Here is a 57,671-nt window from a genome sequence, read left to right as displayed (position 1 = left end):
GCGCCGCGATCTGCCGGTACGGTCCGAGCGGCGCCGGCCCGGTGCCACCGTCCGGCGAGGGCGGCGGCGGTCCGATCACCCGCAGCCGTACGCCGCGGGCGGCCAGCCGCCGTTCGACCGGCTGAGCGGCCGACAGCGACTCGGCGCTGATCACCGGCTCGTTGTTGACGGCCAGGTGCTCGTGGCGCTCGAGTCCGGCGAGTTTCGCCACCCGGTCGCGGGTGACCGCCCGGTTCGGCCACAGCCGGGACGGCACCTCGAACGGGCCGGCCGCGGCGATGCCGTCCACTGTGGCGAAGTGGTGCCGCCATCGCTCGGCCGCCGACGGCGGCGCCGGCGGCCGGTGACTCAGCCGGCGTACGACCTCGCCCGGCGCCCGGGCCGCCCAGGAGTTGCCGGCCGCGGTGGTGGCCCCGGCGGCCACGAGCTCGTCCAGCGCGGACGCCGTCCGGGCCCGGGCCAGACCGAGTTCTCGGCTGAGCCGATGCCGATCGGCCGGCCCCAGCACGGCGAGCGCCCGGTACACCAGATCCGCGTCGGCCGACAGGCCCCAGCGCGTGAGCGCCGGGATGGCCCCCGTGTCCACCGGCATCGATCACCCCCACCGCGAAGGCCGGTCCCCCCGTACCGACCGGCGGGATCAGAACACCACCGGCGCGGGCGGCAGGGAAACCCCTCGGGCGCAGATTGCGTAATCCTGCAAGAGCCTGTCAGGGGGACGACACGCGGTCGAGCAGGCCTTTCAACTTCGCGGCGCGGGACGGGTGGTGCCGGGACATCCACGCGACCCGGCCGGCCAGGTGGGCGGCGAAGTCGGGGTGCCCCTCACGGTTGGCCGCCGCCAGTCCGTGCGTGGCGGCGTCGTGCAGGATGGCCCGCAGGCGGTCGTAGTCCTCGCGGCGCACCGCCGGACGGTCGTTGACGACCAGGCCGGTCAGTTCCTGACGCTGCGACCGGCGCCGGACCCGGGTCTTACCCGGGTGCACCCGGAACCCCTCCTCCCGGGCGATCTGCCCGGCCAGGGCGACCAGCCGGGCGACGCGGCCGTCGGCGAGCGTGCCCGAGAAGGCCAGGTCGTCGGCGTACCGCCCGTAGGTGAGGCCGAATCGGTCGGCCAGCCCGCTCAGCCGCCGGTCCAGCCGGAAGGCGCAGAGATTGGCCAGCGCGGGAGACGTGGGCGCCCCCTGCGGCAGGTGCGGCTGTCGCAACAGCGCGGCCAGGTACGGATCGGGCGCGGCGCGCAGGACCCGGGCCGGGGTCCGCGTGGTGGTCAGGGCGGTCAGCGCGTGCGCCACGGGCTCCGGATAGCCGACGCCGAGGAAGAGCCCGTAGATCCGCGCCGCCGTGATGCTGGAGAAGAAGGCCCGCAGGTCCATGCTCACCAGCACGCCGGCGCCCGCGTGGGCCCGCGCGAAGGTGTGCGCGTCCCGGCCCGGCACGAATCCGTGGACGCGGGCGTGGACGGGCACACGCGACAGGATCTGATCGAGCACCTGCCGTTGAAGGGCGCGCATCCGCGGCTTGGGCGCCTCGATCAGCCGATGCGGGAGCCAGGTGTAGCGGTAATGCCGCAGCCGCTCGTCGCGGGCGTGCCGGTTTATCTCACGGCGGTCGGCGAACCAGTCGAGAGCGTCGCCGTCGAGACCGAGGAACTCCGCGAGGCCGGCCAGATCGTCGATGCCGGGCGCACCCCACCGCATCCGTACGGCCCGCACCGGCACCACCGGCCGATGCCGCACGACCGCCCGCCGCACCGCGACCCGCGGCCGGCTCTCGAGCCCGGCCAGGAAACGGCGCAGCTCCCGGGGCCGGTCGGCGGGAGCACGCGGATAGGCCAGCAGCACGGCGCCGACCAGCCGCCGGGCGCGGGCTGGGCGGCCGGCCACCACGGAACCGACCATCGCCACCATGTCCTCGGGCCGCCAGCTCGTGGCGAGCAAAGCGTCGGCCAGAGCGCCCGCGACCCGCCATGGAGCGGCAGCGTGCCCCGACGATTCCCGGTCGTGCCTGCGCCGGACTGCGCGAAGCGCGGAGGCGCGCCGGCGATGCGCTGCGGTGGTCACTCAAGCTTCCTCGGGGTTACCCCGAAGAGACCCTCGCCGCCGGATCGACGGGCGACGGTCAAGCTCGGGACACGCTGCCACCCGGCCAGCATAGGGTTCCCCCGCCACCTCGCGGCCGGGATCCCCGTGGCGGCGGATCAGCCGGCGATCGCCCGAACCTGGAGCACGTTCTGCTCGACGGTCAGGTCGATCGAATCCGGGTAGTTGAGCGCCCTTGACTCAACCTCCCTTCCACCGATACAACGAAGGGAACCAGGCGTCAAGACCTTGCGCCCCGGCCCGCATCCGCTCGCAGGAGGTGATCATCGATGTGGTCGCAGCCACCGCCGCCGGTCGCTGACTGGTGGGTCCTGCATGTCGCGGCCAGCCCGCACGAAGTCCAGGAAGTCCTCGTCGAGGCCTGCGTCCATCAGCGCGCCCGCGCGCTCGCCGACCCGGAGTACCCGGCCTACCTGGCCGGCCAGGGCAGCCCCGCCGAGCCCCCGGCGTGGCTCAGCTTCGCCCGCGCCGAGCTCAACCGCCGCGGACACCCGACCCGCTGGTGCGAGCCGGACTGCCATCATCGCGACGTCCGCCACCTGAGTCCCCTGACCCCGGGCGCACGAGCCGGCGGAACCGCTCCGCGTCGGCCGCGCGGGGCAGATTGTTGAACATCACGTACGCCGGTCCGGCGCCGACGATGCCGTCGAGCCGGGCCAACTCGCCGTCGCTGTAGACGTGCCGGGCGCCGGTGATGCCGTGCAGCCGGTAGTAGGCCGTCGGCGTCAGGCTGAGGCGCAGGAACGGGTCGGCCGCGTGGGTCAGGTCCAGCTCCTCACAGAGGCCCCGGACCAGCTCGTCCGGCCACGGCCCGCGCGGCTCCCACACCAGCCGGACGCCGGCCGGCCGGCGCGCCCGGGAGCAGAACTCGCGCAGCCGCGCGACGGCGCTCCCGGTCGGCCGGAAGCTCGCCGGGCACTGGAGCAGGATCGCGGTCGCGCCCAGAATCCCGGCGCAGCCCAGCGTCGTGTCCCAGGCCCGCGCGACAACGGGCGTCCAGCGGAAGCCGCCCGCCTCCGCCCGCTCCTCGGCGCTCAGCGGCGTGCGCAGCCGCCGGTAGGTCGGGCTCTTCGCCTCATGAGTGATCAGCTGCCACGCCTTGACCGTGAACTCGAACCCGGGCGGAACGGCGGCCCGCCACCGCCGCAGCGTCGCCTCGCGGGGCGGCTCGTAGAACGTCTGCTGCACCTCCAGCACCTCGAAGCGCCGCGCGTAGGACGCCAGCGCCATCCCGGCACCGCACAAACCGACCTTCACTGCCGTCATACGCGGTTCATACCCGTCCGATCCCGGCTCAAGACGCGCCCGTCGGCCCGCTCGCGGTCAGGCCGGTCAAGGACAGGCGGTGAACGTCGTCGGGGTTGTAGAGCGTCACCGTCCGGCCGGGCATGTGCATCGCTCCGACACGGGGTGCCAGATCTTTGACGCGCACCCCGTGCTCTTCGGCGATGCCGGGCACCTGCTCGACCGGCACCTCCCAGATCGCGGCGGCCTTCTCGGCGGGCCACCACGACTCCACGGTCAAGCAGGCCGGCACCCGCTCCACCTGGTGCCGCACCGGCACCCCGGACGCGGCGAGACGGTCGGCCATCCAGTGGGCAAGCCCGGCGGCGCCGGCGAGCCTGACCGCCCGCCGGGCCGGCTCGAAGTCACCGCTGATCGTCTGCCCGCCGGTGTGCAGCGCGACCCGCACGCCGAGAAACGCCTCGAGCTTGTGCCGCTCCGTCACCGTGACCTCGCGCAGGTCGCTCAGCGGGATCTCTTGCGAACGCCACCCCTGCCGCAGGGTGAGCGTGGCGGGCGCGTGGCCGGAGCGCAGCACGAGCCACCGCACCTCGGTCGCGGCGATCCGCGCCGATATGCCCGCGACCACGACCCCGGCCACCGCGAACACCACGAGCAGGACCACGGCGGCCTGCCACAGGGCTGACCACCCGCCGAGGCCCACGGCGACCGCCAGCGTGACCACGGTCAGCGGGGTCGCCAGCACGGCCGGAATCAGCAGGCCGGCAAGCGCCGAGGTCAGAAGATGAGCGGCGAAGCGGGGAATCAGGACCACCCGCCACCCGTCCGGATCGGCCGTCACGAACTCCTGAAGATCACGGGGAACGGATGCCTCCATCACCACAGGCTATCAACCCGGTTGAAGGGTGGCAGGTCCGTCCGTCCTCAGTGGCCAGTGAACCCGCCGGTCCGTTCGAGTGAACATGTCGTCCTCCTTCCTCACGCGTCGATGAGCTGGACGTTCGCCCGGCCGGGCGGCCGGCGCAGGACGGCGGCACCGAACAGCGCCGTCAGGACGGCGACGCCGCACAGGAACAGCCGGTCGGTGAGGGTCTGCGCATTGCCGACGAGGCCGAACAGCGTGTGCCCGAGCAGGGCGCCGAACGCCGCCGCGGCGAGGTCGCGGGTGGTCCAGGCGACGGTCCAAGCCGCGTACAGCAGGCCCGCGACGATCAGCGCCCCGGCCGCCATGGGCAGCAGCGACCAGGCCCCGTGGGTGAACAGCGGCTGCTCGGCGCCGCCGAACGGCCAGATCAGCGCGAGGAAGCCGAAGGCGGCGACGGCCCCACCGACGGCGACGACCGGGATCGCGGGCGCTTTCCGGCGGCGGGCCGGGCGCAGCCGCACGCGCAGGGCCAGCAGGGTCACCGCGGCCGCGAGCAGAGCGATGACCACGACGGCGGTGAGCGGCATCGTGTAACCGGGGTCCTCGGACGGCGGCACGCTCACCCGCACCAGCAGCGCGCCGAGAACGGCGACGACCCCGGCCGCGATCAGGCCGCCGCGCCGCAGATAGGGGGCCGTGCCGTGCCGTGCGAACAGGTACTCCACCACGATCACCGGGACCGCGACGCTGAACACGGCGTGGTAGACAAGATTCAGTTCGGTGTAAGCGGTGTTCACCCCGAGCAGCCTCGGCGACCACCCGGCCGCCCCGTACAGATGCGGGCTGGTCAGGCTCCGCAGCACCAGGCCTTCCTCGACCAGCCCGTAGGCCACGCCGAGCAGCAGCAGGTTCCCGTACCCGCCGCCGGTCCGCCGCAGGATCTCGCGCAGCGCCAGCGTGCCGGCGGCGTAGATCGGCGCGAAGACCAGCCACGCCCAGGCCATCCGCAGGGGAACGCTGCCGAGGCTCACCTCGGCGCAGAGCGGGGCCAGCACGGCGAGCACGAGCGCGGCTCGCCGATGGCGCGGCCGCTCATCCGGTACGGCGGGGAAGGCGCCCCGGACGACCGGCCGGTTGACCGCGACGATCAGGACCGCCAGCACCGCGAGCTGTGCCGCCTCGACCGTGCGCAGCCAGGCGGGATGCCCGCCCAGGACGAGCTGTGCGGCCACCGCGGCGAAGCCGGCCACCGAGACGATCCGTACCCGGCGGTAGGCGGTGGCCGAGCCGTTCCGCAGCCGCCGGATGACCCACCCGTAGCCGATCGCCACGAGCAGGATCAGGATCTGGTTCGGGCCGAGCGTGACGGCGTGCCCGGCCAGCCCGGCGACGGTGGCGAGGACGCTGAGGGCGATGCTCACGACGAGCACCACGACGACCAAGCGGACCGCCGCGCGCTGCTCCGGAGAAGTCATGTCCCGACGGTAGGGATCCGTGGTGTCCCGGCGCCTCCGGCAATGGACGGGTCCCGGCTCTCCTCCTTCAGGATGAGGGTCGCGGCCGGACCAGTCCGAGGTCGTACGCCAGCACGACGGCCTGCACCCGGTCGCGCACCTGAAGCTTGCGCAGGATGGCCGAGACGTGTGTCTTGGCCGTGGCCTCGGTGACCGTGAGGCGGTCCGCGATCTCGGCGTTGGAGGCGCCCCGCGCCAGCAACGTCAGCACCTCCCGCTCCCGGTCAGTGAGCCGGTCCAGGGTGTCCGAGGGCGCGGCCGGGGTGAAATCGGTCGCCCGGAACCGGTCCAGCAGCCGCCGCGTCGCGGTCGGGGCGAGCAGGGCGTCACCGCCGGCCACCACCCGGATCGCCTCGACCAGGTCGGCCGGCCGCACGTCCTTGAGCAGGAAACCGCTGGCCCCGGCGCGCAGCGCGGCGTAGAGCGGCTCCTCCAGGTCGTACGTGGTCAGGATGATCACTTTGAGGGCGCCGGTCGCCGCGGTGAGCCGGGCCGTGGCGGAGACCCCGTCGAGTCCCGGCATCCGCACGTCCATCAGCACCACGTCGGGCCGGGTCTGCCCGGCCAGCCGGATCGCCTGCTCGCCGTCGCCCGCTTCACCGACGACCTCGATGTCGTCGCGGGACTCGAGGATCATCCGGAAGCCGGCGCGCACGAGCGCCTGGTCGTCGGCGATCAGCACCTTGATGGTCACGACGTCTCCCGTACCGGAAGCCAGGCCTCCACCTCGAAGCCGGCGCACCCCGGCCGTGGCCCGGCGTGCAGCGTGCCGCCGAGCAGCGAGGCCCGTTCCCGCATGCCGGCCAGCCCGTGTCCGTCGCCGCGAGCCCCGGCCGGCCCCCGGCCGTCGTCCCTGACCCGCACCCGCATCTCCGACTCGCCGATCCGCACCAACACCTCCGCCGCCGACGCGCGGGCGTGCCGCAAGGTGTTGGTCAGCGCCTCCTGCACGATCCGGTACACACCCACCTGCACTCCCCACGGCACCTCGCCGTCACCGTCGCACACCAGCGTCACTCGCAGACCGGTCCCGCCCATCGTGTCGGTCAGCCGGGGCAGGTCGGCCAGCGTCGGCTGCGGAGCCGCGCGGTCGATGCCGTCGCCCGCCTCGTCGTCAGGCCCGTCGTCCGCCCGGACCGTGCGCAGGAAGCCACGCAGCTCGGTCAGCGCCTGCCGCCCGGCCTCCTCGGTGCGCCGCAGCGCCTCCCGCGCCCGCTGCGGATTCGACTCGAAGACGTCGTCGGCCGCGGCCGCCTGCACCACCATCACCGACACCGTGTGGGCGAGCACGTCGTGCAGGTCGCGGGCGATCCGGGCGCGTTCCTCCAACACCGCCCGCCGCCGCTCGGCCACCCGCCGCTCGCCGCGGGCCCGCGCCAGGGCGCCCCAGCTCCAGGCCAGCAGCGCCGCGCCCAGCCAAAACGCGGCCGCCGTCCAGTGCCCGCGCACCACTGCCGGACCGGCGACACAGACCACCGCCAACCCGAGAATCCACAGGGTCTCGGCGGCCGGTCGCAGCCACGCGCAGGTGCACAGCACCACGAAGGCGATGCCCGGGCCGAACGGCGGGAACATCGTCTGCAACCCGGCGCTCGCCAGCAGAACCACCGCGGCGCCCCGGCGGGGATGCCGGTCGAGCCCCCACAGGGCCGCCGCCTGGGACGCCGTCAAGACCAGCGCGCACGTCAGCGTGAGAGGGCTCGGAGAATATGCCAGCACCGGCACGGTCGCCGCCACGGACACGACCACCAGAACCGTGCGCCACCGTCGCGGCAGCCTCGCGGTCGTCATGGCACTGCTTCGGATACGGCCACGCGTCGAGCGTAGGTGACATCCCCGGGGGCTCTTCTCATCCAGAAGCGTCACGGAGGTGGTGTATGACGTAACGTGACGGCGGAGGTGATCGATGAACCGGCTTCTCGACGCGCTGACCTCGCTGGGCTGGGCTCCCGGCACACCCCTGTTCTTCTCCGGGCCCGAGCGGCCGGGCCGGGTCTCGGTGGTGCACGGCCCGAGCATCGAAGTGATCTGGTTCCCGTCCGGCGCCGAAGCCGAGACCACAGTGTTCGAGCTGCGCCGCGATCTCAACCTGCGGCCGGTGGCCGGCGACTGGATCGTGATCGACGGCGGGCAGCCGGTGCGGGTGGTGCCGCGGCGGACGTCGCTGTCGCGTCCCGATCCGAACGAGAGGGACATCCAGGTTCTCGCGGCCAACATCGACACGGTGATGATCGTGTTGCCGATCGACCGGGGCCTGAATCTCAAGAACCTCGAGCGGCTCTCGGTGATGGTGTGGGACAGCGGCGCCGACCCGCTGATCGTGCTCACGAAGGCGGACGCCACCGACGGCCCGGGACCGGTTGTCGACGAGGCGCAGGCGGCCGCGCCCGGGGTGCCGGTGGTTCTGACCAGCGCCGTCGACGGGCGAGGGCTCGACGAGTTGCGGTCGCGGATGGGCGCGGGGACGACCACGACCATGCTCGGCCCGTCCGGAGTGGGCAAGACGTCGCTTCTCAACGCGCTGGAAGGCCACGCCGAGCCGGTTCGCCAGGTCCGGCGCGACGGTCAGGGCCGGCACACGACGACCACCCGCAAGCTGTACCGGCTGGGCACCGGCGGCGTGCTGCTGGATCTGCCGGGGATTCGATCGCTCGACCTGTACGCCAGCGACGCCGCGGTGGAGGAGACCTTCACCGACATCGCCGCCCTGGCCGCGTACTGCCGGTTCCGGGACTGCGCTCACGACGGCGACGAGGGCTGCGCGGTCGAGGCCGCGGTGGCCGCCGGCGAGTTACCCGAGCGGCGGTGGCAGAGCTGGCATGCGATCCGGCGGGAGATGGCGTACCAGTCGCGGCGCAGCGATCCGGCGGCCATGGCCGCCCAGCGTCAGGAGTGGAAGCGGATCACGAAGGCGAGCAGGAAGACCGGCCGCTGATCTAGGCCGGGGCACCTTCGACGTCCCGGGCCAGGGCGCGCAGCGTGGCCGCGAAGCCCAGGCGCCCGGCGAGAGAGAGCACCGGTCCCGCGAACCTGGTGATGTTCCGTGGCGAGACAGTGACGTCCTCGTACCAGACCACACGGCACCGCCGGCCCGGCAGGGGCGTCACCGAGAACCAGGCCCGGCCGTGCACGACACGACCCGACTTGCGCACCTCGCATCGCCCGAGCCGATCGTCCGCGCCGTCACCGGACGGCGGCTGCCAGGCGACCACGGTCATCGGGTCGTCGAAAGCCAGCGGGCCCACGCCGGTACGGGCCACGAACGTGACGCCTTTCCCCTCGGCCGGACCGGGCAGAATACGTACGGCGGTCAGTGGCGCCCAATCACCATGGCGGGGCCAGTCCACCAGCGCCGCCCAGACCTTGGTGGCGGGGGCGCCCACCTCTTGCACGACCGTGAACTCAGCCATCGACGAACCCCCGTCACCTTGTTGATCGTCCTCAGCTTCCCAGTATGATCACCGACCCGCCGCTCCGGCGGACTATAGTCGCGGCCTGTGAAGCGTGCCTCGATCGCTGCCGGTGCCGTGGTGTTCGCGTTCGTGGCGGTCGGCGTCTTCGGCCAGCTACGCCGAGCCCACCGAGAGTCCGTCCAGCAAGCGGCGACCGAACGCTTCCTCGCCGCCCACCCCCTCGAAGTGACAGCGGCCTCGATCGACGCAGCCCGGCGCAAGGGGCAGGTAGCCCATTTCGCGATCATGCCGCGCGACATGCCGCCGGGCCTCGTCCGCATGGACCCCTCCGGCCCCCTGGCCGACGATGGCGTGACAGACGTCTATTCCTATGAAGGTTTCAAGGTCGCCGTGAACTTCACCTACATCTCGGACGGCAAGCCCTGCGCGGATCAGCCGTGCATCCGTGACACCGACCTCACGGTCGCGACCGACGACGCGCCCAGCCTCCGCCACGTCGCCGTCTGGTTCATCGGCGGCCCGCCGTCCACCGCCACCGAGGCACGCCGTTTCTGGGCGAAGACCACCTGGGTCCCACACGCCGACGCCACCTGGTTCACCGACCTGGCCACACAGGGAACCATCTACACCCGCCGTTGATCACACGCCCAAGCCGGCTCTCGGCATCCTCGTGCTATGGAAAGGCACCATGGCCCGGCAGCAGTGGGGACAGCTCCCGGCCGCGCTCCGCAACGTGATCACCGCCCACATCGGGCCCGTCGAGCATGTTCAGGAGGCGGGGGCCGGGTCGAATGCCGATTTCGCAGCAACGCTCACCGCTCGCGGCGCCGGCCGGATCTTCTGTAAAGGCGTTTGGCTCGACACCGCCCGCATGCTGGTCCGGCTCGTCCACGCCGGCCACACGCCCGCTCAAGCCGAGTCCTGGGCCGCCGCACTACCGACCTGGGCGGGCGCCTCCCCCGAAGCGGTCGACGCGTTCGCCGCCGCGCTCGCCAAGCTGTCGCGGAAGCTGAAAGACGAGACCATCGGCTCACCCCATCTGGCCGAGATGGCCGCGGCCAGCGACTCCTGGCTCCGGTACCGGGAAGGGGTCAGTCGGCTACGTAGTCGCCGATTGCCACGTCGTTGAGCAGGGTGGGCCAGAATCCCGGATCGTCGTCGAAGACGGAGCTGTCGATGCCGGACAGGACGTGGCCGACGTTTTCGCTCATCGACTCGAGGTCTTCGCGCTCGCTGTCCCTTCGTCCGTACGGCAGGCCGCGGACGAACTCCGTTATGCACCTGTCGAAGGCCTGCGGTGACGCGTTGACGTGCCCGATGCCGTCCTCCACCTCGAGGCTGGTGATGACGACCTCGCCCGTGACGACGTCCACGCAGTAGAGACCGGTGCCGTCGTGGCCGATGACGACGAACTCACGGCCCTCGCCGGCGTGCGTATACGCGGCCACCGGGAAGAACAGCGGGTTGCCGGTGGGCAGGCCCCGGCGCGACAGGTAGTCCCGGGCGCCGGGGTTCCGGATCAGCGCGAGCACGCTTTCCTCGTACCGGAACCGGGGCGGCCGGGCCGTGACGTCGGGTCCGGCCCGCAGGCTGGGGTCCCGCTCGGCGAACGTCACGGCCCGGCCGGCTCAGGCTCGGGAGCCGGGCGGGTTCCGGCGCAGGCTGAGCTTCCCGGCTCGCACCATCTCGGCCGCGGCCGGGCCCAGCCTCTCCGGGCCCCATTCCGCCGGCACGGCCGGCGCGTACCGGCGTACCCACGTGAAGAGGCTGGTGGCGGCCTTCGTGAACGGCTCGTCATCGTGCGGCAGGTAGTAGAACCGGCCCGGATAGAGCTGATCGTCGTCGAGCTTCGAGAACCACCACTCGATCAGCGGGCCCGACTGGAGGCTCATCACCCACTCGTCTCTCGGCTCGACGTAGCGCGGCTCCAGTCGCGCCGCCTGCGACGCGAGGCCGATGAGCCGGGCCATGCCGTCCCGGGAGTCGGCGGTCACCAGGGAGGCCCGGTCGGCCGAGCGCTCCCGCAGCAGCACGCCGCCGAGTTCGCGCCGCACGTAGTCGTCGACCGCCGGCCGGTCCTCGGGGTGGAGATAAACCTTGAGCTGTCTACCGGTCGCCATCACTTGACCGTCCCATACGGGTGGAAGACTATCTCGACGCCGTCGTCGAGTTCGCTCCAGATGTCGGACATGGCCTCGGTCTCGCGCATGACCGGTATGCCGCCCTTGGTCTGCAGGCCGACCTGATGGACCGACACCAGGGCGCCGTTGGCATCGTAGGCGGCGACGTCGGCGGCACGGTGGGGCTTGAATCCGGTCGGCGTGCTGAACGGCACCTCCCGGCGGGTGGTGAAGCCCTGGTTCTGCAGGTCGCGCTCCACCTGGTCGATGACGCGCTGGTGCGCCGGTCCGCCGGCGCGGCCGTACGGGTTGCGGACGATCCGCGGCGCGCCGCCCTGGGCGCACGTGCACTTGGTCGAGTGCTTCGCGAGGGAGCCGCCGCAGTTGTGGACGAGAACGGGCTCGTCGCCGGCGACCACGTAGTAGGTGTGGGTGTCGTTGACCGTGAGGTTGTAGACCGTGGTGGCCGCGGAATGGTCGACGGTCCTGGTGATGGTGACCGCGCGGCCCCGGGAGTCGCGGAGGGTGTCACCGGCCTTCAGGTCCCCGGCCTCGGTCCAGCCCTTGCCGGGGCTGTAGAACTTGTGGCCCGCGGTGGCCGTCAGCTTCCGCGGCGGGCCGCCACCTCCGGCGCCGGCTCCGGCCAGGGTCAGCTCGACCAGGCTCTTGTCACCGGACCCGGTGACCGACGCGGTGACCTGCTGGGGCTCGCTGACGCCGGTCTCGGCGTTCGTGGCCTTGACGGTGTCACCGGGCTGGACCTTCTCGATCGGCTTGGTGCTGCCGTCGGCCATGAGGACGAGCGTGCCGGCCACGAAGGAGTTGGGCGACGCGAGCCGCTTGCCGGCGCCGGCGGCGACCTCGCAGCTCTCCCCGGTCGTCGACTTCCGCTTCTGTTTGATCTTGCCGGCGGCCTTCTGCGTGGTCGCCTTGGCCTTGGCGCCCAGGTCCTTGGCCGCCGCGACGGTGTTCTCGACCTGTTTGGCCGCGGCGGATTTCACCTTGTTGGTGGCTTCGCCGACGACCTTGGTGATGCGCTGCGGGATGCTCGAGAGCGCGGAGCGGGCTGCTTTCAGCCGGCCGTACGCGTCGATCAGCCGCCGGCCGACGCCGATCGCCTTGACCGCGACCTTGGCCGCCTTGAACAGCTTGCCCCAGGGCACGGCCTGCAGCGCGGTGGAGATGCAGGCGACGATGTCGCCCTCGGTGACGCACGCCTTCGCGTCGTTGAAGCCGACCAGGTCGAGGATCAGGTTGACGATCTCGTCGCCGATCTGCTTGACGAACCCGTCGGCCTCGTCGACGAGCTTCTTCGCGCTCATCCACTCGGGGTTCTCGACCTCGACCGTGGTGGTGCCGTCGGGGTTGTTGGCCACAACGGTGGTGGCGGCGGCCTCCGGGTTGTTCATCCGGTACTCGGCCGCGTTCGCGCTGCCGTAGGCCGGCACCGTGGCGCTGTCCGGGTCGAGCCCGCTCGGGTCGGTCCACACCGTCGGACGGGCGTTGGTGTACGAGTACGTTGACACCGCCGGGTCCGTCGCCGGCTGGGCGGCCGGGTCGGTGGCGTCGAACCGGCCGGTGCCCGGGTCATAGTTGCGGGCGCCCATCGCGTACCGGTCGCCCTGGCTGACGTCGCGGTAGGTGCCGGCGTACTGCAGCGGGTTGGCCGGCGCGTCGGCGTCGAGCTTCTTGCCGCCGTCGGTCAGGCCGGTGCCGCGGGCCACGCCGAACGCGTCGTAGTCGTACGACCATTGCGGAGCGCCGTTCCCGGACACCACGCCGGACACGCCGCCGAGCCAGTCGTGCAGGTACGAGCTCGTGCCGCCGTTGTCGGCGAGCAGCGCCAGGGGCGCCCCACCGGCGCCGTACAAATAGGAGCGCCCGCCGGCGCCGGTCTGGGTCTCGGCGGCCAGCAGGGGCCGGTCGTTGTTGAGGTCCCAGAGCCAGTTCTGGACGACCTGCTGCGCGCCGCTGCCGGTGACCGCCTTGATCCGGTTGCCGACCGCGTCGTACGTGTAATCGGTGGTCTTCCCGTCGACCGTGGCCGAGGTCATCGTGTGGTCGAGGGCGTACGTGAACCGGTTGTTGCCGGCGCGGATCTGGTTGCCCTCGAGGTCGTACTCGAAGGTCCGCTCGTTGCTGCGGCTGCCGGTGATCCGCTCCGTGGTGAGCTGGTCGGCCGCGTCGTACGTGTAGGACGTCGTGGTGTTCTCGCCCGGCGCCACCACCTTCTTGGTGCTGCGGTTGCCGACCAGGTCGTACGTGTAATCCGCGCGCTCGGCCGACGAGCCGGCGCAGGACTGGGCGCCGAAGCACTCGGCGGTGAGCCGGTTCGCCGCGTCGTAGGTGTACGCGGTGGCCTCGGTGACGGTCGGCTGGCCCGGCTGCCCCTTGGTCTCGGTGATCCTCGTGGGGTTGCCGACCTTGTCGAGCTGCAGGTCGAAGGCGGACAGGACGGTGTCGCCCTTGCCGGCCGCGATCCGGGTCATGCGCCCGGCCCGGTCGTAGCCGCGTTCCTCGACCACCCCGGTCGACGCCGGGTACGTGGTCTTGATCAGGTTGTCCGCGACGTCGTACCCGAACTCGTACCGGGACGAGGTGCCGCCCTTGGTGCTGGTCAGCGACGTGATCCGGTCGCCGTCGTCGTACCCGGCGGAGATCTTCGTGCCGTCCGGGTAGCTGCGGCCGATGATCCGGTCGTCGGCGTCGTAGGTGTAGCCGAACTCCTGGTCGCCGCGGACCACCTTGGTGAGCCGGTCGGTGTTGTCGTACTCGCGCACCTGGGTGCCGCTGGGATCGGTGGCGGCGGTGAGCTTGTTCTTGGCGTCGTAGCCGAACGTGCTGATCGGCCCGTTGTCGCCCAGCTGCTTGCTGATCAGGCGGCCCAGGTTGTCGTAGCCGTAGAAGATGGTCTTGGCGGGGATGTTCGGGTCGGGCCGGTTGGGCTCGACCATCCGCGCGGTGATCTCCTTGACGAGCTGCGAGTTCGCGTCGTACACGTACTCCCGCCGCCGGCCCAGGTGGTCGGTGGTGGCGACCGTACGGCCGGCCTTGTCGTATTCGGTGTACGCCGACCGGTTCAGCGGATCGGTGCGGCGGACCAGTTGGCCGTTCGCGTTGTACTGGTAGGTCAGCGCCTGCCCGTTCGCCGCGTCGGGGCCGATGACCGAGGTGAGGCGGTCGTTGTCGTCGTAGCCCAGCCGCGTGGTGTGGTTGTTCGCGTCGGTGCTGGCGATCAGCCGGTCGTTCGCGTCGTACGTCCTCTTGCTGACGTTGCCGAGCGGATCGGTCACCGTCTCGAGGTTGCCCGCGCGGTCGTAGCCGTACCTGGTCGTGTAGTCGCTCGCGTTGTTGCCCTCGACGTTGCCGCGCGGCTCGGTGATCTCGGTGGGCCGGCCGTCGTCGTCGTACTTCCAGGTGACCACGCCGCCGGTCGGGGTGGTCTGCTTGAGCGGGTTGCCGGCGTCGTCGTACTCGATGCCCGCGTTGACCCCGCCGCTCTCCGACGCGCTGCCGGTACGCCGGTTGGCGCCGTCGAACGAGCTCGTGAGCTCCTCGCCGTTCTCGTTCGTCATCCCGACGACGTTGCCGGCGTTGTCGTAGCGCACGCTGGTCTTGCGGTCGAGCTGGTCGACCTGCCCGCTCGGCCGGTCCAGGGCGTCGAAGGCGGTGTCCACCTTGGCTCGCTTGCCGTCCGAGCCGTACGGCCGATCGGCCTGCACCAGGTTGCCGTTGAAGTCGTAGTGGAAGCGGCTGGTGTACAGCTCGGCCCGGGCCGGGTCGGCGTTGCCCAACGGCGCCACCTCGGTGGCGACGCGGCCCGTGGAGTCGTACGTCCATTGGGTTGTCAGGTTGAGCTCGCCCGGGTTGACCGTGACCGACTTGCGCCGGCCGGCGGGCGTGTAGGCGGACGCGCTGGTGTTGCCGACCGGGTCCTTGACCAGCACCGGACGGCCGGCCTTGTCGTAGGTGGTGTGCGTCGATCCGGAGAGCGGGTCGGTCACCACGACGACCTGACCGAGCTCGTCGAGGGTCTTCTTGAACGGCGCCTGCTTGCCCGGCTGCCGCACCTCGACGACGGTGTTCTCCTCGTCGTACGTGTACCGCGTGCGGTAGGCGTCGGGGTTGGCCCCGGACACCGTGCCGCGCGGGTCGACCACCGAGGTCATCCGGCCGGTCCGGTCGTACGCCATGACGGTCTTCCGTCCCGTCGGCGAGATCTCGGCGGTGCGGTTGCCGTCGGTGTCGTACTCGTACGTGGTGGCCTTGTCGCGCGGGTCGGTCTTCTTGACCACGTTGCCGCGGCTGTCGTACTCGTACCGGTAGCCCTTGGCCTGCTCGGGATCGCGCTGGCTGGTGAGCTCGTTGAACTCGTTGTACGTGTAGACCCACTTGTTGTCGCGGCCGTCGGTGAACTCGGTGAGGTTGCCGCGGCCGTCGAACTGGCTGAGCTGGGTGAAGGAGAAAGGCTCGGGTGCCGTACGCGACCGCGGGTTGCCCGCCGGGTCGAAGGTGGTCTCCTCCTGGTTGCCCTTCGGGTCGACCACCAGGCTCTTCTGCAGCTTGCCGTCGTACCGGGTGTTGACCACGTCGTTGTTGCCGTTGCGCGACCACAGCAGCACGTTGTCGCGGTAGCCGTCGACCACGGCCACACCGTCCGGGTCGGTGGTGGTCGCCTCCTGCCGGCCGGCGTTCCAGGCGAACGTGGTCACCGCGTTCTCGGCGTCGGTCTGCCGGCCCACCCGCCCGGCGGCGTCGTACTCGTTGAACACCTGCCGGTTGCCGCGCGCGTCGACCACGGTGGCCAGCCGCCCGGCGGCGTCATAGCCGTACGTGGTGGTGTAGCGGCGCGCGTCCTGCACCTTGAGCAGCCGGGTGCCTTCGTAGTCGAACTGCACCACCCGGTTGTCGGGCATCGTCACCTTGGTGACCAGCCGCAGATCGGCCCGCGCGTCGAAGTCGACGATCCGGCCGCCGGCATCGGTGACCTTGTCGATGACGCCCTGCGGCGTGTACGCGAGCGTCACCCCGTGCCCGCGGGCGTTCTTGATCGAGATCAGCTTGCCGTCGGCGTCGAACCGCAGCACCCGCTTGTCCGGCGGCACCAGCTGCCACCCGCCGTCCACCTTGGTGAGCCGGGCCCGCACGCCGGCCGGCGCCTCGTAGCTGCCGTCGGCGCCGCCGGTGTAGACCGCCTCGGAGCCGTCCTCGGCGCGCACCCGGGCCGCGCCGCCGTCGGCCGAGACGATCCGGATGTCGTACGTGGACGACCAGCCCGGCCCGAACATGCCCGGCGCCGTGTTGCCCGACGAGTAGTAGCGGGCCAGCCGGAACGGAATGCCGTACGAGGGCATGCCGAAGTCCTGCTCCACCCGCTGGAACGTGCCGGTGCCCGTGTTGACCATCTGGCCGCGGAAGGCCTGCGCCCGTACGGTGCCGCCCAGCACCGTCGCGCAGCCGCAGCCCACGGCCTGACTCGTCGGTACCGACGGCGGCGTCTCCACCCGCCGGGGCTGCGCCGGCTGCGACTCGCCGCTGCTCAGCTCGCCCTCGCCGGTGGCCACGGTGATCGTCACCGTGTACTTGCGCGCCGGGTCGAGCACCCAGCCCTCGGCCGCGCCGAAGGTCCGGCAGAAGGTGGCCGGGTACGAGCACCGGCTCAGATCGGCCCGGCCCTGGTCGGTGGAGCGCTGCTCGGTGCCGGACTCGACGTCGCGCACGGTGGCCCACCAGCGGGCCCACGAGGTCGGGTCACCGTCGGCGACCTGCGCGTCGAAGTACACGACAAGTGACGTGTCGCCGAGCGTGAAACCGGGCCGCACGATCGGCGTACCCGGCGCATCGGCCTGCGCGTCGGCCCGCACGGCCTTGGCCGTGGCCGTCCGTCGCAGGGCGCGGCCGTCGACCTTCGCGGGCTTACCCGCGGACTCCACGGCGGGCGGCACGGGCGGTGCCGCCTCACCGGCCGGCAGGCCGTGGTGGGGTGTGGCCTCCTTGGGGAGGCCGCGATCCACCGGATCGGCCCCGGCCGGCGCCACCGGCGGCGGCGCCGCGGTCGCGGGCCCTTGGGGCGACACCGCGAGATAACTGGATATCAGGACTGAGGTCAGGGCTGCGGACAGCAGCCGACGGTGCCTTGCGCGCATGAGCACTCCCCCGTGACTGTGCGTTGACAGGCAGCCCACACGCTTCAGCATCGATAAAGATCAATCAATGGCTCAAACGGTTAAGTCTCACGTCGTCCGAACGGAGGAGGTAGCGCACCAGGAAAGCTTCTGAACCGTTTCATGGCCGGCGCGGCGACGCGCTCGCCGCGGGCGAGCTAGTCGTCTTACTGATGCCTGGCCTCCGGGACCGAAGAAAGCTGTCCAGGTGCCTCACGCCAACTTCCCCGCAAATCCGTGCCCAGTCCTCGGGAGGACAGCGATGACAGAGACCTTCGCCCTCGGCGGTGACCTGCCGGTCAACCGGCTCGGCTTCGGCACGATGCAGCTGACCGGGCCCGGCGTGTGGGGCTTCCCGGCCGACCGGGTCAACGCCGTGCGGGTGCTGCGCCGCGCCGTCGAGCTCGGCGTCAACTTCTTCGACACCGCCGACTCGTACGGCCCGAACGCGGCCGAACAGCTGCTGAAGGAAGCGCTCCACCCCTACCCGGACCACGTCGTCATCGCCACCAAGGTCGGGCTGACCCGGCAGGGCCCCGGCCGCTGGGGCGGCGACGCCCGGCCCGCGTACATCCGGCGCCAGATCGAATCGAGCCTGCGCAACCTCGGCCTCGAACAGATCCCCCTCTACCAGCTGCACCGCATCGACCCGCGCGTACCGCTGGCCGACCAGATCGGCACCCTGGCCGACCTGCGGACCGAAGGCAAGATCCGGCACATCGGCCTGTCCCAGGTCAGCGTGGACGACATCCGCGCCGTCCGGCGAATCGCACCCATCGCCAGCGTGCAGAACCTCTACAACCTGGCCGACCGCGACTCCGAGGACGTGCTCGACTACGCGGAAAAGACCGGCCTCGGCTTCATCCCCTGGTTCCCGCTGGCCACCGGCCAGCTCGCCCGCCCCGGCGGCCGGCTCGAGCAGATCGCCCGCCGGGCCGGCCTCACCCCGTCGCAGCTCGCGCTGGCCTGGCTGCTGCGCCGCTCCCCGGCGATGCTCCCCATCCCGGGCACCTCGTCCCCGCACCACCTCGAGGAAAACATCGCAGCGGCGAGCGCCGAACTCTCCGACGCCGATTACGCGGCGCTGATCTAGAGTGTGTCCGCGCCGGCAACCTCGGCGTCGGCATGAGCTGCGGGTGGTGGGTGGACAAGCACACCGGCACCTAGCCCGTCAGACAGCGCCGTCATGAGCGCGGCGCGGCGCACTGGAGTACGGTCGATCACATCCAAGCGTCGCGGTGCCTTGACGGCCGAGCGCTCATCCCGCGGCGCGAGGACACCCGATGACCGAGACTCCGCTGTGGTCGGCCGACGTTTCCCGGCACGGCAGCGTCTCCACGGTGACCCTCAGCGGCGAACTGGATCTGGTGGCCGCCGGACACCTGCGCCTGCTGCTCGTCGAGCAGCTCGACCAGCCCGGCACGACCGGAGTCACCGCCGACCTCAAGGCCGTCACCTTCGTCGACTCGGCCGCCCTTGGCGCTTTCATCTCCGCCTATCAGCACGCCGCGGCCGTCAATCGCCGCTTCTTCCTGGCCGAGCCGGCGCGGCCGGTCCGCCGGGTACTGGAGATCAGTGGCGTCTACGAGATGCTCGTTGCCGTCGACGAGAACGTCACACCGCCGGGATGACCGAACGGTCACCTTCCCGGCCGCCCGCGGCGTCGCGTCCGTCGACCGTGGCCCCCCCAGGCCCCGTCGAGGACGGCGGCCCGAGAACCTCGGCTGACGGATCAGTTGCCGGAGACGCTGAGTGCCATGACGGCGACGTCGTCATCGACGTCGTCGAAGCCGGCGAGCAGGCCGGTGAGAGCGCGGACGACGGCTGCGGCCTCGGTGGGGCCGTGACTTTCGGCGAAAGCACGCAGTGCCTCATCGCCGAACCGCTCGCCGTCCGGGGCGTTACGCGCCTCGGTCAGCCCGTCGCTGTAGAGAAGCAACGTATCGCCCGGGTCCAGCCGCACGGTGCGTGTCGCCACCCGCGCCGTGGGCAGAATGCCGATCAGCGCGCCGCCCTCGGTGCTCTGATATTCGGTGACACCGTTCGCCCGGACCAGCAGGGCGGGCGGATGCCCACCGGAAGCGATCGAGGCGGTATACCCCGTACCCTCTCGTTCGAGCACACCGAAGATGACTGTGCAATGCCGGTGTCCCTGATCGCGGTAGTCCTGATAGAGCACGGCGTTGAGATTCGTCAGCACCGCGGCGGGCTCCGGGTCGTAGACGGCGGCGGCGCGCAGTGTGTAGCGGGCCGCGGCGGTCACCGCCGCGGCGCCGATGCCCTTGCCGCGTACGTCGCCGAGGAAGAAACCCCAGCGCCCGGCGCCGAGGGGGAACAGATCGTAGAAGTCGCCGCCCACCTCGTCGGGCGAAGCCATGTGGTAGAGGGCCGACGTCGTCATGCCCGGCGGCACCGCCAGCGTGGCCGGCAACAGGCTGCGTTGCAGTCCGCTCACGAGGAGGCGCAGCCGTTCCCGGTCCTGGTCGGCGCGACGTCGCGCACCGAGCAGTTCCCGCTCGTAGGCGCGCCGTTCCCGAGCGTCGAAAACCATGGTCCGGATCAGCATGGGCGCGCCGTCACCGCCGGTCTTGACGGCGGAGGTGACCAGAACCGGCAGCGCTGTCCCATCGGCGGTGAGCAGTTCCAGCGCGATACCGCCGACCTTTCCCTGCATCCGCAGCAACGGCGCGAAATGCGTCTCGTGATAAAGACGACTGCCGCCGGTCAGCAGATCGACGAAATGACGGCGGCCGACCAGGTCGTCGCGGGAGAGACCGAGCCAGTCCAGCAGGGTGGCGTTGACCTTGGCGATCGTTCCGTCCAGCAGCGTCGACAGGAAACCGCACGGCGCGTTGTCGTAAAGGTCGTCGATGTCGTCCTCCAGCAGCGCCGGGAAGGTTGCCTCCTCGGCTGCACGGCGCCTCGCCGCCGGCACGTTGTCGGTATGCCGCCGAGCCTCGCTCATGATCCTCCGACGCGGGAATCGGGCAGGCGGTGTCGCTTCACCCTGGAATCTTCGCATTGACCGGGCTCCTGGTCGACCGGCGGTCAGCGGACCGCGTTTCCGGTCACCGGCGGGTCGGCCGGTCCGGCAGCAGCCGCTCCTCGTGGTCCAGTTCGCGTTCCGGAACGCGCGGACTCTCGTCGGGCAACTACCCGGCATCGCGCCAGCGCAGGAACTCGTCCCGTCGGGCGTCGAGAGCCACCCGGCGTACGTGCAAGGCAGCCTCATATTGCGGGGAAACCGGTGGACCGATCGAGTCCTCGTTGTCGCGGAGCAGGTCGATCCGGTCGCGGTAGCGGCTCAAACGAGCCTGGAGCTGCCCGCGCATCGTCTCGATCACCGCGGCACTGACGTCGTGTTCCTCTGCCTCCAGGTCGTCCAGGGCCGCGAGGGCGGCCGCGACGGACGCCGACCGGGCTTCGTTACGCACACCGGCCTGGTCGTCGCCGGCCGCGCGCAGTCCGAGCGCCGTCGCGGCGGATCGCGAGCATCGACGAGTCCAGGGCGGCGCTGTACAACAACGGCGGCAGGACGAAGGTCAGGATGAGGTGCGGATCGAGGGTCACGTTGGGCCCGGGCAGCACGGCGTATCCGATGCCGACGAGCGGAAGGAGCGCGGCGGCGGGCAACCCGGTCCGGCCCGCGACCCACCGCACCACCACGACCACCGCGACCGCGGCCAGGACAAAAATCAGAACCGACTCGGCATCCACCGAGCCATCCTCGCCGACCGCTCGGCGAAGTATTCGATCCGGCTCCCCAACAATTCTGTGATACTGTTTGCCCAGTTGCAGTTTTGATTTCCGTAGACGTTTTCGGCGCCTGATGGATTGAAGATCCGTCCAGGCGCTTTTCGTTTTTTGTGTCGGTTCGACGCAGGTCATCAACGCGGCGGCGTGAGAGCCCGCAGTTCGCGGTCTCCGACAGCCTGCGAAGGAGCAGACATGGCAACAGGCACTGTGAAGTGGTTCAACGGTGACAAGGGCTTCGGCTTCATCGCCCAGGACGGCGGCGGCGCCGACGTCTTCGCCCATTTCTCGGCGATCTCGGCCAGCGGATTCCGCAGCCTCGACGAAAATCAGCGGGTGGAGTTCGACATCGCCCAGGGCCAGCGCGGTCCGCAGGCGGAAAACATCCGCACGCTCTGATTCGCTGATATCCGGACGGCGGCCCGACTGGTTCAGCGGGCCGCCGTCCGGCATTTCGGGTCCCATTCGGCCGGGCCGCGGCCGGGTCGGGACGAATGAACAATGCCATCAGCACCCGCAAGCCGACCGTCATGGTGCACAGTGAATCCATGCCTGAAGACCGCTTCACCGCCGAGATGGTGGCATCGCTGGAACGGCTCCGCCGGGTCAGCGATGATCGCCAGGCCGACCTGCAAGACCGGCCGCCCACCTCGAGCACATCCGATGCCGCGCGTCGTCGTGAAGAGGCCGCCGACCGGCGTCAGGACGCCCTCGATCAGCGGTCCGAAGCCGCCGATCGACGAGACGAGACACAAACGCGGCGGGAAGCCATGCTCGACAGCCGGCAAGCTGACCTCGATCGGCGAGCGGACCTGATGGACGAACGAGACCGCGAGGATTGACCGGCCGCCTCACCGGACCGTCATCAGCGCCGCCACCGCCACCGCCGCGGCGAGCGTACGCACCAGGTCGGCCCGCAGGAGCCGGCGCCACACCAGCGGATCGCGGCCGCCGGCGAGCCGGCCGTGCGCGGGCGCGGCAGCCAGCGCGGTGGCCAGCAGCGCAACAGCCGTCGCGGCCAGCGCCACCCAGGCCCCCACCCTCGGCCCGGACCACAGCACCCACCCGCCGGTCACCACCAGCGAGCCGTAGACCACCACGACGACCGGCGTGATGGCCCGAGTATGGGCGCGGTGGGCCGGCCCCCACTGATCCGGCGGCACCCGGGCCAGCGCCGGATAGGCGACGGCGGTCACGGTGACCTGGAAGCCCAGATGAACGGCGGCCGCGGCGAGCAGAGCGATCTCGGCAAGTTCCACCAGCCCATGATCGCGCCCGATGCCGCGACCGCGGCGACCGGTCAGCGGATGCGACGACGGCGCGAGGTCCCTAGGCTACGGCGGTGCCCGACACCCCGGCCGCGCAACGGCTGACCAAGAGAACGCTCGTGACCGCCTCCCACGCGATCGAACGCGCAGCCCTCGCCGCCGCCGAGGACGGGCCCATGGTGGTCTTCGCACTCTTCCAGCGGCTGCCTTATTTCGAACGGGAACGCCGCGTCTACGAGAGCATCGCGGGCCGGGCCGCGGCCACCGTGGTCGGTCTGGTCGGCGATCAGGTGCCGGAGCCGCCGGCCGGGGCGGAGGCGGTGCTGCTCGACGAGAAGGACGACCTGGCGCGGGAGTGGACCGTCGTCGTGCTCACCCCACGTTTCGGTGCGGTGCTGGTGGCGTACGACCTGGAGCAGTTCCAGGCCGGCGCGGCGACGCTGGAGAGCGGGCGCCTGTTCGAAGCCCGGACCAGCTTCCGCCGCGACGAGGCCCTGCACGAGGTGCTGCGCCTGCACAAGCAGCTCGGCGACCGCCTTTCCCCGGCGGCCCGCTCGGCCGTCGACGCGGTCGTCGACCGGGTACGCGACCTCCCGGCCACCCCCGGCGAGAGCCGCGCCGACGCCGCCCTGCGCCTGTTCACGGCCCGGGCTGAGCGCGACCACGACCGCCTGCGCTCCGGCCCCGGGAAGACCCGGGAGCCGGAGACGCCCGGCGACACCGACCTGGCCGGCGAGCCGGGCCTGCTGCGCTGGAGCGGAACCACCGGCGTCACCGCCTCGGGCGTGCTGCCGGTCGCGGTGCTGGCCGTCCGCATCACCCATGCCGCCGGGGCTCCGGAGGGACCGATCGGCCGTACGGCCACCCGGCAGCACCAGGCCGCCATCGAACTGCTCGTGAGCCGGTTGCGGCCGGGCGACCGGGCGGTCAAAGCCGGCCCGGACGAGTTCATGCTGCTGCTGCCGGCTCTCGACCAGGATGCCGCCGTACGCTTCGCCTACGAGCTGGTCGCCGCCTTCTCCGCCGCCGAGGCCCGCAGCGCCTTTCTGTCGGCGACGGTCACGGTGGCGTTGACGGTCACCCGCCGCCGGCCGCTCCCCCAGGACGAGCTGCACCGGGCCCTCGACTGGGCCGTCACCCAGAACGCCCCGGTGGTGACCATCGCCGGCTGACCGGCACGCATGCCCGTCCGAAGCGCCGGCCGGTCAGCGAAGGGCGGCGGCGATCGCTTCCACCGGGGTCGTCGTCGGCCGCCCGATCAGGCGCCGCAAGTCACCGGAGTCGGTGAACATTTCGTCGTGGCTCATGGCTCGGTCGGCATCCGCGAGGACCTGCGCCAGCTCGGCGGGCACACCCGCGCCGACCAGCGCCTCGGTGAACGCGTCGATGGGCAGATCGGTGTACTCGACCCGCTTGCCCGTCACGGCCGAGATCGCCGCGGCCAGCTCGGTCAGGGTGAAGGCCTCGTCGCCGCCCAGCTCGTACGCCTGGCCGGCGTGGCCGTCGGTGGTCAGCACGACCGCGGCGGCGTCGGCGTAGTCGGCTCGGGTCGCAGCGCTGATCCGGCCCTCTCCGGCGGCCCCGACGAGCACTCCGCCCTGCAGCACCTGAGGGAGCTGGCCGGTGTAGTTCTCCAGGTACCAGCCGTTGCGCAGCATCACGCTGGGCAGGCGCTCGCGCAGGTACTCCTCCGTGGCCCGGTGGGTGGGAGAAAGGCTGGTGGTGGACGTGTCCGCGTACAGCATGCTCGTGAACGCGACCAGCGACGCGCCCGCCGCCACCGCGGCGTCGATGGCGCGGCGGTGGTTGGCGACGCGCTCGCTCGGGGTCGTGGTGGAGATCAGCAGAAGCTTGTCCACGCCCTCGAAGGCGGCGGGGAGGCTGGCGGATTCCGCGAAGTCGGCCCGGCGGACCTCGACCCCGCGGTCGGCGAAGTCCTTGATCCGGCTGACGTCACGGCTGGTCGCGACGATCTCGGAGGCCGGCACCCCACGGGCCAGCAGCGCTTCGACGGTGAGCCGGCCCAGATGTCCGGAGGCTGCGGTGACAACGATCGACATGACGGTGGCGCCCTTCTGCCGCGGGCCATCCGCGGCGTGAACCCACGATGACCTGGTCACTCTCCTTTGGTAAGGGCGAACTTTCGGGTAAGGTCCCCACCCGGACGTGAGGATCGAGGTGAGGTACGTGGCGACGTCCCGGGACGTGAGCGAGTCCACAACACCGTGGGACCCGTACACGCGTGGCTGCCCATCGCGTGACGTGCTCGACCAGATCGGCAGCAAATGGGCAGTCCTGGTGATGGGCGAGCTCGGCCGGCATGGAGCGCGCCGGTTCACGCAGCTGCGGCAGCAGCTCGAGGGAATCAGCGAGAAGATGCTCACCCAGACGCTGCGCACGCTCGAACGCGACGGGCTGATCCTGCGGACGGCGTATCCGGAGATGCCGATCCGGGTGGAGTACGAGCTGACGCCGCTCGGCCAGACCCTGCGCGGCCCCCTGAAGGCACTCACGGAGTGGTCGATCCAGCACATCGAGGAAGTCGTCGACGCCCGCGAGAAGTACGACGAACGCACCGGAAGATAAAGGGCGTCGGCGGAATCCCTTCACCCGGCCGATCTCGCCAGCCGGGCGCCTCCCGGATCGGAGGCACCCGGCTGGGTTGGCGGTCAGGGCGCGGCGGTGCGGGTGAGGCGGAACGCGGCGTCCGTGGACGGGCCCTCCAGCACCACGGTCAGCGGACCCGCCGGCAGCGCGCAGGTGATCGTACGGTCCGGGAAAGCGCCTGTGCGGCAGTAGCGGATGCCGTCGGAGCTGAAGACCGCGAGCCGAGCGGTGCCCTCCCCCGCGGTGCGCTGCCAGGTGAACGTCTCCCGCCCGGCATGCTGATCGGCCGGAATGGTGAAACACGCGGCGATCCGGTCACCGCCCGTGCGGGCCGTCGCGCCGTCGGCGCCGGCGGGCAGCGACGGGCAGTCCGGCGCCCCGTCGACGCGGGCGAACGCCGCGGCGAAGGCGCCCGGCGCGGCGCCCTCGTCCTGCTGGGCCACGGCCGTGTACGGGCCCGCGTCGGCGATCGGGCAACCGTACTGGGTGAGCGTGTCCAGGTCGCACACACGCTCGCCGGCGGCGTTGAGCAGATACGTGTCCGGGGTGAGCCCGTCGGTCGGCCGGAGCAGAGCCAATCGCGAAGAGTTCGGCGGGTCCAGCCGGCGGCACAGCACCTCCCCGGCCGTGGTGAACTCGGCGTGCCACGGGGCGCCGGTCAGGCCGTCGACGGTTCCGGCCGGGCAACCGGCCGGCTGGGCGGGCAGGAACGAGGTGACGTACGTGAAATCGTTGTCGATCACCGAGTTCGTGACGCCGCCGTTCAGCACGAAGGTGTACCGGCCGGCCGGCAGATCACGGGCGTTCACCTTCAGCCCCGCGCCGTCGTACACCTGCCCGTAGGTCTCGTAGTTCTCGGCGTCGAAGGCCCGGACGGTGTACGCGCCCGGCTCGGTCACGACCAGCGTCCGGCACCGGATCGGCCCGGCCGCGCCCGCGGGCGGCGCGTTATAGGCCCCCGGCCGCACGACCGGGCAGCCGGCGGCCTGGGAGAGCCGGCGCACCTGCAGCTTGTAGGTTTGCTCGGTCCACTCGGCGTTCCAGTCGGCGAGGTAGGAGACGACCCGGTAGGTGCCGGTGGCGGGTACGACGCAGCCGTCCTGGTCGCTGTATCCGGGGCAGACCTCGGCGCCGGTGCTGTCGACGATCGTCTTGCGGACCTCGTTGTACGTCGTCGGCGCGGCGTACGCGACGACCCGGTCCCCCGCGTCCGCCCGGAACGGGTGACAGTTCGTCTGCACGGCCGAACTCTGCGACACGACCAGCGCGGCCGTGGCCCACGTGAGCCCGGTCGCCGGAGCGCAGCCCGTGTTGCGGAACAGGGCGGGCAGGGCGATCCGGAAGCTGACCGGATTCCAGTCCTGGCTCTCCGAGATGACCGTGTAGTCACCGGCCGCGGGCACGGCGCACGGCTCCTGCCCCCACTTGGAGCAGAGCGGCTTACCCGCGTCGTCGTACACCGTCCAGGCGACGCTCTGGTCGTTGTGGATGCGCACCGCGAGGGTGCCGGGCGCGGCCACGTGCGTCTTGTGGCAGGTGATGTCCTGCTGCTGCGGCAAGGAGCCGGTTCCCTCGTACGCGGTGACATCGCCGAACGGCGCGGTCCGCAGCACCTGGCATCCGGCCGCGTTCGAGACGCGCGACATGCGCAGCGTGTACGGGGTCTCGGCGCCGTAGTACTCGGCCAGATTCAGCCGGTAGGGCCCGGCGCCGGTGAGGGTGCAGTACTGGGCGTACCGGATCTGGCAGACCGGCTGCAGATCGGCGTCGAGGATGTCGCCCTGGATGTCGCCGTTGCCCTTGGGCGACCAGAGACGCAGCACGCTGCCGGCCGGCTGATTGAACCGGAAGCAGTCACCGGGAGCACCGGCGGGCAGCGCGCCGGCCTGCCCGGTCGAGGCGAACGAGAAGAACGAGGCGGGCAGGGTCGCGCAGGACGACGGCGACTTGAGCGACTGCACACCCAGCGTGTAGTCGCCGGACCCTTGGAAGTAGAGCGAAACGATGACCTTGTACGTGCCCGCGCCCTTGAGCTGGCACCGGCCGGCGTCGGACTGGAACGTGCAGACGCCGGCGCCGTTCGGGCCGGTGACCCGGGCCTGGGGCGACTCGCCACTGCCGCGGGTGAGCATGGTGTAGAGCACGTCGTTCGCCTTGGGAACGCTGACGAAGTAGACGTGCTCCTGGCTGCCGCTGATCGACTCACATCGCACGATGTCGCCGATGGCGAGGGAACCGCCGCAGCTCTCGGCGGCCGAGGCGGGCGTGCTCGTCAAAGTGGTGGCGGCGAGAACCGCCGCGAGGATGGACAACAAGAGTTTTCTCATGGGACTCCCCGGGCCGGCCCGGAATTCCGGGCCGGCAGATCATAGACAGTCCATGATGGATCGGTGAAGGCCGCCCGGCGACCGCTGTCTGGTGAAGCCGAGGTTCAGCCGCGGCGCCTTCTCGGATCGGCCAGCGGAACCAGGCGGCGGTCGCCGAGGCGCGTCATGGCGTTGAGCGGAGCAGTCGCGAAACCGACCACGCGGGCCAGACCGGCCCGCTTCTGACGGCGCAGCAGGCGTGGGCCGATGCCCGCCATCACCTCGGTCAACGCCGGCACGGGCCGCCCGAACAAAGTCAGCTCGCGGATCCGCCCGTCATCGTCCAGCCGCAGAAGCTGCGCCTCCTCAAGCGGCTCACGGCCGGCGACCCCGAAGGAGAACAACGCCCGAGTACGGTCGTCGCCGAGCTCGGTGTGATAGCGAATGTCGCGGATGATCTCGAACGCCGCGGACAGCACCTCGGTCACCTCGCCCGGCCCACGAAACCGGAACTTGCCGGTGAGTGGCGAGATCAGCTCGACGTCCGCGGCGAGGCACGCTCCGGCCGCCGCCGCGTCGCCACTCTCCCCGGCGGCCCGCCAGGCCGCGATCACTGTGTCCTGCGCGCTGGTCCCCATGGACCGATACTGCCCGCGCCCCGGTGCCTTCATCCCGTCGGGGGTGAGGCGATCGACAAGGCGCCACGCGTGGTCAACGACCCGAGACCTTCACCTCCTGGCGTGCGCCGGCATCGCACAGGGGAAGCTCCTCAGGTACCCGGCTGACGGATCGCGGCGCCCGGATCGGTGCTCTGCTCAAGGGCCGTCCACCACTCCTCCAGCTCGTCGACCCGGCTCTGAAGTGCGGCGTTCGCCGCCCGGGCCGCCGCCAGTTCCTCGGTCAGCGCACCGACCGGCCCGGAGGCGGTCAGGGCGTCGAGCAAGCCCGCGACCAGCCGGTCCTCAGCGGCGACCCGGCGAAGCGCGGAGGCGACCACCTCCGGTGACAACTCAGCCACGAACTCTTTCGGGAGCGTGAGCAGGCGAGCAACCTCGCCCAGGCTCCGCGCGGCGCTCATCTGCCGCCGAAGGCGCTCGGCGGACGGCACCGCCGGTTCGGCCGGTGTCGCAGCCGCCACGATCGGCTTGGCGGGAGAAGGAGCGGCCTTCGGCGCGGGCGCGGGCGTAGGTGCCGGCTCCGGTTCAGGCTCGGCCTCTGCCGGAAGCTCGGGAAGGTCATCCCCCACCCAGGTGTAGGCCAGAGTGTCGCCCTTCTGCCGCCGGACGACATTTGGCCACTTGGGCAGAACCGCCAGCGCGCGGGGCCCGTACCGGGCCCAGGTCTCGTTCCGAAGACCGAGCTCGGCCAGACGCTCCCGGATCTCTCGCACCTTCAGCGGAACCGACGACTCGGCCAGCAGGCGGAGAACCACCGCGAGGGGCTCTTGGGCGAAGACGCCGTGGAACAGCCGGGAGTCGGACAGGGCCAGGAAGCGCAGCGAACCCCTCGCCGCGACGTGAACGCCGGCACCCCGCGGGACAAGCTCTTCCTCGTCGGTGTCATCCCATTTGACCTGATAGTTCGTCCCGTCATCGGCGAGGATCGTTCCGGCTCGGGCACGGCGTACACCAAACGAATCGGACACCTGGACAAGACCCTGGTCTGCGCTCACGAATGCGACTGTAATGGTTATCGTCGCGGCCGGGGCGCCGGCCGGAACTCCGAGAAGCAGTACGCTCGGGACGGGATTCGCCGCGGGCAAGCTCACCGTGCCCGGCGTGGCCTCGTCGTTCGGCTTCAACGACCTGATCGAGGACGCCGACGGCTACCTCATCGCCCGCGCGGTCAAGCAGGGCAAGTCGATCGTGGAAGCCGTCCGGACCGTTACAACGGCGGGGCGCGCTGCGCCTACACGGGAGTGGACAGAGCGACAGCTCGCCGGCACCGACCGCATCGGCGTCGTCCCGAGCGCGCCGCCCGCCTGTTCGGCCCCGGCAGCGGTGTCACCGTCGTCGAGCCGCCGTTCACGATGGGCCCATTGGTGGAGGCCTTCTGGTGGCATCCGATGCACGACCGCGAACCCGCCCACGTTTGGCTCCGGCAGCTCGCCGCCGAAGCGGGCCGCAGGATCTCAGCCCCATGACGACGGCCCGTCTGGGCGTCGATCACCGGCGCCGGGCGGCGGGCTGGAGCAGCGGGTTGAGCCAGCTGTTGTCGGCCGGGTTCAGCGTCAGGCCGGGCGGAACGATCTGGTCGATGCGGTCGAGCACGTCGGCGGTGAGCGCCACGTCGGCCGCGGCCAGCTGCGAGTCCAGATGTTCGGCCGTGCGGGGGCCGATGATCGGCGCGGTGATCGCCGGGTGGCGCAGCACGAAGGCGATCGCCAGCTGAATGAGGGTGAGCCCGGCCTCGTCGGCCAGCTGCGTCAGTTGCTCGACGGCCGCGAGTTTGCGCTGGTTCTCGGGCAGCGACATGTCGAACCGGTTGGCCAGCCGCCGGCGCGCCTGCGAGGTCGGCAGGTCGTGCGCGTCGCGGCTGTAGCGCCCGGACAGCCAGCCTCCGGCGAGTGGGCTGTACGAGATGACGCCCATCCCGTACCGCTGCGCGACCGGCAGCACCTCGTTCTCGGCGTTGCGGACCAGGATCGAGTACGGCGGCTGCTCGGTCACGAACCGCTCCCGTCCGCGCCGCTCGGCCACCCACTGCGCCTCGACGATGGTGGAGGCCGGGAACGTGGAGTGGCCGATGTAGCGGATCTTCCCGGCCCGTACGAGATCGGTCAAAGCTCCTAGGGTCTCGTCGAGGTCGACCGCCGGGTCCCAGCGGTGCACCTGGTAGAGGTCGAGCCAGTCGGTGCCCAGCCGGCGCAGCGACGCCTCGACCTCCCGCACGATCCACCGGCGCGAGTTGCCGCGGTGGTTGGGGTCGTCACTCATCGGCATGTTCGCCTTGGAGGCCAGCACCACGTCGTCACGGCGCCCCTTGAGCGCCTTGCCGACGATCTCCTCGCACTCCCCGGCCTTCCCGCTCGAGCTGCGCCGGGTTCTCGACGCGCTGAGCACGCCGGCCTTCCGGCGGAACGAGCGGCTCGACGTCGTCTACGCCAACCAGCTCGGGCGCGCCGTCTTCTCCATCGACGACGTGCCTTTCAACACGCTGCGGTTGCAGCTGCTCGACCCGCGGGCCCGCGAGTTCTACCGCGACTGGGAGGGCGCCACCCGCAACGGCGTGGCCGTGCTGCGCGCCTCGGCCGGGCGTCACCCCACCGACGAAAACATCGCCGGGCTGGTCGACGAGCTTTCGGCCCACAGCGATTTCTTCCGTACGCTCTGGGCCGCCCACGACGTGCTCCAGTACCGTCGCGGGGCCAAGCGCTACCACCACCCGCTGGCCGGCGACCTGGACTTCGACTACGAGTCGTTCCGGGTCAACGACGCCCCGGCCCTGACCATGCTCGTCTACACCGCCGATTCGCCCTCGGCGCGGGCCGTGTCTTACGGGTGCAGCAGGGTCTTGATGGCGCGGCGCTCGTCCATCGCCTGGTAGCCCTCGGCGGCCTGGTCGAGGGGCAGTTCGAGGTCGAAGACCTGGCCCGGGTTGATGGCGCCGGTGGCGATGCGGTTCATCAGGTCGGGCAGGTAGCGGCGTACGGGAGCCGGGCCGCCGTGCAGGTGCACCAGCGACCAGAACATCTCCATGCCGTCCAGCTTCACGTCGTGCGAGACGCCCACGAAACCGACGTGCCCGCCGGGCCTCGTCGAGTGGATGGCCTGCATCATCGACTCCTGCGTGCCGACCGCCTCGATCACCGAATGCGCGCCGAGCCCGTTCGTCAGTTCCTTGATCTTCGCGATGCCGTCGTCGCCGCGCTCGGTGACGATGTCGGTGGCACCGAACTCCAGGGCCAGCTTCTGCCGGTCGGCGTGCCGCGACATCGCGATGATGCGCTCCGCGCCCATCTGCTGAGCGGCCAGCACGGCGAGCAGGCCGACCGCGCCGTCACCGACCACCGCGACGGTCTTGCCCGGGCCGGCCTGCGCGGCGTCGGCGGCGAACCAGCCGGTGCCCAGCACGTCCGAGGCGGCCAGATAACTGGGCACCAGGTCCTCACGGGGAAGTGAAGGGGTGGCCACCAGCGTGCCGTCGGCCAGGGGAACCCGCAGGTATTCGGCCTGCGAGCCGAGCGCGCCCATCGGGACCCGGTGCACGCAGGCGCTCTGGTAGCCAGCCCGGCAGATCTCACAGGTGTTGTCCGAGGCCCAGAACGAGCCGACCACGAACTGGCCCTTCCGGACACCGGTGACCGCGCTGCCGACCTCTTCGACCACACCGACGTACTCGTGCCCCATGGGCGCCGGCTCACCGACCGGCTGGACACCCCGATACGGGTGCAGGTCGGACCCGCACACGCACGTTGCCGAGATCTTGATGATCGCGTCGGTCGGCGCCTCGATCCGCGGATCGTCGCGGTTCTCGACTCGTACGTCGCCGGGGGCGTACAGAACAGCACCACGCATGATGTTTCTCCTCAGTTCGCAGTTTCAGTGTTCTTCTCGGTCAGCACTACGTCGAGCAGGGCAGCGGCCCGGCCGCCCTGGGCCGCGCCGACCCGGTCCCGCAGCAGGGCGACCAGATCGCGCAGCTGGGCCACGGTCACCCCGGTGTTGAGGGCGATGCCCAGGTGCGATCGCAGTTGCCCTTCGACACCGCCGAGGTTGGCCAGAGCGGCGACGGTGGCGATCTCACGCGTGGGCCAGTCGAGGTTGTCGCGGCCGAAGATGTCGCCGAACAGGTGCGCCTTGAGGAACTCGTCGATCGCCGGGGCGAAGTCGAACAACGGGCCCGTCACCGGGCCACCGGCCAGCTTCGTCTGGTTCTCGGCGCCCAGCTCGAAGCTGGACCGGCCGCCGGGTCGTGGGTTGGGCTCGGCGCCGTCGGGGTCGGTGATGCCGTGGGCCCGGCGCTCGTCGAGCACTGCCATGAACGTACCCAGGGCGTTGAGACTGCGGGGGAACCCGGCGTAGGCGTACAGCTGCACCAGGATCTCTTTGATCTCGTTGACCGTCAGACCGGCGTCGAGTCCCTCGGCGAGGGCCTCGCGCAGCTCCGCCAGTTGCCCGGTGGCGGTGAACGCGCCGATCAGCGCCGTCGCCTCCGGACGCGACGTCACTTGTTCGCCCGCTCGTAGAGCTCGTCCGGGACCGGCTCGAGCCACGTGGTCGGGTCGCCGCCCTCGGGGGTGGCCTCGAGCATGGCCAGATGGCTCATGAACGTGTCGGCGCCGGCGCCGTGCCAGTGTTCCTCGCCCGGCGGGCACACGACCGTCTCGCCGGCGTGGATACGCAGCACCGAGCCGTCGCGGGTGCCGACCAGGCCGACGCCCTCGGTGACGTGCAGCGTCTGCCCGACGGCGTGCGAGTGCCAGTTCGTGCGGGCGCCCGGGGTGAACCGCACGAGCGCAACGGTCATCCGTGACGGACCGGTGCCACTGAAGATCGGGGTCATGTAGACGTCACCGGTGAACGCCTGTGCGGGCGTCTTGACGGTCGGACGTACCGGGAAAAGTTCCATGGATACAGCAAACTCCCTGGCGGTTGTCGATGGGAGTTTCTGCTGAGGGAGGTACTGACAGAGCACCCCAGCGGCGTCAGATGAGGGCACCGCGGGGCGGTCGGGCCAGGACGAGCAGGCCGGCCATGGACAGCACCGCGCCGCCGATCATCAGCAGGGCCATCGGTACGGCCGTGTGCTCCCCGCCGAGCCCGGCGATCGGTGCGATGGTGCCGGCGGCCAGCCACTGGACGAAGCCGAGCATGGCCGAGCCGGTGCCGGGATGCTCGGGCACCTCGGCGGAGGCCAGCGCCCCGCCGTTCGGCCCGATCAGGCCCTGGGCGGTCATCAGCACGGCGAAACTGACGATCGCGAGCAGCAGCGGCGTGCCGAACCACAGCGCGCCGGCCAGCATCGCCCCGCCGGCGGCCAGGGCCGCCACCTGACCGGCCAGGATGACCTTGCGGGTCGCGACCCGCCCGACCAGCCGCGCCGCGACCAGGGCGGCCACGGTCATCCCGGCCGCGTTCGCGGCGAAGTCGACCGAGTACGCCAGCGGCGACAGCCCGTTCATCGACTGGAGCACGAACGCCGACGTGGCCACGTACGCGAACAGCGCCCCCATGGCCGAGCCGCTGACCAGCAGATAGCCCACATAGCGGCGGTTGGCCAGGACCTGGCGCCCGGCCCGGGCGAACGACCGCAGTCCCCCGCCGTGCCGGCGCTCGCGCGGCAACGACTCCGGCACCGCGACCAGCGCGGCCACCAGCATCGCCACCCCCAGCGCGGCCACCGCCCAGAACGACAGCCGCCAGCCCGACAGCTGAAGGATGACCGCGCCCACCAGCGGCCCGGCGATCGGCGCGATGCCACCGACCGCGGCGATCACGTTGAGCACCCGGACCAGCTGCGCGCCTGCGGCCAGATCGACGATGACCGCCCGGCCGATCACCATCGCCCAGCCGCCGCTGAAGCCCTGCGCGAACCGCGCCGCCATCATGATCCCGATCGACGGGGTCAGCGCGCACACCACCGACGCCACCGTCATCAGCACGACCGAGGCGAGCAGCAGCCGGCGCCGCCCGTACTGGTCCGAGACCGGGCCGCCGGCCAGCTGTCCCAGCGCCATACCGACGAAGAAGGTGGTCAGGGTCAGCTGCACCTGCGTCGCCGACGCGGACAGGTCACCGGCCACGCTCGGGAAGGCCGGCACGTACATGTCGGTGGCCAACGGCGCGATCGCGGTCAAGAAGATCACCGTGGCGACCAGGCCCGAGCTGAGCCGAACTCGACGGCGCACACGATCGGGCGATGCGCTTGGGCTGAGAACTGCGCTCATGCCACCCAGCACACCGGCTCGGCCCAGCGTGGAGAAGTCACCGGCGGGAGGTGTACCGACAGTACGTCTCAATCCCGCCCGGGCCGCCGTACCGTCGGAAGGGTGAACATCCGAGCCGAAGTGCACGACTTCCTGACCTCGCGCCGCGCGAAGATCACTCCGGAGCAGGCCGGGATCCCGGCCGCCGGGCAGCGCCGAGTGCCCGGGCTGCGCCGCAGCGAAGTCGCCGCACTGGCCGGGATGAGCGTCGAGTACTACGCCAAGCTCGAGCGGGGGCAGATCGCCGGGGTCTCCGCCGGCGTGCTCGAGGCCATCGCCCGCACCCTGCAACTCGACGACGCCGAACGGGCCCACCTGCTGCACCTGGCCCAGGAGGCCAACGGCAGCACCGGCCTGGTGCGGCGCCCCGGCAAGCCCAAGCCGTGGACCGTCCGGCCGAGCCTGCAATGGTCTCTTGACACGGTCACCGCCCCGGCCATCGTCGTCAACCACCGGCAGGACCTGCTCGCCGCCAACCTGCTCGGCCGGGCCATGTACAGCGACGTCTACGACACCGCCATCGGCACCCCGAACTTCGGCCGGTTCACCTTCCTCGACAACGGCGCGCGACGCTTCTACCCCGACTGGAACCTCGCCGCCGACATGCTCGTCGCCAACCTGCGCACCGCGGCCGGCGTCGACCCGCACGACAAGGCCTGCACGACCTGGTCGGCGAACTGTCCACCCGCAGCGACGAGTTCCGCCGCCGCTGGGGCGCCCACAACGTGCGCCTGCACGGCACCGGCGTCAAGACGTTCCACCACCACGTCGTCGGCGACCTCGAGCTGGCGTACGAAACCATGGCCCTGGTCGCCGAGCCAGGCCTCAGTATGACCATCTACGCCGCCGAGCCCGCCTCACCGACCGCGGAGGCGCTCACCCTGCTCGCCTCCTGGGCCGCCACCAGCCTCGCGCCGGTCAACCAGTAATCAAGTTTCGGGCACCGACCAACACGTCAGCGCAGGGCGGCCCGGGTAGGTGCGGAGCCGGCCTTCACCGCGTACATCGCGACGTCGGCCTCATGCAGCAGCGCGGCACCGCTTTGACCCTCGCACCCGACCGCTACCCCATTACTGGCGCCGACACGGACGTCGTGGCCGCACACGGTCATCGGTAGCCCGATCTGCGCCGCACGCTCCGACACCAAATCTTGACGGCACGGATTCCGGCGATCACAGCTTCTCCTGTCGCGCTGAGCGGTGAGACCGCCGGGCCGGACGAGGGGGAACGTCCGGCCCGGCGGTGACGAGGTGATTCGGGCTCAGGCCGCCGGGCGGCGATTGACCCAGAACAGTCGTTCGCTGCGGTCCGGGTCGTGGACGATCCGGCATCGGGAGTCGATCCACATGGTGGCGCGGTCACGGGGTGTGTAGGCGGGCCACCGGGGCAGGCCGGAAGCCGCGGGGTGGCTGTGGCGGGCGAAGCCCGCCCACAGGGCGCTCATGTGCCGCGCGGCCGCGCGTTTGCCGGGCAGTTCGCCGGCGCCGACGTTGGCGAACTTCATGGGGATGTCCGAGGCGTGTGGTGAGCCGAGCGGGAAGTCGGTGCCCGGTACGACAGTCGGATCAGGGTATGCCAGCTGATACATGAACACCGGCGCTCGCCGCTGGGCCGCCTTGGCTTCGGCGATCTTGATCGCGTCGCGCCAGATGGGTGAGGTGGTGATGGCGAAGTAGAGCTGGGCGGGAGTCGCACCGGGCCGGGAGGCGCGGAAGGTGGCGATGATCCGGTCGAGTTCGGCGCCCTGGTAGGTGCCGCTGAGCCGGCTCCGGAGCCCGGTCTCGTGGATTTTGAAGATGTCGGGTGGCCCGAAGAGGCTGAAGAACACCGTTTCGTCCCGGCACGTGCCGACCATCAGCGGCTTACCGGCCGACCACGGCGGGGCGCCGTCGGCGAACGGGTGCCGCGGGATGATCCGGCCGTCGACGAACGCACCGAAACCGGGCAGCACGGGATCGGGGTCGCCCCAGGGGGCGACCCCGTTCGCGGCCTCCGACACCTGGATCTCCAGAAGCCGGGCGGCCGGGATGTCGTACAGCTGGGGGATGTCCTTTTTTGTCAGGCCGAGCAGGTCGAGCGTCCGCTCGGCCCGGGCGGTGGCACCGTCGCGGGTCGGGAACCGCAGCGGCGCGGCGCTCTCGATCGAAGCTCTGTGGAACAGGCGCGAGGCTGAGGGCATCGTGTAGACGGCGGCCGTCTTGGCGCCGCCGCCGCTCTCGCCCCAGACCATGATGTTGTCCGGGTCGCCGCCGAAGTGCTCGATGTTCTCGCTGGTCCAGCGTAGTGCGGCCAGGATGTCGAGCATGCCCTGGTTGGCCGCGTACCCGTCGTGGGCGAGGTCGCCGAGGAACAGATAGCCGAACAGGCCCAGCCGGTGGTTGGACTCGACCACGACCACGTCGTAGAGCTGGGCCAGGTGGGTGCCGTCCTGCCCGGTGGCCGAGCCTGATCCGATCATGTAGCCGCCACCGTGGTTGTAGAACATCACCGGGCGGCGCTTGCGGTCGGCGGCCGGGGTCCAGATGTTGAGGTAGAGGCAGTCCTCCGACGGGGCCGGCATCCGGCCGTTGCCGGCCGGGCCCATCTCGCCGCCCGCTACCTGAAACGCCGGGTTGGGGAAGCTCACCGTGTCCCGCACTCCCGTCCACGGCTGGGGCGGCTGCGGAGCCTTGAACCGCAGCCGTCCGAGCGGGGGCCGGCCGTACGGGACGCCCAGGAATTTCAGGATGCCGTCCTCGCGCCGGCCTCGAACCCGGCCGTAGCGGGTTGCCGCCTCGTCCCGGCCGGCGGCGCCGTGGGCCGGCGCCGGCGCCGGAATGCTGAGGGCGGCGGCTGCGGACAGCGATCCACCGATCAGCGTTCTGCGGCTCATGCCTGATGTCGCCATGGGACCTCCTTCGGTTCCGGCGCAAGGCTTCGCGTTGTCCGTGCCTGGGCGCCGCGTCAATGGGTCAGGGGTTTCGCAGTTGCCCGGTCGACTCGGCCGGTGTCATTCGGGTTGGTCCAGGGCGTCGAGCCGCCCGGTGGTGGCGACGCGGGCTAAGGCGTGGGCGCTCGGCTTGGGGTGGCGGGTGAAGTCGTCGCCGACGGCGATGAGGCCGAACTTCGGGCGGTAGCCTTCGCTCCATTCGAAGTTGTCGAAGGCCGACCAGTGCAGATAGCCGCGCACATCGACCCCCTCGGCCCGAGCGCGAGCCAGTGCGGTCAGGTGGCTCCTGAGGTAGGCGACGCGTTCGGTGTCGGTGGTGGCGATGCCGTTCTCGGTGACGTACAGCGGCAATCCGGTGCGAGCCGCCCGGTGCAGCATCTCGCGCAGCCCGTCCGGGTGGACGGCCCAGCCCATCTGGGTGAGCGGCACGCCCGGCGGCGGCGTGCCGAAAAACGTCGGCGAGTCCGGGTCGACCCACTGCTTGCGGTAGTACTGCACGCCGAGCCAGTCGCCGGCGTCCGCACCGGTGAGGTTGTCGAGGTACCGGCCGACGATTTCGTAGCGCATCTCGTCGAAGAGCGGCCCCTCGCGCACCGGCACGAGCAGCGGCAGCTGCACCGCCGGCCCGGTACGGCTGTCCGCCTCACCCCGGACGGCCCGGACGCCGGCGAAGTGCGCGCCCAGCAACGCCTCGCCGGCCCGCTTCCACAGGACCGGGTTGGTGACGCCGGGCGGGTGGTAGCCCTCCAGGTAGCCGTGCAGGGCCACCATCTGCGGCTCGTTGATCGTGCAGACGAACGGCATCAGGTCGCCGAGCTCGCCGGCGACCCGGGCGCTGTAGCGGGCGAACACCGCCGCGGCGTCCGGGGCCAGCCAGCCGCCGCGAGCGGCGAACCAGCGCGGCAGGGTGAAGTGATGCAGCGTGACGAAGGCGGTCAACCCCTCGTCGCGCAGCGCGTGAGCACCCGCCGGTAGTGGTCGAGCGCGGCCCGGCTGAACTCGCCGGGTGCCGGCTCGATACGGGACCACTCCACCGACAACCGGTGCGCGTTGTGCCCCAGCGAAGCCAGCAACGCGAAATCCGAGGCGTAGCGGTGGTAGTGGTCGATGCCGTCCCCGGACGACTCGCGGGCCGCGGTGGTGGGGTTGTGCTCGAAGTCCCACCAGTCGTTGTTGGTGTTGCCGCCCTCGACCTGGTGGGCGGCGGTGGCGCTGCCCCACAGGAAGTCGCCCGGGAAGTCGGTCATCGTGGCTAGGCGCCCTTCTTGTATTCGGTGTCCATGTCCTTGAGCACGTCGGCCGGGGTGGCCTGCTTGCTGAAGACTTCTTGCAGGCCGCTGAGCATGGTCTGCTGAACCTTGGCGTTGGGCCACAGTTGGTCCATGAACGGGACTGTCTTGTTCTCCTGGACGAAGGTGGTCAGCTGCTTCAGGCCGGGGTCCACGGTGGTGCCGGCGTCGGGCAGGGTGGGCAGGCTGCCCTGCTTCTCGGTGAACAGCTTCATGCCCTCGGGCGACATGATGAAGGTGATGAACTTCAAGGCCAGGTCCTTGTTCTTGGCCTTCGCGTTGACGCCGTAGCCCGCGCCGGACGCGGCCGGCATGAGGAACGAGGCCGGGTCGTCGGTGGCCGGCAGTGGGGTCATGGTGAACTTGCCGTTCGGGTTCTTCTGCTTGAGCAGGCCGATGATCCAGTTGCCCTGGACGATGCCGAGGGTCTTGCCGGTGGCGGCGAGGGTCTGGCTGGCCTCGTAGCTGGTGCCGAGCGGGTTCTTCTGGAAGCACCCGGCCTTGTCCATCTCCTGGTACTTGGCCATGGCCGTGGTCCACTGCGAGTTCGCGAACGTGGCCTGCCCGCTCTGCAGCTTGGCGTCGAAGTCCTTGTCGGTGCCGAAGACCGTGGTGGCCGCCAGGGCGTACAACACAAGCTGGGTCACCCAGTTGTCCTGGATGCCCAGGGCGAAGGCGGGGGTGCCCTTGCCGGCCGCGTCGCCGCAGAACTTCAGCAGCTCGGTCCAGGTCGTGGGGGCCTTCAGGCCGGACTTGGCCAGGGCCTCGTCGTTGTAGACGGCGCCGATGCCGTTGAGGCCGAAGACGGCGTTGTAGGTCTTGCCCTCGTACTGGGCGACCTGTTTGAACGCGTCGGGCAGCTTGCCCGCCCACGGCTGGTCGGACAGGTCGAGCAGGTAGCCCGGCTTGGCCAGCACGTAGGTGGCGCCGGGGTTGCCGTTGCCCGGCCACACCGTCATCACGTCGGGCGCGGTGCCCGAGGCGAGCTGAGTACGGATCTGGGCCTGGTACTGGTCGGCGCCGCTGGTCGTGAAGTTCACCTTCACGCCGGGGTTGGCCGCCTCGAACGCCTTGATGACGTCTTCGATGGAGCCCTGGTCGACCGAGGCCAGGGTGAGGGTCTTGTTGTCGGAATCGTTGCCGGAGCCGGCGTTCGGGCCGCTACTGCAGGCGGCGGTGAGCAGGACGGCGGCGAGGGCGGCGCGGAGACTTTTCTTCATGAGCTCTCCCACGTTGGAGATCAATACGAGGTGGCGGTGACGGTGTAGCGGCCGGAGACCAGGCGGAGCGTGGCTCCGCCGGCCGACGACGCGACCGGGACACAGCGCACGCTGTCCGGGTCGGGAGTGGGGATTTCGAGGATCGCGGTGCTTCCCGGCGGCACGGTGACGGTCACGGTGAGCCGGTCGCCGGCGAGCGACCAGCCGCAGGCGACGAGCCCGCGGGCGGTCTCCTGTTCGGCTCGGGCCCAGCTGAGCTTGCCGCCGGGGGTGGGACGCAGCAGCAGGTCACGGTGGGCGGCCGAGCCGGGCGCCTGCCCGATGCCGGCGACCCGGCCGTAGAGCCAGTCGCCGACGCTGCCCAGGCTGTAGTGGTTGAAGCTGTTCATGGCGGCCGACTGGAAGCCGCCGTGCTCGGTCCAGCCGTCCCAGCGCTCCCAGATGGTGGTGGCGCCGTGCCGGATGGAGTAGCCCCAGGACGGGAACTCCTCCTGGTGCAGCAGGGCGTAGGCGAGGTCGGCCCGCCCGTGCTCGGTGAGCACCGGGCACAGCAGCGAGACGCCGACGAAACCGGTGGTGAGCCGGTTGCCGCGCTTCTCGATGTCGGCGGCCAGGTGCTCCACGGCGGCGCCGACGAGGCCGGCCGGGAGAAGGTCGAAGGCCAGGGCCAGGAGGTACGAGGTCTGGGTGCCCCCTTCGACGCTGCCGTCCTCATGAACGTACGACTCGATGAACCTGGTCTTGATGGCGGCATGCAGATCGCGGTACTTCGTGGCATCGCGCCCGAGAACAGCGGCGGCGTCGGCGACGATCCGCGTGCTGTGCGCGAAGTAGGCCGTCGACAGGACGTCGCGCGGGGTCTCGGCGTCGACCTGGAGCCAGTCGCCGTAGGAGTTGCCGGTTCGGTTGCGCCACAACAGATCCGGGTTGTGGCGGTGGATGTGCCCGACCCAGGCGGCCATCGCCTCGAAGCTGCGTTCCAGGGTGCGCCGGTCGCCGTACGTCTGCCAGAGCAGCCACGGGATGATGACCCCGGCGTCGCCCCAGGCGGGCGCGCCCTCCCGGTCGAGCACCAGAATCGGGGCCACGTCACGGAAAGCGCCGTCGGCGTCCTGCCCGTCGACCACGTCGCGCAGCCAGCGGGCGAAGAAGGCGGACACGTCGGCGTTGCGGGTCGCGGTGGGCGCGAAGACCTGCGCGTCGGCCAGCCAGCCGAGCCGCTCGTCGCGTTGCGGGCAGTCGGTGGGTACGGCGAGGAAGTTGCCGCGCTGCCCCCAGACGATGTTGGCCTGTAACCGGTTGACCATCTCGTCGGAGCACTCGAAGCGCCCGGTGTACGGCAGGTCGTTGTGAATGACCCGGGCCACGACGTCGTCCTCGGTGAGCTCGCCCGGATATCCGGACACCTCGGCGTAGCGGAACCCGTGGAAGGTGAACCGCGGCTCGAACACCTCGGTCGCGCCGCCCGCGCTGACATACGTGTCGGTGGCCGCCGCCCGGCGCAGATTGGCCAGATACAACTCCCCGTCGTCCAGCACCTCGGCGTGCCGCAGCACGATCCGGTCCCCGGCCGCGGCCCCGCGCACGGTGAGCGCCACCCGCCCGACGAGGTTCTGCCCGAAGTCCACCAGCCAACGGCCCGCCTCCCGCTGCCACACCCGGATGGCGAGGACGTCGTCGACGATGCGGATCGGCTGATCCGGCTCGGCCACCAGCGGCCCGAGGTCACGGTCGAGCACGGCGGCCGGCTGGTACGACGGCGTCCGCCGGGCGTCGACGAACTCGCCCATCAACAGATCGGCCGCCCGGATCGGGCCGCCGCCCTCCTGCCAGCCGTCCCCGGTGGCGATCACCCGGCGGGAGCCGTCGGCGAAGTCCAGCACGAGCTGCCCGAGAAACGCCGGCGCGAGGCCGTAGTGCCGCGCCGGCCGACTCGGATCGAAGCCCACATGCCCGCTCCACCACCCGTCGGCCACGACAGCCTCGACCACGTTGGCGCCGGCCCGTACCCGCTCCGTCACGTCGTAGGTCTGGTACTGCAGCCGTTCGTGGTATTCGGTCCAGCCCGGCGCCAGCTCCAGGTCGCCGATCCGCTCGCCGTTGAGGGCGGGTTCGTAGACGCCACGGGCCGTGGCGTAGAGCCGGGCCCGTACCGGCGCCTCGGCGACCTCGAACGCGTGCCGTAGGTACAGCGGCGCCGCCGCCGGGTCCGGGAACGAGCGCTGTTCGTCGGTGGGCGGGTCGACCATCGGCAGGCTCACCGGGTCACGGCCGATCCACACCGCCGTCCAGTCGTCCGCGTGCAGAAGCCCGGTCTCGAACCAGGTCTGCGCGCTGCCCGCCGGATCGCCGTGCTCGTCCCACACCTCGACGCGCCAGTGGTATCGGGTCGCCGATTGCAGAGCCGGGCCGTCCCACTCGATCAGCAGCGTCTCGTCGCTGTCGCGGCGGCCGCTGTCCCACACGACCCTGTCGGCCACGGTGGCGGTGATCCGGTACGCGGTCTGCGCCGCCCCGATCCGGTCGGAGCGCAGCTTCCAGGACAATCGCGGGCGGGGCTCGCCGAGGCCGAGCGGCTCGGTGAGTTGTTCGGTCGTCAAGCCGTACGGTGTCATCCCTTGAGCCCTCCGGCGAAGCCGTTGATGATGGAGCGCTGCAGCGCCAGGTAGACCGCCAGGACCGGGATGATGCTGATCAGCAGGGCGGCGAAGATGAGGTTCCAGTCGGAGACGAACTGGCCGACGAAGCCGGCCACCGCGACCGGGACGGTCTGCTGATCGCTGCCGCTCAGATAGAGCAGCGGGGTGAAGAAGTCGTTCCACACCGCCACCGCGTTCAGGACCAGGGCGGTCACGGTGATCGGCTTGAGCATGGGCAGCACGACGTACCGGAAGGTGGTGAACGGGGACGCGCCGTCGATCGACGCCGCCTCCTCGAAGTCGCGCGGCAGGGCGCGCAGGAAACCCACGTACAGAAAAGTCGTGAAAGGAACCTGAAGACCGGAGTAGAAGAGCACCAGGGACCAGACGGAGCCGAGCAGCCCCAGATCGCGGACGGTCTGGTAGAGCGGAAGCGAGGCGAGCTGGAACGGCAGGATCAGGCCCAGCATGATCACCAGGAAGGTCGTGCGCGACCAGCGCGCCGTGCTGCGGGCCAGCGGATAGGCCGCGAACGCTGAGACCGCCAGCACGATCGCGACGCTGGCCACGGTGACCAGCACGCTGTTGACGAGCGCGCCGCCCAGGCCGGCCTCACGCCAGGCGCCGGTGAAGTTGGCGAGGGTCGGCGAGGTGGTCGGGCTGATCGGCGACGACGTGTCCGAGGGTTGCCGGATGGCCAGGTTGACCAGCACGTAGACCGGGAAGGCGAAGACGATCCCGACCGCGATCATCAGCATCTCAAGCGCGAACGTGCGTTTGGTGTAGCGGTTCATGACGCCGCCTTCTCGTTGCGGTTGAGCACGCCGTACTGGGCGGCGGAGAAGATCGCCACGATGATCGTCAGGACGACGGCCAGGGCGATGCTGTAGCCGAACTCGCCGAGCGTGAAGGCGTCCTTGTAGATCAGCGTCGAGATGGTGTCGGTCGCGTGCCCCGGGCCACCGCCGGTCAGGGCGTACACCTGATCGAAGAGTTTGATCCCGCCGATGATCGACAACATCAGGTTGATCGTGATCGCCGGCGCCAGCAGCGGCCGGACGATCGACCAGAAGCGCCGGACCGGGCCGGTCCCGTCGATCGCGGCCGCCTCGTAGATCTCGCGCGGGATCGACTGGAGTCCGGCCAGGAAGATGACCATCGAGTAGCCGGCGAACTGCCAGACCACGACCACCACGATCATCCACAGGGCCAGGCCGGGGTCGCCGAGCCAGTCCCGGCCCCAGGGCCCGAGCACCGCGTTCACCGCGCCGTCGGGGCCGAGCAGGTTGCGCCACAAATAAGCGGTGACGATCGGGGTGACCACCGCGGGGGCGAACAGCAGCACCCGCAGAAAGTTCCGGGTCTTGATCAGGCTGTTGACGCCCAGCGCGAGCAGCAGGCCGATCCCGTTCTGAATGACCGTGATGGCGACCGCGATGAGCACGGTGTGCCAGATCGCCTGCAGCGCGTCCTCGTCGCCGAGCATGTCGGTGAAGTTGCGCAGGCCGACGACCGCGAAGTCCGGGTCGAGACCGTCCCAGTCGGTGAACGCGTAATAGATGCCGCGGGCGCTGGGCACGAGCACGACGAAGGCGAAGAGCAGCAGGGCCGGCAGCATGAACCACCAGGGCGGTGCGGTACGGCGGCCACTTCTGCGGGTCACGGCCGCGGGCCGGGCCGCCGGCCGATTTCTGAGATCCAGTGTCACGGGAACCCACTTCGTTGAAGCGTTTCAGCAGCTAGTCTGAGACGTGGGTAACGTTTTCCAAATGTTTCGCCGACCTTACGAGTGCAGGCCAAAGAACGTCAAGACTCTGCCGGACTCAATTTCGTCCGCTTGCGAACCCAGCCCCAGGTTGTCCGCCTCCGAGCCCGGAACCCTAGAGTGGGTAACGATTTACAGCGCGAGGAGAAGGCATGCCGAGAAGGTCGGCCCCGACCCGCCGGGTGACGATCGTGGACGTGGCCCGGCACGCGGGCGTGTCCACCACCGCGGTGTCGAAGGTGCTGCGCGACGCGTACGGCACCAGCCCGCAGATGCGCAGCCGGGTGCGCGCCGCGATCGACCAGCTCGGCTATCGGCCGTCCGCCGCGGCCCGGGCGCTGCGGGGCCGCACGTACACGATCGGCGTGATGCTGCCCGATGTGCGCAACCCGTTCTTCGCCGATGTGCTCGACGGCGTCGCCGAGCACCTGGCCGGCACCGAGTACCAGTTGCTCATGGCGTCCAGCTGCGACGACGAGACGAGCGAGGCTCGGGTCACCAACGCCATGATCGACCGCAGCATGGACGGTGTCCTGCTCATCGCGCCCATCTCACCGCGACCCCACCTCGACCGGGTAGCCCGGAGCGTGCCCACGGTCGTCATCGGCCGGCACGGGTCCTCCGCCGGCTACGACAGCGTCACCGACGACGACTTCACCGGCGCCGGGCTGGTCGTGGCTCACCTGGCTGCTCTCGGCCATCGCCGCATCGCGCACATCGAACACCACGAGACCGACCCGGTACGCCTGGCCGAGATGCCCAATGCCCTGCGGGCCGACGGCTACCGTCATGCGATGCGCGAGCACGGCCTCGCTCCCGACGTCGTCTCCACGTCGTACAACCGCGACGGTGGCTACCTCGGCGCCAGGCAGCTACTGAACCGTGGGCGGCGGCCCACGGCGATCTTCGCAGGCGCCGACGTCGTCGCTCTCGGCGTGCTCGACGCCCTCGCGGAAGCCGGGCTGTCGGCGCCCGGCGACATCTCGGTCGCCGGCTACGACAACACCACCTTCTCCGCGTACGGGCCGATCTCGCTGACCACCGTCGATCAGAACGGGCACCGCATCGGCGCCACCGCGGCTCGGCTGCTGCTCGACCGCATCGCCGACCCGGCCCACCCGACGGCCCAGGTCAAACTCTCCCCCCGGCTGGTCATGCGCCGCTCGACGGCGCCCACCCTGAACTGATCAGTAGGCTCACGTCATGGACAAACGGGTCACCATCGTCGACGTCGCGCGGCACGCGCAGGTGTCCGTCACCGCCGTGTCCAAGGTTCTGCGCAACGCCTACGGCGCCAGCCCGGCCATGCGCGAGAAGGTGCAGCAGGCGATCGCCGAGCTGGGCTACCGCCCCTCAGCCGCGGCGCGCGGGCTCCGGGGGCAGACGTACACCATCGGCGTGATGATCCCCGAGCTGCGCAACCTGTTCTTCGCCGACGTCATCGACGGCATCAACGCCCAGATCGGCGACACCGACTACCAAGTCCTGATCGCGCCCGGCTGCAACGGCGAGAAGGCCGAGGCCCGCGTCATGGACGCGATGATCGACCGCAGCATGGACGGCCTGGTCCTGATCGCCCCGGTCTCGTCCAAGAAACGCCTGAACGAGGTCGCCCGCACCGTGCCCACCGTCGTCGTCGGCCGGCACGGCTCCTCCCCCGCCTACGACAGCGTCACCGACGACGACGTGGCCGGCGCCGCCCTCGTCGTCGACCACCTGGCCGACCTCGGCCACCGCCGCATCGCGCACATCGAACACCACGAGACCGACCGGGTACGCCTGGCCGAGATGCCCAACGCGCAGCGCGCCGCCGGATATCGCGACGCCATGGCCCGCCGGGGCCTGGAACCGGTGATCGCCTCGACCAGCTACACCCACGAGGGCGGCTACCTGGGGGCCAAGGAGCTGCTGGCCCGGGCCGAACTGCCGACCGCGATCTTCGCCGGGGCCGACGTCGTCGCCCTGGGCGCGCTGGAGGCCATCGCCGAGGCCGGCCTGTCCGTACCCGGCGACATCTCGGTGGCCGGCTACGACAACAGCGCCCTGGCCGCCTTCGGCCCGGTCTCGCTGACCAGCGTCGACCAGGACGGCCGTCAGATGGGCGCCGACGCCGCCCGGCTCCTGCTCGACCGGATCCGCGACCGGGACCGCCGGACCACCCAGGTCAAACTCTCACCCAACCTGGTGGCACGGCGCACTACGGCCGGCCCCGCCTCGCCGTAGTGCGCCGCCCTTCTCCGGTGAGGACCGCCTACGAGGTGAACTCGAAGGTGCCCGCCCCGGCCGCGTAGACGGCGTAACCACCGTCGTCACGGACGAAGGCGGCTCGGCGTGGCGCCTTCACCCGCTCACCCGCGGCCCGCGGGACCCAGATCTCGGCCGTGGTGTTGGCCGGAATCGTGACCTTCATCGTGAGCTTGCCGCCGTTGCGGACGACGCTGGTCGAGGCCGGCCCCTGCGGGGTCGTGTAGCTGCCGGTGACGCACGGGATGGCGTCGATCCCGCCACCGGTGGCCGGGTGGATGCGCAGTTTCCGATAGCCCGTGGAGCCGGGCTGCTGGTCGATGCCGGCCAGATCGTGCACGAGCCAGGAGTTGACCTCGCCGAGGAAGTGGTGGTTCTGCGAGTTGCCGCCGCTGAGGTTCTCGGCGAGCGTGGTCTGTCCCCGGTTGACCTGGTAGGCGTAGCTCGGCGCCCGCGGGTTGACGATCATCCGGTAGAGCAGGTCGTCACGGCCGCCGGCGTGCAGTGAGCGGAACACCGCGCCACCCGCGACCGAGCCGTGGCTGAGCCGGAAGTCGTACGCCTCGACCGCGCCGACCAGCGAGTCGAAGACGGCTCGGCGGTGCTCGTCCGGCACCAGGCCGGAGTCGAGCGCCACCGCGTTCGAGGCCTGGGTGTCGTTGGCGTACCAGGCTTTGCCCGTGGCGGTGTCGACGTGCAGGTAGTCGGCGTTGTACTCCTTTTTGAGCTCGGCGGTCAGCGCGGTGTACTTGGCGGCGTCGGCGGTCTTGCCGAGCTTGGCGGCGATGAGGGCGAGCACGCGGGCGCCCTCGTAGTAGCCGATGTCGATGATGGCTTCGGCCGGGGTGGTGTTCTGGCCGGCCGACCAGTCACCGAGGCCGTTGATCTCACCGCTCGGGTTGTCCTTCTTGCTGCGGCCGACGTAGTCGAGCCACTTCACCATGGCGCCGTAGTTGGGCGCCATGGCCGACGTGTCCCCGTACACCTGGTACAGCGCCCACGGAATGCGGATGATCGCGCCACCCCAGTTGGGGTCGTCGAGGAACCACCGGCCGCCGTAGATCCGGTCCGGCACCGCGTGGTACTCGGGGGCGATGTTGGCGATCAGGCCGTCGTAGCGGCCCGCATATTGACCGTCGTAACCTTCGCTGACCGCGTTGGGGCGCTGCGAGGTGCGCATGTTGGCCACCAGCTGCTGCTGGTAGGCGCGCATGTCGTACATGGTCAGTTCGGCGTCGATGTTGTGCAGGTTGTCGCCGGTGTACGGGCCCTTCTCCCGGTTGGGGCAGTCGGTCAGCACCGACATCATGTTGCCCTGCAGCGCCCGCTCGGTGATGGCGTAGATCGAGTTCAGCATCGAGTCGCACGTGCGCAGTGCCGCCGTCCTCTCGTTCGAGGCGTGCGTGACCAGCAGGGTGACCGTGTCTCGCGACGGCTTGGACGGCAGGCCGCGCACCACCACGTACCGCTGGCCACTGTAGGTGAACTGGGCGTGCCAGGTCTCCGTGCCCGTGCCGGCGAACGTGTAGTTGTAGAGGCCGGCCGAGCCGACGGTGTCGTAGTTGGCCGGCGGGGCCGGCTGCTCGGATCCGAGCAGGGTGACGGTGGTGCCGCGGGGCGCCTTGCCGGTCACCTTGAGCAGGCCGACGATGTTGCGGCCGAAGTCGAGCACGTACGCGGGGCGCGGCTTGCCGGCCAGGGCGGTTCCCCGCGGTACGGCGGCGCGCAGTGGCGGGCTGATCGTGATGCCGGTGCCGGCGCCGCGTACGGCCTCGCCCTGCTCGTGCGCCGAGCGCAGGGCCGGGCTGACGGTGACCGTTCCCGGCGCGCCGGCACCGGTGCCGGTGCGGGCGGTGGCCGTGACGGTGACGATCTCCGTGCCGACGACGACCGGCTGTCCGATGACGAAGTTGGCCGTGCCTCGGCAGGCGGCGCCGGCGTAGCAGTCGGCGCCGAGGTTGGCCACGTTGATCGTGGTGGCGCCGGCCGTCACGGGCGCGGTGAGCGTCGTCGCGGTCTTGGCGGCGATGCCGACCTTGGTGACCGTGTGGCGCTGACCGGCGACCTCGATGCCGTCGCCGGTGAAGATGCCGGTGGTCGAGGCGACCTTGAGGTTGCTGTCGCCGGCCCTCGCCGGGGCGGCCACGGTCGTCGCGGCGGCCGTGGGCTGCTGCTCGGTGATGGCAACCGGTGCGGCCTCCTCGGCGACGGTGACCGGCGGCCGCGGGTCGGCGAGCAGCGGGGTGGAGTCGCGCGGGATGGTGGTGGCGCTCAGGGCCGCGATGCGGGCGGGGCGCCAGCCGGCGCCGGTCAGGCCGGCGCGGGTCCAGCCGGTCCGCATGATCCGGGCGTCGTAATCCTCCCCCGCCCACCACGACGAGAAGACGGTCGGTCCGGAGCGCGCCTTCCACGACGGGCCGGTCGCGATGGTCTGCGTACGGCCGTCTCTGTAGGTGACCTCGAGTTGCGCACGGACCTTGGGCGTACCGAGCACCTCGTTGTTGTCGGGCTGGAACATGTAGCGGCTGACCGAGGTGGTGTCGGCCTGCTGCAGCGCGCCGCTGCCGACCTCCATGCCGAGCACGTTGCCGCCGTGCCGCAGAAGCCGGGTCACGTCGTACGTACGGTAGTTGACCTCAGACCAGTACGAGGTCTGCCCCGGCTCGAGGACCGCCTCGCCGATGGGGGCGCCGTTGAGCGTGGCCGCGTACTGGCCGAGGCCGGTCGCGTAGAGCTTGGCCGAGGCGATCGGGCGGCGCAGGTCGACCTGGGTCGCGAAGACCGGCAACGGGTTCGGCACGCCGTCGGTCTGGTAGGTGTAACCCGGATCCTCGATCCACTTCGCCGACCAGTCCGACGGGTGGAGCAGCCCGACCGAGAACGTGGAGGTGGCGCTCCACCGGGAGGCCTTGCCGTTGGCGTCCCAGACGCGCACCCGCCAGCCGACGTCGTCGCGAGAGCGCAGCTTGGCGCCGAACTCGACGGTCTGCTCACTGGAGACCACCCGGCCGGTGTTCCAGATCCTCTTGCCGGACTTCACCGCCTCGATCTCGTACGCGGTCTGGCGGTCCAGCGCGCAGGTGCCGCGGGCGGTGTCGTCGAAGCACGGGTTGCCGCGGGTGTTCTTCGCGGTCATCCGCCAGGCGAGGGTGGGTTGCGGGTCGCCGAGGCCGAGCTGGTCGCCGGGCAGGCCGTTGACGCTGAGGTCGACGACCGACACGGCGTGGACGGCATCGTGGTGGGAACCGCCCGCGGAGGCGGGACCGGTGGACGATATGACGAGGGCGAGCACGCCGGCCAGGCCGGTCGCGCCACGCGCGAGTCGATGCACGCGGAGCTCCTTCTTCAGTGCAGCCGGTTCCGGCCGCGCCGGCGGCGCGGCCGGACTTCAGAGGGGTCAGCGCCGAAGGACGCTGACGGTGTGGGCGCCGCCGGGTAGGTTGAAGCGGGCGTAACCGTTGCTGATCGCGGGCCGAGTGCCACGGCCGTCGACCAGCACGATGTCGTTCCGGTCGGCCGGAACGGCCACGGTTCCGCTCGTGGATCCGGGGGCGCTCAACCGCAACGTGAACTTGTCACGGGCCGAGGTCCAGCGAGCGTCGATGTCGCCGTACGCCGTAGGGACGACGCCCTGTGCCCAGGACAGCCGCCCGGGGCGGGGCTGCACGCTCCAGGTCCGATATCCGGGCCCGTCCGGGCTGACGCCGAGGACCTGCTGGGTCAGCTGGACGGTCGGCGCGGCGGCCCAGCCGTGGGCCAGGCTGGCGGTGGTCCGGTTGACGCCGCCCTCGCTGTTCTTGAACTCCCACAGCCCGCCGGTGTAGAGCGGGTGCTTCTTGTCGACCATCGGCCCCCAGGTGCGGCGCATCAGCGCGAACGCCCCGGCGGTGTCGTCGACGGCGAAGCGGCCCGCGGTCTCCATGCCGTTGCCGAACGGCTCGATGGTGTGCCCGGTCGGGTCCTGCAGGCCGGGTCCGAGGATCGCGCCGTACGGTGTCCACAGGGTCTTGAGCGCTCGCAGCACGCTCGCCTGCCGGGCGGCGGGGACGAAGCCGTACTGCAGGGCCAGGGCGTTGGCGTCCTCGACGAGCACGTCCGGGTGGTCGGTGCTCTGCCCGTAGGCGCCGAGCGCCGGGTTCCACAGTCGCGCGTTGACCGCGGTCTTGATGGCCTCGGCTTTGGCGTCGTGTTCGGCGGCCAGCGCGGCGGAGCCGACGGTGCGCTCGAGCCAGGCGAACTCCCGCAGCAGGATGTAGTAGTCGATGCTGTACTTGGTGACCGCGCCGGTCTGGGTGGCCTGCCAGTAATCGCGGTCGTCGGAGACGACCAGGTTGCCGGCGGTCAGGAACGAGTCGTTGTACGCCAGCTCGCGGCGCAGGTCCGGCAGCCGGGAGACGATGTAGTCGCGGTCGCCGGTGTAGCGGTAGTAGTCGATGGCGGCGCGGGCCCCGTATCCGGAGTAGTTGTTCGAGTAGAACAACGGAAACCCCTGCGGCGAGCGGCCTTTGGCGAAATCGGGTGAGCCCGGCAGGGCCCCGTCGGCGCGCTGGGTGGCGAACAACGCTTCGAGCGACGACTTGAGATACCGGGCGCCGACGTCACCGAGGGTGTTGATGATGGTCGGTCCCTGCACGAGCAGGTCGCCGGTCCAGATGCTGCGGTCGCGCTTGGCTCCGTCATAGATGCGCTCGTCGGGCAGCCCGTTGAGCCCGGCCGGCTTCATGTTGAGTTGCACCGTGTACGCCCCCGCGTACCACATCCGGTTGAGCTGGTCGTCGCTCGACAGGAACCAGCCGCGGTAGTCGCGCGGGGTGGCCCGGTAGGCCTGGAAGTCGACGCCGGCCCCGGACAGGCTGATGGTGCCCGGACCGGTCAGCGTCAGCAGGACGAACCGGAACCCGCCGTGGAAGCCGCCGGAGACCCGGCCGGGCGCGGTGACCGTCAGGGTGTCCGGTCCGCCGACGCCGGCCAGGCCGGGCGCCTCGTCGGAGGCCGGGGCTCCGGGCGAGCTGGTGACGGCGGCACCGGCCGGGACGTCGGCGCTGAGCGGCCGGTCCAGGTCGACGGTGACCGCCGCCGGGTCGAACCCGGCGATGACGCGGACCTGCCCGCCGATCGTGATCGCGTTGCCGACCTCCAGGTTGGCCACCGAGGCCAGCGTGACCTGGCGGGCGCCCGCGGTGGCGGCCACGGCGGTCGTGGTGGCGGCCGGCCGCCGCAGGAATTGGCGCGCCTCCCCGGTGACCAGTTGCAGGGTCACGCTGCCGCTGACCTTGCTGACGTCCAGGTACGGGGTGCCGGCCACGTCCTGACCGAAGTCGAGCACGACCGACGCCGGGGTCCGGCCGGCCGTCGTGGTCAGCGTGGCCGCCTGACCGTGGACACGGACCGTCCCGCGGCCCTCGACCCGGACGGGCTGGACAAGGCGGGATTCGGGTCCGAGGACATAGGACTGCCACGGCCGGACGTGGGCCGCTGCGGCGGGGTCGGCGGGTATGGCCGCGATGCCGGTGACGAGCACCAGCGCGAGAGCGAGCGTTCGGTGTCGCACGAAGGTTCCTTCCGATGTGGTCCGACCCAGCCCTTGAATCGTTTCACTGAGCCCGGACAGAGGTCCACCACGATCTCCAGGTCGTGGGTAACGTTTTCCGGATTGTTTCGCAGACTTTACGAGCAGTCGCCGAGCGGGTCAAGACATTGGCCGGCCCACATGCCGACCGCCATGGATAACGTTTCTTGCCGGGAGCTGATCAACGGAGGCGATGCCCATGACCATCGCTGTGGCGGATCGACGACCCGCACGGGCCGAGGCGACCACTTCGGCCATCCGCGTACCGGGCTGGGCCATCGGTGGCGCCACCCTGCGGCTGCGCGACAACGGCCGGCCACTCCCCGCACCCTGCTCCTCGTCTATCCCCTGCCGCACGCCGCGCTGCCACCGTCGGAGTCGACGTCCTCATGATCCGTGAAGACGGCGCCCGCCACGGCCACCTCGACCAACCGGTGGCCGGCGCACCGACGGCGCCGCCATGCACGCAGTGCGCGTTCCCGTGTAAATACACGGGGCCACTCCCTGAACGCGGATGGGAGGTCGGTCACTTCCCCTTCATTGGCGAGGTGACCCGGGCCTCCCCTCTCCATTCAATGACTGAAGCGACCTGCGCCACATGCGAAAACGGTGCAGTAAGTTGACGGACGGCACTTCTGGATTCGGGGACAAGATTGATTCAGAAAGCAATACGGATTCATCCGTACGCTGATTCGATTCTGTTTCTCGGAGGTTACTCATGTCCATGCCGAAAATCAGCAACCGGTGGCGGGCGCTGGCCCTGACCGGTGCCGTCGCGACGTCCGTGCTGGCCATCGCGCCGACCGTGGCCTCGGCCGGCCCGGCCGTGGAGGCCGCGCCCGTGACCGCGTCGAAGCACCAGGTGAAGCCGACCGTCGTGTTGGTGCACGGCGCGTGGGCCGACGCATCCGGCTGGAACGGGGTCACCGCCAAGCTTCAGGCCAAGGGCTACACCGTCATCGCCCCGGCGGTCCCGCTGCGCGGCCTCGACTTCGACAGCGACTACCTCAAGTCGTTCCTGTCCACCATCAGCGGCCCGATCGTGCTGGTCGGCCACTCGTACGGCGGCGCCGTCATCACCGACGCCGCCACCGGCAACAAGAACGTGAAGTCGCTGGTCTACATCTCCGCGTACGCCCCGGACCAGGGCGAGACGATCGCCCAGGCCGGCGCCCTGGCCGGCGGCGACAACTCGGTCCTGGTGTCGCACCTGGTCAAGCGGCCCTACCCGGGCGGCGGCTCGGACGTGGACACCACGATCGACCCGAAGTGGTTCCCGAAGCTGTTCGCGGCCGACGCCCCGCTCAGCGAGACCAAGCTGATGGCCACCCAGCAGCGGCCGCTGTCCACCGCCGCGTTCACCGGCAAGACCGGCGTCCCGGCCTGGAAGAGCATCCCCGCGTACTACATGGTCGCCCTCGACGACCAGACCATCCCGCCGGTCGCCGAGAAGGCCATGGCCGCCCGGGCCGCCACGGGCCGCACCGTGATGATCCACAGCGCGCACGCCGCGATGGTCGGGCACCCGCAGGCGGTCACCGACCTCATCCTGCGGGCCGCCCGCTCCTGACGAGCATCGAGCCGAAACCCATGCGGGCGGCCTCTCCCCCGATCGGGTGAGGGGCCGCCCGCGGCAGTGCGGCGAGCATCAGTCGCTTGACGGACGGCAGCTTCTCGCCGAGCTCCAAGAATGTTCTTGTCCGTCCGCTGCGCCCGCCGGAAAGGTCTCCCCATGTCGACCCCGCCCACCGTCGTTCTGGTCCACGGCGCGTTCGCCGACGCGTCGAGCTTCGGCAAGCTGATCCGCGAACTGCAGGCCGACGACATCAAGGTTCTCGCCCCGGCGGTGCCGAACCGGTCGCTGCTCGGCGACGCCGACTACATCGCGTCCGTGCTGGCGTCGATCGACGGGCCGGTCGTCCTGGTCGGGCACTCGTACGGCGGCGCGGTGATCACCGTGGCGGGCGCCGCGGACAACGTCAAGGCCCTGGTATACCTGTCCGGCTATGCGCTGCAGGAGGGTGAAAGCCTCGGCGAGATGCAGGGCCGGTTCCCGGACTCGGACCTCGCCCGGGCGCTGGTCTACACCCCGTTCCCGGGCGGCACCGATGTGTCGGTGGACATCGAGCGGTTCCCGGCCGTCCTCGCCCACGACATCGACCCCGAGACGGGCCGGGTGCTGGCGGTGTCGCAGCGACCGCTGGCCGGCGCGGCGTTCGAGGAGAAGGCGCCGGTGGCCGCCTGGAAGACCAAGCCGGCCTGGGGCCTGGTCTCCAGTTCGGACCGCGCCATCAACCCGGACGTGGAGCGGTTCGGTTACAAGCGGGCCGGCGCCAGGACGGTCGAGGTCGACTCGTCGCACCTGGTGATGCTCTCGCATCCCGAGCGGGCGGCCGATGTGATCCGGGAGGCGATCATCGCGGTCGGGCGGTAGCGGACCGCATCGCGATCACCGTTTCCAGCTGGTACCGGCCGCTGATGCCGGTCTTCTGGTAGACGCGGGACAGATGGGTGGCGACGGTTCGCGCCGAGATGAGGAGCTGATCAGCGATGGCCTTGTTGGCCAGTCCCTGCGCGGCCAGCTCGGCCACCTGCCATTCCTGAGTCGTCAGGGTCATGCCCCGGCGGCCGCCGGCGAGCGGAGCGCCGACGGAGACCTCACGGCGGGCCACACCGGCGAGACCCAGCGCACCGATACGGTCGAAGATGTCAGCGGCGTAAGTGAGCGTACAGCGGGCGTCGCGCGTGCTGCGGTGCCGGCGCAGCCAGATGCCGTAGTGCAGATGGGCGAAGGCGTGCTCGTAGAGCCACTCGGGCCCGGCCGGATCCTCGGTTGCCTGCCGGAAATGCGCCTCGGCTGATACGTCGTCGCTCAGCAGAGCCTCACTGAGATGCAGCAGGACGCTCATCCGGGCGCTCGGCTCGGCGCCGGCGCCGAGGCGGACCTGGTCGACGATCGTACGGGCCTCGGCGAGCCGGTCGCAGCGCACGGCGGCGAGCACGAGCTCCGCGACGGACCGGGCCGACAGGTGCGGGTGCAGCGGCCGTCCGCCGAGGTCGAACATCGAGCGCAGGTAGCGGTAGCCCTCCTCGTGATCGCCGTTGTCCAGGGCGGCGAGGGCGCAGGCGCGCAGCAGCCGGACATGGGCGGCCCGGTTGCCGGTCACATCGAGGTGCTTCCACGTCTGCCGGGCGAGGCTCACGGCGAGGTCGTTCTCGCCCCGTAGGGCGTGCAGCTGGGCGCGCAGGGAGGCCAGGCTCATCTCCATCGCGGGCGTGCCACCGGGTGACCCTGGGCCGGCGTACCGAGCGGCCTGGTCCCAGTCGCCGGTGTCGGTCAGGGCGTTGACCAGCGCGGGCAGCGTGCCGAGACCGGAGGTGAGGCCGCGGCCGGTCAGATCGTTGCCGAGCGCGGCGTGCAACAGGCCGGCGGCGAGCCGGCAGCGGTCCTCGAACCAGGCGATCATGCCGGACACGGCTGCCTGGTGACGGTCTGCCGGGTCCGGCACGACCGCGGGCGGCGGCGCGCTGAGGGTGTCGCACAGCTGCCGGCCGGGATGCGTGGCGGGCTCGAGGATTTCGCGGACGAGAACGGCGACCGCGCTGTGTGGTAGCGCTTCCACAGTGGGCAGCACGGTGGCCAGTTGCGCCCGATGGTCGTCGTCGCAGCTGAGCCAGGCGATGGCGACGGCGATCATGGTCAGCTGGGTCACGGCCAGCGGGCTGGCGGTGGCGCCGGCACGCAGGGCGGCGACGACGATCCCGTACGCCTCGTGGTTTCGGCCGGCCTCGAGCATGGCCGTGGCGGCGGGGCGGGCGGTCCGCGCCAGGACGTCCGGATCGTCGGTCGAGGTTCGCACCCGGGCGTGCAGCTCAGTCACCCAGGCGGTGTCCCGCAGGTCGCGGGCGTCGGCGACGGCTTGCGCGAGTCGGCGGACGGCGTCCCGCGGAGCCGGGGAGCGTTCGGCCGCGTCCTGCATGGCCGCCGTCGCCTCGAACAGCTCTCCGCGGCCGCGGAAGACCTTCGCGGCCGCCTCCAGCCGCGCCGCCACGGCTTCACCGGATCCGGGGCCGGCGACGGCGAGGTGCACGGCCTGGCGTTCCGGATGGGCGGTCAGGGCCGCCGCCAGGTCAGCGTGCGCTCGGCGCCGTACGTGAATCGGAGCGTCCCGGTATGCGGCCTCGGCCGCCAGTGGATGGGTGAAAGCGATGCCGTCGGAGGTGCGGATCACCAGGTCCGCGCGCTCGGCGGCCGCCCAGACATCGGTGTCGATGACATCGGCGGCCGCGGCCAGCAGCGCCGGATCGGCCGGCTGTGCGGTCGCGGCCGCGTAATGCAGCAGGGTGCGGGTGGCGGCGGGCAGACGCTCGATGGCGGCGCCGTATTCGTGCAGCAGCGGACCGGTGGGGTCAGCGAGCTCGACGAGCGCGGCGGGGTTCCCCCGGGACCGATGCAGGATGGCGGCCCGGGATCGTGCCGACACGGCCCGGTGCCTGCGGTCGAGGAGCTCGGCAGCGTCGGCGTCGTTCAGCGCGGGCAGCGGCAAGGTCGGGTAGGCGGAGAGTACGGCGCTCGACGGAAGCCGGGTAGCGGCCAAGACCGCGACAGGTGCCGTGGAGGCCACCCGGGTGAGGAGGGCGAGGAGCCGGTCGTCGAGGCGGTGGGCGTCGTCTGCGACCAGGAGAAGGGGCGTGGTCGCGGCGACCGAGGCCACTGTCGCTCTTACGACCGAAAGAACCTCGTCGGGACCCGGTGCCGCGGCCGGCGATCCGAGCCCGAGTACGGCCAGCGCGGGTTCGCCGATCGACGGCGGTAGCCCGTCGAGGTGGCGGTGCAGCTGCAGCAGGAGCCGGCGGGCGACGGACAGCAGCGCTCCGGCGTCGCCGATCACCTCGACGACGTGGTGCCGGTTCGCGCGGTGGGCGAAACGGACAGCGGCGGCCAGTAACGCCGACTTCCCGGTCCCCCGGCCGCCGGTCACGACCATCACCCGAGGCTCGCCCGGGGCTGACTCCAGCCAGCGGGACAGGTGGTCGATCTCGGCCGCCCGGCCGATGAGCGTGGTGTCATCCATGGTGCTGCCTCACGAGAAGGTGGCGCCGATCAGGGCGCGCAGCTGGTGGCGGCTCCCGACACCCAGCTGCGCGTAGATGCGGTAGAGGTGTGACCCCACCGTGCGCGGCGACAGGAACAGCCGCTCGGCGATCTGCGGATTGCTCAATCCGCCCGCGGCCAGGCGGGCGATCATCTGACGTTGCGCGGTCAAGCCTGCGAAGGCGGTGGTCTCCGGGTCGAGCTCGCCGGCCGCTCGCAGACCCGCCGGCACGCTGTGGTGTGCCTGTTCGGCGTGGGCCCGCGCGCCGAGGCGCAGGAACACGTCCCGGGCCGCCCGTAGATGAGGCCGGGCCTCGCGGACGCGGCGTCGGCTGCGCAGCCACAGACCCAGGTTGAGCTGCGCCTCCGCATACTCCAGGGGCCACACCAAGGCTCGCTCGGGGTCCTCGATGGCCTGCCGGAACCGGGCTTCGGCCGCGTCCGTCTCGTCGAGCAGACCGGCGGCGTGCGCCAGCAGCATGACCATGCGCGACGTCGGTGCTGGGCCGGCGGCTTCCCGGCAGCGTTGCAGAACGCGGCAGCCGGCGCCGATCCGGCCGGTCCGGGCGGCGGTGAGCGCGAGCTGCGGCAGCGAGCGGGGACCGAGGAAGTAGTGGCGCGGGTCTCCGTTGTCGT

Annotated in this window: 47 protein-coding genes and 3 pseudogenes (2 of these 50 running past the window's edge); 15 read left to right on the top strand and 35 right to left on the bottom strand. The window is 71.0% G+C overall.

Translation table 11 applies throughout. The features are described from left to right. From ACGFJ7_RS21200 to ACGFJ7_RS21170, 7 genes are all read right to left on the bottom strand, one after another. Positions 1–592, bottom strand: partial view of a LuxR C-terminal-related transcriptional regulator gene (locus ACGFJ7_RS21200; RefSeq protein WP_360256125.1) — the 5' portion only. It extends 395 nt beyond the left edge of the window; the window shows 592 of its 987 coding nt (coding positions 1–592); its start codon is at positions 590–592; the stop codon falls past the left edge of the window. Between the two features lie 118 nt (positions 593–710). Further along, positions 711–2,063, bottom strand: coding sequence for a reverse transcriptase family protein (locus ACGFJ7_RS21195; RefSeq protein ID WP_360256123.1), 1,353 nt, complete (start codon positions 2,061–2,063; stop codon positions 711–713). Between the two features lie 513 nt (positions 2,064–2,576). Next, positions 2,577–3,368, bottom strand: a complete 792-nt coding sequence (locus ACGFJ7_RS21190; RefSeq protein ID WP_360256121.1) for a DUF72 domain-containing protein — start codon at positions 3,366–3,368, stop codon at positions 2,577–2,579. Positions 3,369–3,396: 28 nt separating this feature from the next. Further along, positions 3,397–4,224 carry a hypothetical protein gene (locus ACGFJ7_RS21185; protein ID WP_360256119.1) on the bottom strand — a complete coding sequence of 276 codons (828 nt, stop codon included), beginning with the start codon at positions 4,222–4,224 and terminating at the stop codon, positions 3,397–3,399. A gap of 101 nt (positions 4,225–4,325) precedes the next feature. Beyond that, entirely contained in the window at positions 4,326–5,687 is a 1,362-nt protein-coding gene (locus ACGFJ7_RS21180; RefSeq protein WP_360256116.1) for a hypothetical protein, read from the bottom strand. 67 nt (positions 5,688–5,754) lie between these two features. Then, positions 5,755–6,420, bottom strand: coding sequence for a response regulator transcription factor (locus ACGFJ7_RS21175; protein ID WP_360256114.1), 666 nt, complete (start codon positions 6,418–6,420; stop codon positions 5,755–5,757). Then, positions 6,417–7,517 carry a sensor histidine kinase gene (locus tag ACGFJ7_RS21170; RefSeq protein WP_392643291.1) on the bottom strand — a complete coding sequence of 367 codons (1,101 nt, stop codon included), beginning with the start codon at positions 7,515–7,517 and terminating at the stop codon, positions 6,417–6,419. Before ACGFJ7_RS21170 ends, ACGFJ7_RS21175 begins: the two co-directional genes overlap by 4 nt. 115 nt (positions 7,518–7,632) lie before the next feature. Between ACGFJ7_RS21170 and rsgA the strand changes: the two genes are divergently transcribed. Next, positions 7,633–8,661 (top strand): ribosome small subunit-dependent GTPase A, encoded by a 1,029-nt coding sequence (rsgA, locus tag ACGFJ7_RS21165; protein ID WP_360256109.1) that lies wholly within the window; start codon positions 7,633–7,635, stop codon positions 8,659–8,661. 1 nt (position 8,662) lies between these two features. On the opposite strand, the gene ACGFJ7_RS21160 is transcribed toward rsgA, so the two are convergent. Then, a complete protein-coding gene (locus ACGFJ7_RS21160) occupies positions 8,663–9,136 on the bottom strand; it encodes an SRPBCC family protein (protein WP_360260646.1) in 474 nt (157 codons plus the stop codon). A gap of 132 nt (positions 9,137–9,268) precedes the next feature. Here ACGFJ7_RS21160 and ACGFJ7_RS21155 point away from each other — a divergent pair, with 132 nt between their 5' ends. Both ACGFJ7_RS21155 and ACGFJ7_RS21150 read left to right on the top strand, forming a co-directional pair. Continuing rightward, positions 9,269–9,778 carry a hypothetical protein gene (locus ACGFJ7_RS21155; RefSeq protein ID WP_360260649.1) on the top strand — a complete coding sequence of 170 codons (510 nt, stop codon included), beginning with the start codon at positions 9,269–9,271 and terminating at the stop codon, positions 9,776–9,778. A 49-nt stretch (positions 9,779–9,827) separates the two neighbouring features. Then, complete coding sequence (locus ACGFJ7_RS21150) at positions 9,828–10,268, top strand: hypothetical protein (RefSeq protein WP_392643290.1); 441 nt, start codon at positions 9,828–9,830, stop codon at positions 10,266–10,268. Here ACGFJ7_RS21150 and ACGFJ7_RS21145 read toward each other — a convergent pair. From ACGFJ7_RS21145 to ACGFJ7_RS21135, 3 genes are read right to left on the bottom strand one after another with little or no spacing between them, the layout of a single operon-like run. Beyond that, on the bottom strand, positions 10,231–10,755 hold the full coding sequence (locus tag ACGFJ7_RS21145; RefSeq protein WP_360260654.1) for an SUKH-4 family immunity protein: 525 nt from the start codon (positions 10,753–10,755) through the stop codon (positions 10,231–10,233). The two genes, ACGFJ7_RS21150 and ACGFJ7_RS21145, sit on opposite strands and share 38 nt — an antisense overlap. Positions 10,756–10,767: 12 nt before the next feature. Further along, entirely contained in the window at positions 10,768–11,259 is a 492-nt protein-coding gene (locus tag ACGFJ7_RS21140; RefSeq protein ID WP_392643288.1) for a hypothetical protein, read from the bottom strand. Beyond that, positions 11,259–17,405: a polymorphic toxin-type HINT domain-containing protein gene (locus tag ACGFJ7_RS21135; RefSeq protein WP_392643286.1), complete on the bottom strand. Its 6,147-nt coding sequence runs from the start codon at positions 17,403–17,405 to the stop codon at positions 11,259–11,261. Before ACGFJ7_RS21135 ends, ACGFJ7_RS21140 begins: the two co-directional genes overlap by 1 nt. 280 nt (positions 17,406–17,685) lie before the next feature. Here ACGFJ7_RS21135 and ACGFJ7_RS21130 point away from each other — a divergent pair, with 280 nt between their 5' ends. Further along, complete coding sequence (locus ACGFJ7_RS21130; protein ID WP_392643285.1) at positions 17,686–18,516, top strand: aldo/keto reductase; 831 nt, start codon at positions 17,686–17,688, stop codon at positions 18,514–18,516. A gap of 190 nt (positions 18,517–18,706) precedes the next feature. After that, positions 18,707–19,054 (top strand): STAS domain-containing protein, encoded by a 348-nt coding sequence (locus ACGFJ7_RS21125; protein WP_360260665.1) that lies wholly within the window; start codon positions 18,707–18,709, stop codon positions 19,052–19,054. A 101-nt stretch (positions 19,055–19,155) separates the two neighbouring features. Here the strand turns inward: ACGFJ7_RS21125 and ACGFJ7_RS21120 are convergent, their stop codons facing one another. The 3 genes from ACGFJ7_RS21120 to ACGFJ7_RS21110 form a co-directional block, all read right to left on the bottom strand. Beyond that, positions 19,156–20,388 carry a PP2C family protein-serine/threonine phosphatase gene (locus tag ACGFJ7_RS21120; protein WP_392643283.1) on the bottom strand — a complete coding sequence of 411 codons (1,233 nt, stop codon included), beginning with the start codon at positions 20,386–20,388 and terminating at the stop codon, positions 19,156–19,158. A 187-nt stretch (positions 20,389–20,575) separates the two neighbouring features. Beyond that, the gene (locus ACGFJ7_RS21115) at positions 20,576–20,857 is read right to left on the bottom strand and encodes a hypothetical protein (protein ID WP_392643281.1); all 282 of its coding nucleotides are present in this window, start codon (positions 20,855–20,857) and stop codon (positions 20,576–20,578) included. Continuing rightward, the gene (locus tag ACGFJ7_RS21110; protein ID WP_392643280.1) at positions 20,850–21,140 is read right to left on the bottom strand and encodes a hypothetical protein; all 291 of its coding nucleotides are present in this window, start codon (positions 21,138–21,140) and stop codon (positions 20,850–20,852) included. Before ACGFJ7_RS21110 ends, ACGFJ7_RS21115 begins: the two co-directional genes overlap by 8 nt. 231 nt (positions 21,141–21,371) lie before the next feature. On the opposite strand from ACGFJ7_RS21110, the gene ACGFJ7_RS21105 reads away from it, so the two are divergent. Both ACGFJ7_RS21105 and ACGFJ7_RS21100 read left to right on the top strand, forming a co-directional pair. Further along, entirely contained in the window at positions 21,372–21,575 is a 204-nt protein-coding gene (locus ACGFJ7_RS21105; RefSeq protein WP_360260677.1) for a cold-shock protein, read from the top strand. 95 nt (positions 21,576–21,670) lie between these two features. Further along, positions 21,671–22,018, top strand: a complete 348-nt coding sequence (locus tag ACGFJ7_RS21100; protein WP_360260680.1) for a hypothetical protein — start codon at positions 21,671–21,673, stop codon at positions 22,016–22,018. 9 nt (positions 22,019–22,027) lie between these two features. Here the strand turns inward: ACGFJ7_RS21100 and ACGFJ7_RS21095 are convergent, their stop codons facing one another. Then, positions 22,028–22,435, bottom strand: a complete 408-nt coding sequence (locus ACGFJ7_RS21095) for a hypothetical protein (protein WP_392643278.1) — start codon at positions 22,433–22,435, stop codon at positions 22,028–22,030. 83 nt (positions 22,436–22,518) lie between these two features. Here ACGFJ7_RS21095 and ACGFJ7_RS21090 point away from each other — a divergent pair, with 83 nt between their 5' ends. Next, positions 22,519–23,616, top strand: a complete 1,098-nt coding sequence (locus ACGFJ7_RS21090) for a DICT sensory domain-containing protein (protein ID WP_392643276.1) — start codon at positions 22,519–22,521, stop codon at positions 23,614–23,616. A gap of 33 nt (positions 23,617–23,649) precedes the next feature. Here the strand turns inward: ACGFJ7_RS21090 and ACGFJ7_RS21085 are convergent, their stop codons facing one another. Beyond that, a complete protein-coding gene (locus tag ACGFJ7_RS21085) occupies positions 23,650–24,504 on the bottom strand; it encodes an NmrA family NAD(P)-binding protein (RefSeq protein WP_360260688.1) in 855 nt (284 codons plus the stop codon). Positions 24,505–24,610: 106 nt separating this feature from the next. On the opposite strand from ACGFJ7_RS21085, the gene ACGFJ7_RS21080 reads away from it, so the two are divergent. Next, positions 24,611–25,030, top strand: coding sequence for a winged helix-turn-helix transcriptional regulator (locus tag ACGFJ7_RS21080; protein WP_392643275.1), 420 nt, complete (start codon positions 24,611–24,613; stop codon positions 25,028–25,030). Between the two features lie 83 nt (positions 25,031–25,113). Here the strand turns inward: ACGFJ7_RS21080 and ACGFJ7_RS21075 are convergent, their stop codons facing one another. From ACGFJ7_RS21075 to ACGFJ7_RS21060, 4 genes and pseudogenes are all read right to left on the bottom strand, one after another. Beyond that, positions 25,114–27,378, bottom strand: a complete 2,265-nt coding sequence (locus ACGFJ7_RS21075; protein WP_392643273.1) for a hypothetical protein — start codon at positions 27,376–27,378, stop codon at positions 25,114–25,116. 104 nt (positions 27,379–27,482) lie between these two features. Further along, positions 27,483–27,995: a hypothetical protein gene (locus ACGFJ7_RS21070; RefSeq protein ID WP_392643272.1), complete on the bottom strand. Its 513-nt coding sequence runs from the start codon at positions 27,993–27,995 to the stop codon at positions 27,483–27,485. A gap of 131 nt (positions 27,996–28,126) precedes the next feature. Then, positions 28,127–29,029, bottom strand: a complete 903-nt coding sequence (locus ACGFJ7_RS21065; RefSeq protein ID WP_392643270.1) for a hypothetical protein — start codon at positions 29,027–29,029, stop codon at positions 28,127–28,129. 493 nt (positions 29,030–29,522) lie between these two features. Continuing rightward, positions 29,523–30,374: pseudogene (locus ACGFJ7_RS21060) on the bottom strand (aldo/keto reductase); the annotation flags it as partial. Between ACGFJ7_RS21060 and ACGFJ7_RS21055 the strand changes: the two are divergent. After that, positions 30,298–30,903: a hypothetical protein gene (locus ACGFJ7_RS21055; protein WP_392643269.1), complete on the top strand. Its 606-nt coding sequence runs from the start codon at positions 30,298–30,300 to the stop codon at positions 30,901–30,903. The pseudogene ACGFJ7_RS21060 and the gene ACGFJ7_RS21055 overlap by 77 nt on opposite strands. Here the strand turns inward: ACGFJ7_RS21055 and ACGFJ7_RS21050 are convergent. The 4 genes from ACGFJ7_RS21050 to ACGFJ7_RS21035 form a co-directional block, all read right to left on the bottom strand. After that, positions 30,852–31,874: a zinc-dependent alcohol dehydrogenase family protein gene (locus tag ACGFJ7_RS21050; RefSeq protein WP_360260701.1), complete on the bottom strand. Its 1,023-nt coding sequence runs from the start codon at positions 31,872–31,874 to the stop codon at positions 30,852–30,854. The genes ACGFJ7_RS21055 and ACGFJ7_RS21050 overlap by 52 nt on opposite strands. Before the next feature lie 11 nt (positions 31,875–31,885). Further along, entirely contained in the window at positions 31,886–32,527 is a 642-nt protein-coding gene (locus ACGFJ7_RS21045) for a carboxymuconolactone decarboxylase family protein (protein ID WP_360260704.1), read from the bottom strand. After that, a complete protein-coding gene (locus tag ACGFJ7_RS21040; protein WP_360260707.1) occupies positions 32,524–32,928 on the bottom strand; it encodes a cupin domain-containing protein in 405 nt (134 codons plus the stop codon). The genes ACGFJ7_RS21045 and ACGFJ7_RS21040 overlap by 4 nt, the downstream gene beginning before the upstream one ends. A 76-nt stretch (positions 32,929–33,004) precedes the next feature. Then, positions 33,005–34,207 carry a multidrug effflux MFS transporter gene (locus ACGFJ7_RS21035; protein WP_392643266.1) on the bottom strand — a complete coding sequence of 401 codons (1,203 nt, stop codon included), beginning with the start codon at positions 34,205–34,207 and terminating at the stop codon, positions 33,005–33,007. 279 nt (positions 34,208–34,486) lie between these two features. Here ACGFJ7_RS21035 and ACGFJ7_RS21030 point away from each other — a divergent pair. After that, a pseudogene (locus ACGFJ7_RS21030) lies at positions 34,487–35,112 on the top strand (helix-turn-helix transcriptional regulator); the annotation flags it as partial. Positions 35,113–35,546: 434 nt separating this feature from the next. On the opposite strand, the gene ACGFJ7_RS21025 reads toward ACGFJ7_RS21030, so the two are convergent. The 7 genes and pseudogenes from ACGFJ7_RS21025 to ACGFJ7_RS20995 form a co-directional block, all read right to left on the bottom strand. Beyond that, on the bottom strand, positions 35,547–37,172 hold the full coding sequence (locus ACGFJ7_RS21025; RefSeq protein WP_392643264.1) for a carboxylesterase/lipase family protein: 1,626 nt from the start codon (positions 37,170–37,172) through the stop codon (positions 35,547–35,549). Positions 37,173–37,274: 102 nt separating this feature from the next. Beyond that, positions 37,275–37,781, bottom strand: a complete 507-nt coding sequence (locus ACGFJ7_RS21020) for a family 1 glycosylhydrolase (protein WP_392643630.1) — start codon at positions 37,779–37,781, stop codon at positions 37,275–37,277. A gap of 87 nt (positions 37,782–37,868) precedes the next feature. After that, positions 37,869–38,461: pseudogene (locus ACGFJ7_RS21015) on the bottom strand (family 1 glycosylhydrolase); the annotation flags it as partial. A gap of 5 nt (positions 38,462–38,466) precedes the next feature. Beyond that, positions 38,467–39,723: an ABC transporter substrate-binding protein gene (locus tag ACGFJ7_RS21010; protein WP_392643262.1), complete on the bottom strand. Its 1,257-nt coding sequence runs from the start codon at positions 39,721–39,723 to the stop codon at positions 38,467–38,469. A gap of 20 nt (positions 39,724–39,743) precedes the next feature. Next, positions 39,744–42,323 carry a family 78 glycoside hydrolase catalytic domain gene (locus tag ACGFJ7_RS21005; protein ID WP_392643260.1) on the bottom strand — a complete coding sequence of 860 codons (2,580 nt, stop codon included), beginning with the start codon at positions 42,321–42,323 and terminating at the stop codon, positions 39,744–39,746. Between the two features lie 11 nt (positions 42,324–42,334). Further along, positions 42,335–43,156, bottom strand: coding sequence for a carbohydrate ABC transporter permease (locus ACGFJ7_RS21000; RefSeq protein WP_392643258.1), 822 nt, complete (start codon positions 43,154–43,156; stop codon positions 42,335–42,337). Then, on the bottom strand, positions 43,153–44,070 hold the full coding sequence (locus ACGFJ7_RS20995) for a sugar ABC transporter permease (RefSeq protein WP_360260731.1): 918 nt from the start codon (positions 44,068–44,070) through the stop codon (positions 43,153–43,155). The genes ACGFJ7_RS21000 and ACGFJ7_RS20995 overlap by 4 nt, the downstream gene beginning before the upstream one ends. 209 nt (positions 44,071–44,279) lie before the next feature. On the opposite strand from ACGFJ7_RS20995, the gene ACGFJ7_RS20990 reads away from it, so the two are divergent. After that, positions 44,280–45,314 carry a LacI family DNA-binding transcriptional regulator gene (locus tag ACGFJ7_RS20990; RefSeq protein WP_360260734.1) on the top strand — a complete coding sequence of 345 codons (1,035 nt, stop codon included), beginning with the start codon at positions 44,280–44,282 and terminating at the stop codon, positions 45,312–45,314. Between the two features lie 16 nt (positions 45,315–45,330). Further along, complete coding sequence (locus ACGFJ7_RS20985) at positions 45,331–46,350, top strand: LacI family DNA-binding transcriptional regulator (protein WP_392643255.1); 1,020 nt, start codon at positions 45,331–45,333, stop codon at positions 46,348–46,350. Positions 46,351–46,378: 28 nt separating this feature from the next. Here ACGFJ7_RS20985 and ACGFJ7_RS20980 read toward each other — a convergent pair whose 3' ends face one another. Together ACGFJ7_RS20980 and ACGFJ7_RS20975 are read right to left on the bottom strand one after the other, a co-directional pair. Continuing rightward, a complete protein-coding gene (locus ACGFJ7_RS20980; protein WP_392643253.1) occupies positions 46,379–49,702 on the bottom strand; it encodes a family 78 glycoside hydrolase catalytic domain in 3,324 nt (1,107 codons plus the stop codon). Between the two features lie 66 nt (positions 49,703–49,768). Next, positions 49,769–51,922: an alpha-L-rhamnosidase C-terminal domain-containing protein gene (locus tag ACGFJ7_RS20975; RefSeq protein ID WP_392643251.1), complete on the bottom strand. Its 2,154-nt coding sequence runs from the start codon at positions 51,920–51,922 to the stop codon at positions 49,769–49,771. A gap of 736 nt (positions 51,923–52,658) precedes the next feature. Between ACGFJ7_RS20975 and ACGFJ7_RS20970 the strand changes: the two genes are divergently transcribed. Together ACGFJ7_RS20970 and ACGFJ7_RS20965 are read left to right on the top strand one after the other, a co-directional pair. Further along, entirely contained in the window at positions 52,659–53,510 is an 852-nt protein-coding gene (locus tag ACGFJ7_RS20970; RefSeq protein ID WP_360260746.1) for an alpha/beta hydrolase, read from the top strand. Between the two features lie 162 nt (positions 53,511–53,672). Further along, the gene (locus ACGFJ7_RS20965) at positions 53,673–54,374 is read left to right on the top strand and encodes an alpha/beta hydrolase (RefSeq protein ID WP_360260749.1); all 702 of its coding nucleotides are present in this window, start codon (positions 53,673–53,675) and stop codon (positions 54,372–54,374) included. Here ACGFJ7_RS20965 and ACGFJ7_RS20960 read toward each other — a convergent pair. Further along, the gene (locus ACGFJ7_RS20960) at positions 54,355–57,015 is read right to left on the bottom strand and encodes a LuxR C-terminal-related transcriptional regulator (RefSeq protein ID WP_392643249.1); all 2,661 of its coding nucleotides are present in this window, start codon (positions 57,013–57,015) and stop codon (positions 54,355–54,357) included. The two genes, ACGFJ7_RS20965 and ACGFJ7_RS20960, sit on opposite strands and share 20 nt — an antisense overlap. Before the next feature lie 9 nt (positions 57,016–57,024). Further along, positions 57,025–57,671, bottom strand: partial view of an AAA family ATPase gene (locus ACGFJ7_RS20955; protein WP_392643247.1) — the final stretch only. 2,005 nt of this gene lie beyond the right edge of the window; the window shows 647 of its 2,652 coding nt (coding positions 2,006–2,652); its start codon lies off the right edge, out of view — the gene reads right to left on this strand; the stop codon is at positions 57,025–57,027.

Origin of the sequence: Actinoplanes sp. NPDC048988 (genome assembly GCF_043197815.1) — a bacterium.
Lineage (GTDB): Bacteria > Actinomycetota > Actinomycetes > Mycobacteriales > Micromonosporaceae > Actinoplanes.
This window is presented reverse-complemented; position numbering and strand designations above follow the sequence as displayed.

Coding starts and splice junctions, on each gene's coding strand:
- ACGFJ7_RS21190 (WP_360256121.1), bottom strand. CDS start 3,368: ATGACGGCAGTGAAGGTCGGTTTGTGCGGTGCCGGGATGGCGCTGGCG.
- ACGFJ7_RS21185 (WP_360256119.1), bottom strand. CDS start 4,224: ATGGAGGCATCCGTTCCCCGTGATCTTCAGGAGTTCGTGACGGCCGAT.
- ACGFJ7_RS21180 (WP_360256116.1), bottom strand. CDS start 5,687: ATGACTTCTCCGGAGCAGCGCGCGGCGGTCCGCTTGGTCGTCGTGGTG.
- ACGFJ7_RS21170 (WP_392643291.1), bottom strand. CDS start 7,517: ATGACGACCGCGAGGCTGCCGCGACGGTGGCGCACGGTTCTGGTGGTC.
- rsgA (WP_360256109.1), top strand. CDS start 7,633: ATGAACCGGCTTCTCGACGCGCTGACCTCGCTGGGCTGGGCTCCCGGC.
- ACGFJ7_RS21160 (WP_360260646.1), bottom strand. CDS start 9,136: ATGGCTGAGTTCACGGTCGTGCAAGAGGTGGGCGCCCCCGCCACCAAG.
- ACGFJ7_RS21150 (WP_392643290.1), top strand. CDS start 9,828: ATGGCCCGGCAGCAGTGGGGACAGCTCCCGGCCGCGCTCCGCAACGTG.
- ACGFJ7_RS21140 (WP_392643288.1), bottom strand. CDS start 11,259: ATGGCGACCGGTAGACAGCTCAAGGTTTATCTCCACCCCGAGGACCGG.
- ACGFJ7_RS21135 (WP_392643286.1), bottom strand. CDS start 17,405: ATGCGCGCAAGGCACCGTCGGCTGCTGTCCGCAGCCCTGACCTCAGTC.
- ACGFJ7_RS21130 (WP_392643285.1), top strand. CDS start 17,686: ATGACAGAGACCTTCGCCCTCGGCGGTGACCTGCCGGTCAACCGGCTC.
- ACGFJ7_RS21125 (WP_360260665.1), top strand. CDS start 18,707: ATGACCGAGACTCCGCTGTGGTCGGCCGACGTTTCCCGGCACGGCAGC.
- ACGFJ7_RS21120 (WP_392643283.1), bottom strand. CDS start 20,388: ATGAGCGAGGCTCGGCGGCATACCGACAACGTGCCGGCGGCGAGGCGC.
- ACGFJ7_RS21105 (WP_360260677.1), top strand. CDS start 21,372: ATGGCAACAGGCACTGTGAAGTGGTTCAACGGTGACAAGGGCTTCGGC.
- ACGFJ7_RS21100 (WP_360260680.1), top strand. CDS start 21,671: ATGAACAATGCCATCAGCACCCGCAAGCCGACCGTCATGGTGCACAGT.
- ACGFJ7_RS21085 (WP_360260688.1), bottom strand. CDS start 24,504: ATGTCGATCGTTGTCACCGCAGCCTCCGGACATCTGGGCCGGCTCACC.
- ACGFJ7_RS21075 (WP_392643273.1), bottom strand. CDS start 27,378: ATGAGAAAACTCTTGTTGTCCATCCTCGCGGCGGTTCTCGCCGCCACC.
- ACGFJ7_RS21070 (WP_392643272.1), bottom strand. CDS start 27,995: ATGGGGACCAGCGCGCAGGACACAGTGATCGCGGCCTGGCGGGCCGCC.
- ACGFJ7_RS21055 (WP_392643269.1), top strand. CDS start 30,298: ATGTTCGCCTTGGAGGCCAGCACCACGTCGTCACGGCGCCCCTTGAGC.
- ACGFJ7_RS21050 (WP_360260701.1), bottom strand. CDS start 31,874: ATGCGTGGTGCTGTTCTGTACGCCCCCGGCGACGTACGAGTCGAGAAC.
- ACGFJ7_RS21040 (WP_360260707.1), bottom strand. CDS start 32,928: ATGGAACTTTTCCCGGTACGTCCGACCGTCAAGACGCCCGCACAGGCG.
- ACGFJ7_RS21025 (WP_392643264.1), bottom strand. CDS start 37,172: ATGGCGACATCAGGCATGAGCCGCAGAACGCTGATCGGTGGATCGCTG.
- ACGFJ7_RS21020 (WP_392643630.1), bottom strand. CDS start 37,781: ATGCGCTACGAAATCGTCGGCCGGTACCTCGACAACCTCACCGGTGCG.
- ACGFJ7_RS21010 (WP_392643262.1), bottom strand. CDS start 39,723: ATGAAGAAAAGTCTCCGCGCCGCCCTCGCCGCCGTCCTGCTCACCGCC.
- ACGFJ7_RS21000 (WP_392643258.1), bottom strand. CDS start 43,156: ATGAACCGCTACACCAAACGCACGTTCGCGCTTGAGATGCTGATGATC.
- ACGFJ7_RS20990 (WP_360260734.1), top strand. CDS start 44,280: ATGCCGAGAAGGTCGGCCCCGACCCGCCGGGTGACGATCGTGGACGTG.
- ACGFJ7_RS20985 (WP_392643255.1), top strand. CDS start 45,331: ATGGACAAACGGGTCACCATCGTCGACGTCGCGCGGCACGCGCAGGTG.
- ACGFJ7_RS20970 (WP_360260746.1), top strand. CDS start 52,659: ATGTCCATGCCGAAAATCAGCAACCGGTGGCGGGCGCTGGCCCTGACC.
- ACGFJ7_RS20965 (WP_360260749.1), top strand. CDS start 53,673: ATGTCGACCCCGCCCACCGTCGTTCTGGTCCACGGCGCGTTCGCCGAC.
- ACGFJ7_RS20960 (WP_392643249.1), bottom strand. CDS start 57,015: ATGGATGACACCACGCTCATCGGCCGGGCGGCCGAGATCGACCACCTG.